Origin of the sequence: Lacisediminihabitans sp. H27-G8, from assembly GCF_046156175.1 — a bacterium.
Taxonomy (GTDB): Bacteria; Actinomycetota; Actinomycetes; order Actinomycetales; family Microbacteriaceae; genus Lacisediminihabitans.
On the sequence record NZ_JAYLVL010000002.1, the window covers coordinates 510,465 to 564,605 of the forward strand.

The 54,141-nt window shown below is 66.7% G+C and carries 64 protein-coding genes (1 of these 64 cut by a window edge); 17 read left to right on the forward strand and 47 right to left on the reverse strand.

All coding sequences use genetic code 11. The features are described 5' to 3' along the window. Positions 1 to 77: the 3' portion of a MarR family winged helix-turn-helix transcriptional regulator gene (locus VLI63_RS07125; RefSeq protein ID WP_409156168.1), read on the forward strand. It extends 442 nt beyond the left edge of the window; only the last 77 of its 519 coding nucleotides appear in the window; the start codon falls outside the window, past its left edge; the stop codon is at positions 75 to 77. Between the two features lie 465 nt (positions 78 to 542). Here VLI63_RS07125 and VLI63_RS07130 read toward each other — a convergent pair whose 3' ends face one another. After that, positions 543 to 1,298, reverse strand: coding sequence for a GAF and ANTAR domain-containing protein (locus tag VLI63_RS07130; protein WP_409156169.1), 756 nt, complete (start codon positions 1,296 to 1,298; stop codon positions 543 to 545). A 34-nt stretch (positions 1,299 to 1,332) separates the two neighbouring features. Next, positions 1,333 to 2,034: a GAF and ANTAR domain-containing protein gene (locus VLI63_RS07135; protein WP_409156170.1), complete on the reverse strand. Its 702-nt coding sequence runs from the start codon at positions 2,032 to 2,034 to the stop codon at positions 1,333 to 1,335. 201 nt (positions 2,035 to 2,235) lie between these two features. Between VLI63_RS07135 and VLI63_RS07140 the strand changes: the two genes are divergently transcribed. Continuing rightward, complete coding sequence (locus VLI63_RS07140; protein WP_409156171.1) at positions 2,236 to 2,784, forward strand: GAF domain-containing protein; 549 nt, start codon at positions 2,236 to 2,238, stop codon at positions 2,782 to 2,784. Between the two features lie 9 nt (positions 2,785 to 2,793). On the opposite strand, the gene VLI63_RS07145 is transcribed toward VLI63_RS07140, so the two are convergent. The 30 genes from VLI63_RS07145 to VLI63_RS07290 all read right to left on the reverse strand — a co-directional run bounded on the left by VLI63_RS07145 (position 2,794) and on the right by VLI63_RS07290 (position 27,246). Further along, complete coding sequence (locus VLI63_RS07145; RefSeq protein ID WP_409156172.1) at positions 2,794 to 3,132, reverse strand: hypothetical protein; 339 nt, start codon at positions 3,130 to 3,132, stop codon at positions 2,794 to 2,796. Positions 3,133 to 3,281: 149 nt separating this feature from the next. Continuing rightward, a complete protein-coding gene (gene csrA / locus VLI63_RS07150; RefSeq protein WP_409156173.1) occupies positions 3,282 to 3,566 on the reverse strand; it encodes a carbon storage regulator CsrA in 285 nt (94 codons plus the stop codon). Positions 3,567 to 3,570: 4 nt separating this feature from the next. Continuing rightward, positions 3,571 to 4,428 (reverse strand): hypothetical protein, encoded by an 858-nt coding sequence (locus VLI63_RS07155; RefSeq protein ID WP_409156174.1) that lies wholly within the window; start codon positions 4,426 to 4,428, stop codon positions 3,571 to 3,573. Then, complete coding sequence (locus tag VLI63_RS07160) at positions 4,406 to 6,451, reverse strand: flagellar biosynthesis protein FlhA (RefSeq protein WP_409156175.1); 2,046 nt, start codon at positions 6,449 to 6,451, stop codon at positions 4,406 to 4,408. The genes VLI63_RS07155 and VLI63_RS07160 overlap by 23 nt, the downstream gene beginning before the upstream one ends. Positions 6,452 to 6,453: 2 nt before the next feature. After that, the gene (locus tag VLI63_RS07165) at positions 6,454 to 7,554 is read right to left on the reverse strand and encodes a flagellar biosynthesis protein FlhB (protein ID WP_409156176.1); all 1,101 of its coding nucleotides are present in this window, start codon (positions 7,552 to 7,554) and stop codon (positions 6,454 to 6,456) included. 2 nt (positions 7,555 to 7,556) lie between these two features. Then, positions 7,557 to 8,315 (reverse strand): flagellar biosynthetic protein FliR, encoded by a 759-nt coding sequence (locus VLI63_RS07170; RefSeq protein ID WP_409156177.1) that lies wholly within the window; start codon positions 8,313 to 8,315, stop codon positions 7,557 to 7,559. A gap of 1 nt (position 8,316) precedes the next feature. Beyond that, positions 8,317 to 8,592 (reverse strand): flagellar biosynthesis protein FliQ, encoded by a 276-nt coding sequence (gene fliQ, locus VLI63_RS07175; protein WP_409156178.1) that lies wholly within the window; start codon positions 8,590 to 8,592, stop codon positions 8,317 to 8,319. Beyond that, positions 8,589 to 9,335: a flagellar type III secretion system pore protein FliP gene (fliP, locus tag VLI63_RS07180; protein ID WP_409156595.1), complete on the reverse strand. Its 747-nt coding sequence runs from the start codon at positions 9,333 to 9,335 to the stop codon at positions 8,589 to 8,591. The genes fliQ and fliP overlap by 4 nt, the downstream gene beginning before the upstream one ends. A 173-nt stretch (positions 9,336 to 9,508) precedes the next feature. Further along, a complete protein-coding gene (locus VLI63_RS07185; RefSeq protein WP_409156179.1) occupies positions 9,509 to 9,967 on the reverse strand; it encodes a FliO/MopB family protein in 459 nt (152 codons plus the stop codon). 6 nt (positions 9,968 to 9,973) lie between these two features. Then, on the reverse strand, positions 9,974 to 10,675 hold the full coding sequence (gene fliN / locus VLI63_RS07190; protein ID WP_409156180.1) for a flagellar motor switch protein FliN: 702 nt from the start codon (positions 10,673 to 10,675) through the stop codon (positions 9,974 to 9,976). Continuing rightward, positions 10,672 to 11,565, reverse strand: a complete 894-nt coding sequence (locus tag VLI63_RS07195; protein WP_409156181.1) for a flagellar motor switch protein FliM — start codon at positions 11,563 to 11,565, stop codon at positions 10,672 to 10,674. Before VLI63_RS07195 ends, fliN begins: the two co-directional genes overlap by 4 nt. 38 nt (positions 11,566 to 11,603) lie before the next feature. After that, positions 11,604 to 12,572: a flagellar motor protein MotB gene (locus VLI63_RS07200; RefSeq protein ID WP_409156182.1), complete on the reverse strand. Its 969-nt coding sequence runs from the start codon at positions 12,570 to 12,572 to the stop codon at positions 11,604 to 11,606. A 6-nt stretch (positions 12,573 to 12,578) separates the two neighbouring features. Next, positions 12,579 to 13,388: a motility protein A gene (locus VLI63_RS07205; RefSeq protein WP_409156183.1), complete on the reverse strand. Its 810-nt coding sequence runs from the start codon at positions 13,386 to 13,388 to the stop codon at positions 12,579 to 12,581. Further along, entirely contained in the window at positions 13,388 to 13,675 is a 288-nt protein-coding gene (locus tag VLI63_RS07210) for a flagellar FlbD family protein (RefSeq protein WP_185201966.1), read from the reverse strand. Before VLI63_RS07210 ends, VLI63_RS07205 begins: the two co-directional genes overlap by 1 nt. Positions 13,676 to 13,881: 206 nt before the next feature. Further along, positions 13,882 to 15,054 (reverse strand): flagellar hook protein FlgE, encoded by a 1,173-nt coding sequence (locus VLI63_RS07215; RefSeq protein ID WP_185201967.1) that lies wholly within the window; start codon positions 15,052 to 15,054, stop codon positions 13,882 to 13,884. A gap of 31 nt (positions 15,055 to 15,085) precedes the next feature. Next, positions 15,086 to 15,529, reverse strand: a complete 444-nt coding sequence (locus VLI63_RS07220) for a flagellar hook assembly protein FlgD (protein WP_409156184.1) — start codon at positions 15,527 to 15,529, stop codon at positions 15,086 to 15,088. 12 nt (positions 15,530 to 15,541) lie between these two features. Beyond that, complete coding sequence (locus VLI63_RS07225; RefSeq protein WP_409156185.1) at positions 15,542 to 16,930, reverse strand: flagellar hook-length control protein FliK; 1,389 nt, start codon at positions 16,928 to 16,930, stop codon at positions 15,542 to 15,544. Continuing rightward, complete coding sequence (locus tag VLI63_RS07230; RefSeq protein ID WP_409156186.1) at positions 16,927 to 17,361, reverse strand: hypothetical protein; 435 nt, start codon at positions 17,359 to 17,361, stop codon at positions 16,927 to 16,929. Before VLI63_RS07230 ends, VLI63_RS07225 begins: the two co-directional genes overlap by 4 nt. Continuing rightward, entirely contained in the window at positions 17,361 to 18,704 is a 1,344-nt protein-coding gene (locus tag VLI63_RS07235) for a FliI/YscN family ATPase (protein WP_409156187.1), read from the reverse strand. Before VLI63_RS07235 ends, VLI63_RS07230 begins: the two co-directional genes overlap by 1 nt. Beyond that, positions 18,701 to 19,285 (reverse strand): FliH/SctL family protein, encoded by a 585-nt coding sequence (locus tag VLI63_RS07240; RefSeq protein ID WP_409156188.1) that lies wholly within the window; start codon positions 19,283 to 19,285, stop codon positions 18,701 to 18,703. The genes VLI63_RS07235 and VLI63_RS07240 overlap by 4 nt, the downstream gene beginning before the upstream one ends. A 10-nt stretch (positions 19,286 to 19,295) precedes the next feature. Next, complete coding sequence (fliG, locus tag VLI63_RS07245; RefSeq protein ID WP_409156189.1) at positions 19,296 to 20,315, reverse strand: flagellar motor switch protein FliG; 1,020 nt, start codon at positions 20,313 to 20,315, stop codon at positions 19,296 to 19,298. Continuing rightward, a complete protein-coding gene (gene fliF / locus VLI63_RS07250; RefSeq protein ID WP_409156190.1) occupies positions 20,312 to 21,958 on the reverse strand; it encodes a flagellar basal-body MS-ring/collar protein FliF in 1,647 nt (548 codons plus the stop codon). Before fliF ends, fliG begins: the two co-directional genes overlap by 4 nt. Next, complete coding sequence (fliE, locus tag VLI63_RS07255; protein ID WP_409156191.1) at positions 21,958 to 22,284, reverse strand: flagellar hook-basal body complex protein FliE; 327 nt, start codon at positions 22,282 to 22,284, stop codon at positions 21,958 to 21,960. Before fliE ends, fliF begins: the two co-directional genes overlap by 1 nt. Then, positions 22,284 to 22,676 carry a flagellar basal body rod protein FlgC gene (locus tag VLI63_RS07260; RefSeq protein ID WP_185201976.1) on the reverse strand — a complete coding sequence of 131 codons (393 nt, stop codon included), beginning with the start codon at positions 22,674 to 22,676 and terminating at the stop codon, positions 22,284 to 22,286. Before VLI63_RS07260 ends, fliE begins: the two co-directional genes overlap by 1 nt. Further along, positions 22,676 to 23,017 carry a flagellar basal body rod protein FlgB gene (locus tag VLI63_RS07265; protein ID WP_409156192.1) on the reverse strand — a complete coding sequence of 114 codons (342 nt, stop codon included), beginning with the start codon at positions 23,015 to 23,017 and terminating at the stop codon, positions 22,676 to 22,678. Before VLI63_RS07265 ends, VLI63_RS07260 begins: the two co-directional genes overlap by 1 nt. 127 nt (positions 23,018 to 23,144) lie before the next feature. Then, a complete protein-coding gene (locus VLI63_RS07270; protein ID WP_409156193.1) occupies positions 23,145 to 23,480 on the reverse strand; it encodes a hypothetical protein in 336 nt (111 codons plus the stop codon). Next, positions 23,473 to 23,901 carry a flagellar export chaperone FliS gene (gene fliS, locus VLI63_RS07275; RefSeq protein ID WP_409156194.1) on the reverse strand — a complete coding sequence of 143 codons (429 nt, stop codon included), beginning with the start codon at positions 23,899 to 23,901 and terminating at the stop codon, positions 23,473 to 23,475. The genes VLI63_RS07270 and fliS overlap by 8 nt, the downstream gene beginning before the upstream one ends. 5 nt (positions 23,902 to 23,906) lie before the next feature. After that, positions 23,907 to 25,292, reverse strand: a complete 1,386-nt coding sequence (fliD, locus tag VLI63_RS07280) for a flagellar filament capping protein FliD (protein ID WP_409156195.1) — start codon at positions 25,290 to 25,292, stop codon at positions 23,907 to 23,909. 144 nt (positions 25,293 to 25,436) lie between these two features. Beyond that, entirely contained in the window at positions 25,437 to 26,285 is an 849-nt protein-coding gene (locus tag VLI63_RS07285) for a flagellin (protein ID WP_409156196.1), read from the reverse strand. A 118-nt stretch (positions 26,286 to 26,403) separates the two neighbouring features. Next, positions 26,404 to 27,246: a sigma-70 family RNA polymerase sigma factor gene (locus VLI63_RS07290; protein ID WP_409156197.1), complete on the reverse strand. Its 843-nt coding sequence runs from the start codon at positions 27,244 to 27,246 to the stop codon at positions 26,404 to 26,406. 469 nt (positions 27,247 to 27,715) lie between these two features. Here VLI63_RS07290 and VLI63_RS07295 point away from each other — a divergent pair, with 469 nt between their 5' ends. The 5 genes from VLI63_RS07295 (at position 27,716) to VLI63_RS07315 (ending at position 31,630) form a co-directional block, all read left to right on the forward strand. Then, positions 27,716 to 28,201 (forward strand): flagellar protein FlgN, encoded by a 486-nt coding sequence (locus tag VLI63_RS07295; protein ID WP_409156198.1) that lies wholly within the window; start codon positions 27,716 to 27,718, stop codon positions 28,199 to 28,201. Between the two features lie 4 nt (positions 28,202 to 28,205). Further along, positions 28,206 to 29,633: a flagellar hook-associated protein FlgK gene (flgK, locus tag VLI63_RS07300; RefSeq protein ID WP_409156199.1), complete on the forward strand. Its 1,428-nt coding sequence runs from the start codon at positions 28,206 to 28,208 to the stop codon at positions 29,631 to 29,633. Positions 29,634 to 29,636: 3 nt separating this feature from the next. Then, positions 29,637 to 30,518, forward strand: a complete 882-nt coding sequence (locus tag VLI63_RS07305; RefSeq protein ID WP_409156200.1) for a flagellin — start codon at positions 29,637 to 29,639, stop codon at positions 30,516 to 30,518. Then, a complete protein-coding gene (locus tag VLI63_RS07310) occupies positions 30,515 to 30,898 on the forward strand; it encodes a flagellar assembly protein FliW (protein WP_354576456.1) in 384 nt (127 codons plus the stop codon). Before VLI63_RS07305 ends, VLI63_RS07310 begins: the two co-directional genes overlap by 4 nt. Before the next feature lie 84 nt (positions 30,899 to 30,982). Further along, on the forward strand, positions 30,983 to 31,630 hold the full coding sequence (locus tag VLI63_RS07315) for a dienelactone hydrolase family protein (RefSeq protein WP_409156201.1): 648 nt from the start codon (positions 30,983 to 30,985) through the stop codon (positions 31,628 to 31,630). Here VLI63_RS07315 and VLI63_RS07320 read toward each other — a convergent pair. The 3 genes from VLI63_RS07320 to VLI63_RS07330 are packed head-to-tail and all read right to left on the reverse strand — an operon-like array spanning position 31,627 to position 35,584. Beyond that, positions 31,627 to 32,613 carry a Gfo/Idh/MocA family protein gene (locus tag VLI63_RS07320; protein WP_409156202.1) on the reverse strand — a complete coding sequence of 329 codons (987 nt, stop codon included), beginning with the start codon at positions 32,611 to 32,613 and terminating at the stop codon, positions 31,627 to 31,629. The genes VLI63_RS07315 and VLI63_RS07320 overlap by 4 nt on opposite strands. Then, positions 32,610 to 34,556, reverse strand: a complete 1,947-nt coding sequence (locus tag VLI63_RS07325) for a DUF5107 domain-containing protein (RefSeq protein ID WP_409156203.1) — start codon at positions 34,554 to 34,556, stop codon at positions 32,610 to 32,612. Before VLI63_RS07325 ends, VLI63_RS07320 begins: the two co-directional genes overlap by 4 nt. After that, complete coding sequence (locus VLI63_RS07330; RefSeq protein ID WP_409156204.1) at positions 34,553 to 35,584, reverse strand: N-acetylglucosamine kinase; 1,032 nt, start codon at positions 35,582 to 35,584, stop codon at positions 34,553 to 34,555. Before VLI63_RS07330 ends, VLI63_RS07325 begins: the two co-directional genes overlap by 4 nt. A 137-nt stretch (positions 35,585 to 35,721) precedes the next feature. Between VLI63_RS07330 and VLI63_RS07335 the strand changes: the two genes are divergently transcribed. Genes VLI63_RS07335 through VLI63_RS07355 form a run of 5 tightly spaced genes read left to right on the forward strand, consistent with a single transcriptional unit; the run spans position 35,722 to position 40,778 of the window. Further along, complete coding sequence (locus tag VLI63_RS07335; RefSeq protein WP_409156205.1) at positions 35,722 to 36,630, forward strand: MurR/RpiR family transcriptional regulator; 909 nt, start codon at positions 35,722 to 35,724, stop codon at positions 36,628 to 36,630. 14 nt (positions 36,631 to 36,644) lie between these two features. Next, positions 36,645 to 37,412: a sugar isomerase domain-containing protein gene (locus VLI63_RS07340; protein ID WP_409156206.1), complete on the forward strand. Its 768-nt coding sequence runs from the start codon at positions 36,645 to 36,647 to the stop codon at positions 37,410 to 37,412. A gap of 50 nt (positions 37,413 to 37,462) precedes the next feature. Beyond that, entirely contained in the window at positions 37,463 to 38,899 is a 1,437-nt protein-coding gene (gene ngcE / locus VLI63_RS07345) for an N-acetylglucosamine/diacetylchitobiose ABC transporter substrate-binding protein (RefSeq protein ID WP_409156207.1), read from the forward strand. Beyond that, positions 38,896 to 39,894, forward strand: a complete 999-nt coding sequence (locus tag VLI63_RS07350; protein WP_409156208.1) for a carbohydrate ABC transporter permease — start codon at positions 38,896 to 38,898, stop codon at positions 39,892 to 39,894. The genes ngcE and VLI63_RS07350 overlap by 4 nt, the downstream gene beginning before the upstream one ends. Continuing rightward, a complete protein-coding gene (locus VLI63_RS07355) occupies positions 39,891 to 40,778 on the forward strand; it encodes a carbohydrate ABC transporter permease (protein WP_409156209.1) in 888 nt (295 codons plus the stop codon). The genes VLI63_RS07350 and VLI63_RS07355 overlap by 4 nt, the downstream gene beginning before the upstream one ends. Before the next feature lie 18 nt (positions 40,779 to 40,796). On the opposite strand, the gene VLI63_RS07360 is transcribed toward VLI63_RS07355, so the two are convergent. Continuing rightward, entirely contained in the window at positions 40,797 to 41,321 is a 525-nt protein-coding gene (locus VLI63_RS07360) for a DinB family protein (RefSeq protein WP_409156210.1), read from the reverse strand. Between the two features lie 44 nt (positions 41,322 to 41,365). Between VLI63_RS07360 and VLI63_RS07365 the strand changes: the two genes are divergently transcribed. The 4 genes from VLI63_RS07365 (at position 41,366) to VLI63_RS07380 (ending at position 43,500) form a co-directional block, all read left to right on the forward strand. Next, positions 41,366 to 41,683, forward strand: coding sequence for a DUF2470 domain-containing protein (locus VLI63_RS07365; protein WP_409156211.1), 318 nt, complete (start codon positions 41,366 to 41,368; stop codon positions 41,681 to 41,683). A gap of 116 nt (positions 41,684 to 41,799) precedes the next feature. Then, on the forward strand, positions 41,800 to 42,210 hold the full coding sequence (locus VLI63_RS07370; RefSeq protein ID WP_409156212.1) for a DUF4383 domain-containing protein: 411 nt from the start codon (positions 41,800 to 41,802) through the stop codon (positions 42,208 to 42,210). Between the two features lie 36 nt (positions 42,211 to 42,246). Next, a complete protein-coding gene (locus tag VLI63_RS07375; RefSeq protein ID WP_409156213.1) occupies positions 42,247 to 42,798 on the forward strand; it encodes a hypothetical protein in 552 nt (183 codons plus the stop codon). 54 nt (positions 42,799 to 42,852) lie between these two features. Then, entirely contained in the window at positions 42,853 to 43,500 is a 648-nt protein-coding gene (locus VLI63_RS07380) for a heme oxygenase (biliverdin-producing) (RefSeq protein WP_409156214.1), read from the forward strand. 137 nt (positions 43,501 to 43,637) lie between these two features. Here VLI63_RS07380 and VLI63_RS07385 read toward each other — a convergent pair whose 3' ends face one another. Then, positions 43,638 to 44,936 (reverse strand): ATP-dependent RecD-like DNA helicase, encoded by a 1,299-nt coding sequence (locus VLI63_RS07385; RefSeq protein ID WP_185201995.1) that lies wholly within the window; start codon positions 44,934 to 44,936, stop codon positions 43,638 to 43,640. 122 nt (positions 44,937 to 45,058) lie between these two features. Here VLI63_RS07385 and VLI63_RS07390 point away from each other — a divergent pair, with 122 nt between their 5' ends. Further along, a complete protein-coding gene (locus tag VLI63_RS07390) occupies positions 45,059 to 46,027 on the forward strand; it encodes a hypothetical protein (RefSeq protein ID WP_409156215.1) in 969 nt (322 codons plus the stop codon). Between the two features lie 48 nt (positions 46,028 to 46,075). Here the strand turns inward: VLI63_RS07390 and VLI63_RS07395 are convergent, their stop codons facing one another. The 10 genes from VLI63_RS07395 to VLI63_RS07440 all read right to left on the reverse strand — a co-directional run bounded on the left by VLI63_RS07395 (position 46,076) and on the right by VLI63_RS07440 (position 53,015). Continuing rightward, positions 46,076 to 48,037, reverse strand: coding sequence for a cytochrome c oxidase assembly protein (locus VLI63_RS07395; protein ID WP_409156216.1), 1,962 nt, complete (start codon positions 48,035 to 48,037; stop codon positions 46,076 to 46,078). Between the two features lie 118 nt (positions 48,038 to 48,155). Then, a complete protein-coding gene (locus tag VLI63_RS07400) occupies positions 48,156 to 48,443 on the reverse strand; it encodes an HU family DNA-binding protein (protein WP_185201997.1) in 288 nt (95 codons plus the stop codon). A gap of 117 nt (positions 48,444 to 48,560) precedes the next feature. After that, entirely contained in the window at positions 48,561 to 48,866 is a 306-nt protein-coding gene (gene rpsN / locus VLI63_RS07405) for a 30S ribosomal protein S14 (protein WP_185201998.1), read from the reverse strand. 2 nt (positions 48,867 to 48,868) lie between these two features. Further along, positions 48,869 to 49,036, reverse strand: coding sequence for a 50S ribosomal protein L33 (rpmG, locus tag VLI63_RS07410; RefSeq protein ID WP_185201999.1), 168 nt, complete (start codon positions 49,034 to 49,036; stop codon positions 48,869 to 48,871). Further along, positions 49,036 to 49,272 (reverse strand): 50S ribosomal protein L28, encoded by a 237-nt coding sequence (gene rpmB, locus VLI63_RS07415; RefSeq protein WP_185202000.1) that lies wholly within the window; start codon positions 49,270 to 49,272, stop codon positions 49,036 to 49,038. Before rpmB ends, rpmG begins: the two co-directional genes overlap by 1 nt. Positions 49,273 to 49,443: 171 nt before the next feature. After that, a complete protein-coding gene (locus VLI63_RS07420) occupies positions 49,444 to 49,896 on the reverse strand; it encodes a hypothetical protein (protein ID WP_409156217.1) in 453 nt (150 codons plus the stop codon). An 84-nt stretch (positions 49,897 to 49,980) separates the two neighbouring features. Then, positions 49,981 to 50,385, reverse strand: a complete 405-nt coding sequence (locus VLI63_RS07425) for a Fur family transcriptional regulator (RefSeq protein ID WP_409156218.1) — start codon at positions 50,383 to 50,385, stop codon at positions 49,981 to 49,983. Next, positions 50,382 to 51,284: a metal ABC transporter permease gene (locus VLI63_RS07430; RefSeq protein ID WP_409156219.1), complete on the reverse strand. Its 903-nt coding sequence runs from the start codon at positions 51,282 to 51,284 to the stop codon at positions 50,382 to 50,384. The genes VLI63_RS07425 and VLI63_RS07430 overlap by 4 nt, the downstream gene beginning before the upstream one ends. Next, positions 51,281 to 52,096 carry a metal ABC transporter ATP-binding protein gene (locus VLI63_RS07435; RefSeq protein ID WP_409156220.1) on the reverse strand — a complete coding sequence of 272 codons (816 nt, stop codon included), beginning with the start codon at positions 52,094 to 52,096 and terminating at the stop codon, positions 51,281 to 51,283. Before VLI63_RS07435 ends, VLI63_RS07430 begins: the two co-directional genes overlap by 4 nt. A 10-nt stretch (positions 52,097 to 52,106) precedes the next feature. Further along, entirely contained in the window at positions 52,107 to 53,015 is a 909-nt protein-coding gene (locus VLI63_RS07440) for a metal ABC transporter solute-binding protein, Zn/Mn family (RefSeq protein ID WP_409156221.1), read from the reverse strand. Positions 53,016 to 54,141: the final 1,126 nt, after the last annotated feature.

Below are 54,141 nucleotides of genomic sequence, written 5' to 3' on the forward strand. Positions count from 1 at the left end.
ACTCGACCCGGTCCGACTCTGCGGAGCCGCGGGAACCCCTCCGCTCGAGCGGCGCCGGTTCTCCGACCCACCTCTGAGTCAACAGGGCGACCGTCAGACGAATCGGGCCGCCTATTGCGCCCTCTCACGGATAAGCGACATTCCCTTGATCTGGGAGGAATATACCTTGATAATTGAGTTGCTTAATAGTCCAACAATCGATGATTCGCCCCGCAGCACCTAGCACGCTTCACTCAACCCGACAATCTGCCCGTCACTGGGCGCCGACGTCGACCCGAATCGAAACGGGAGGCCCCCAGTGGCGGGCACTTGCCTGTGCGGGCGCTTGCCTGTGCGGGCGCTTGCCTGTGCGGGCGCTTGCCTGTGCGGGCACTTGCCTGTGCGGGCACTTGCCTGTGCGGGCACTTGCCTGTGCGGGTACGTGCCTGTGTGGGTACGTGCCTGTGCGGGCACGTGCGCCGGGCGCGAATCACAACGTCGTCGCGCCGATGGTCGCCAACAGAGATCAGGCGATGGTCGTCGCTACGGCGATCAGGCCGCAGTTATCGCACCGCACCCGGTTGTGCCGCGCCGGCGAGCTTGGGGATGAGGTCGAGAGTCCTGTTTGCCACCCCTTCCGCGACGACCCGCAGGCTGAGGTTGTTGTTGCGCGCATGCGCGCGAAGCAGCAGGAAGGCGTCCTCCATCGACAGCGCGCCGGAGTGGGACAGAACACCCTTGGCCTGCTCGATCAGGACCCGACTGTCCAGCGCACGTTGCAACTGTTCGGTGACCAGCTGGGATTGAGCGGCGATGCGCTCCTGGAGGATGCCGATGGTCGCGACATCCGCGAGGGCCTGCGCGACGGCGGCGTCGCGACGCTTCAGCGTGCCGATGGAGGTGCCGAAGAGATTCATCGTGCCGATGATCTCACCGCGGAGCCGCATCGGCGTGGCGTGTACCGACAGGAAACCCTGCTCCAGGGCGGCCGCCCGGAAGTCGGGCCACTCCTCCGTGGATGCCTGGATATCGGGAACCGACACCGCCTTGCCGGTGGTGAAGCAGTCGACACAGGGGCCAGCACCGGCGGCAAGCTGCATGACCTCCACCAGGTCCGCGCGTTCGCTGGTGGATGCCACGACCTGCAGTTTGCCGTTGCCGTCCGCGAGCATGAGCCCACCGGCCTGTGCATCCAGAATCTCAGTGCACTCGCCCACGAGGGTGTGCAGGAGGTCCACAACGTCGTAATCGGCGGTGAGGGTGTCCGCGACCGTGACGAAGGCTGCGTTCAGCCTTGCTTCCCTAGACATCGCGCCCATGAGTCACTCCTGTCCTGCACATCGTATCCCGCGGTCAGTTGGGTAATTGACGAAAGTCGAGAAGTCTCGCGACGACATCGGTGGCGACATCCTCCACGGTGCGACCCGACACGAAAGCATGGCCGCGCAACAACGAGAAGGCCTCGGTCGCGGTGATCTCCAGTTGCGCGATGATCATGCCGGTGGCCTGGTGCACCTCGCGACGCATCGTGGGGGCGCCCGCGTTCTCCGGGGCATGGTCGTGTTCGGCCGAACTGATCGCCGTCTTCACCGCAGAGGCGGCAACCTGGTCGGCGAGCGAACGAGCCAGTGCGACCATCAGCCCGTCCAGCGCGCCCGGAGTGGTGCGGTAGAGGTCGACAACGCCCACGGTTACCGCGCCGACCGCGATGGGAAAGGCGAAGACCGCTGCTGCCCCGAGCCGCGCGGCGGCAGCGCCGAAGACCGGCCAGTTCGACGTGCTCTGCAGCGAGAGATCGGGGCTGAAGACCGGCATGCCCGTCTTCATCACCTCCCACTGCGGTCCCTCCCCCAGGTCGAACTGCAAGCCCTCCAGTTGTGCGGCGACGGTGTCGCTCGAACACACTGTCATGCGTCGGGCGAGCGTGCCGATCACCGAGATCGAGGCACCGGTCACCGGAAGCTGCTCGACGAACGGCCGACAGAGGTCATTGCCCCAACTCCAGCCCGCGATCTCGGACAACTCTGGCTCGTCGGTGGTGCCGGGGTTGCCCATCAGAGGCCCTCGAACATGGTTCACAGAACATTCGGCACCGGAACAACGCGTCGACTGTGCACGCAGTCGATGCTGCGCACGTGCCTAACCGTACAACCTCGCCACCGATCGGTCGCGTTGACCGCGACTGCACGCGACACTACAATTTGGGTACTCGCTCTGAACCCCGGCAGTAGTCACTTGCACCTATCCGGGAGAGACATGTACAGGTCATCCGCCTCACAGGCAGACCACCGGGCCGCCTCCTCGGTCAGCGAGTCCACCAGGGCGCGAAACACCCTGATCTTCGCCGCGCAATCGCGTGCGCGGCTCGACCAGTCCCTCGATGTCGTCGTGGTCGCAGCGCAACGGGTATTGACGACCCAGACCCGACTGCGGGAGCTTCTTGCGGCGAACCGCAGCATCGCCCGCTATCGGGATCGCTCCGCCCTGCTCGGGGGCATCGTCAATTCGGCCGTCGCCCTGGTCGAGGCGGGGTCGGGTGTCTTCGACGTCTACGCCTCGGACGGACGGGCGGCGAGCCAGGTGCGTTGCAAGAGCGACGCGCAGCGGCCGACAGGGGCGCGAACCACGCAACTGCGGGTGCAACTCGACGACGAGGTGTTCGGAACCCTCTACCTCGGCAGGGACGGGCCCGATGAATTCAGCGCGGAAGACGAGCAGCTGCTGAGCTCGTTCACGGAGATGGCGGCGATCGCCATCTGGAACGCGAACAATCGCGAAGAGTCGGCTTCCGTCCTCGCCGGGTAGCGGATCGACTCAGCCGGCGAGTTCGGCGACGAGAGCGGCACCGAGGGTGGACTCGGTCTCGGGGCGGGCGACGCGGCGACCGGAGGAATGCTTGGAGTTCTCGACGGCCCCGAGTCCGAGGTCGAGCAACTGGGACTCGGTCCAGCCGGCGGCGATCGCGGCGTGGCGGGCGGCATCCACGGCGGCGATGGTGGCCTCGAGTGCGCTGAGACGCACGGCGAGCTGGTGGACGAGGTCCATGCGGTTGTTCATTTCGGCGTCGACGATGGCCTGGGCCTGCACTGTGGAGTCGTCCGGATCGAACGTCGTGCGAGTGAGGTAGTGGACCTTCGCGTCGGGGCTCATCATGTTGCTTTCTCTCGATACACCGGGAACCCTTTCGGGTGGTAGAACAGTGGGTTCCCTCACTACAAGATGCTGCATCCCCGGGAAGAGTCACAGTCCCCAGTAGAGGGGACACGTTTTGTACCCCGGATTGTCCCCCACGAGAATGTGGGTCAGGAGGCCGGATCGCCGGGCTGTGAGCTGCCGGTCTGCGCTGTGCCGGCCCGCGGCGAAAGCCCGAGCGCCGACTTCAACTGTTCTTCGACGGAATCGTCAGCAGCGGCCGCCGCCACGTTCGCTTCGGCGACAGCGAGCAACACCTCTTCGCGCTGGATCTTGATGCCGCGGGGCGCATCTATGCCGATGCGGATACCGTCACCGCGCACGTCGAGGATGGTGATGGTGATGTCCTCACCGATCACGATCTTCTCGCCCGCCTTACGGGTCAACACCAGCATCGTCTCAGCCTACCGAACCGCTCTCCAGCCAGCCGACCTGGATGCCGAGCTGATGCACCGACTCCGGGGTATCGGTGGTCTCGCTGCCGGTGACGGCGATCGCATCGATGTGCACGTGGGACTGAACCGCGCGCACCCACCGGGCCGTGTCTTCCGGCTTGCGCCCGACATCCACGACCACCCAGACCTGGTCGGCCTTGAGGTACTCGAGGGCGGCGATCGCGTCGGCATCGAGCCCGGACCGGGAGATGCCGAGCGCGATGAACGCGCTGTGCTTCTCCCGAACGCCTGCGGCCCGCGCCGCCATGGCGCTGATGCGATCCTTCACGCGGAAATACCCGTCCGCGCTGACCGCTCCGGCAATGCTCAGGGCCCGCAGCCCGGAGGCCTGGGACATGTCCCGTGCCACCTGCAGAGGGTCGTCGCCGAGCCCGACGACGACGACGAGGTCGCCCGCCGCCTCGAGGGGCGTCTGGCGGAAGACCGTCGGCCCATCGATGAGCGGCACTATCGCCGCGGTGTTGTAGGTGAGATCGGCCATGATCGAGTCGAAGTCCACCGAGTGGGTGGAGAGGCGGGGGATGAGATCGCCGTAGTGCGAGATCGCCTCGGCGGTATCCGCATCGTCGAGCAGTCGGGCGATTCCGGCCCGGGTGGGCAGGTCGAAGGTGTGAGCGTCCCGAGCGGTGCCATCGGGCACATCCACCTCGATCTCGTACCGCCGGGAGGCGAAGAAACCGGAGATCCCCCCGGAGGTGACCGCCTTCACCGCGATGACCTTAGCCAACGGACCGTGTTCGGCGAGCACGCGGGCATTCAGTTCATCGAGTGACGCACCCTCAAGCTGATATCGACTCGGCACCGCGCACCACCCCCACTGTCTCGATGTTCACATTCGCCGACGTGACCTCCTGGTACGACAGCACCGGCAGTCCGCCGGACTGGGCGGAGACGAGTCTACGGATGGCCGGCCGCAGCGCCGGGGCGCAGACCAGCACCGCAGACATACCCGTGCCCTCCACGCGGGAGACCACATCACGCACCGATCCGAGCAGCGACTCGAGCGCGTGCTGGTCGATGAGGATCTGGGTTCCGAGCTCCGAGGGACGCAGGCCCTCGAGCATGGACTGCTCGAGCAGCGGGTCGATCATGATCACGTGCAGGGTCTGGCCGTCGAGGTGCCGGGCGCTGAGGGCCGGGCCGAGCGCAGCACGAGCAGCTTCGATGAGGCCCTCCGGGTCGGCCGAGACTTTGGCCCGCAGGGAGAGCGCTTCGTAGATGCGCGGGAGGTCGTTGATGGGCACCTGCTCGACCAGGAGGCCCTGCAGCACCCGCTGCACCTCGGCGAGGCTGAGGAGCCCGGGCACGAGTTCGTCGACGGCGGCGGGGTTGATCTCCTTGACGCCCTCGGTGAGCACCCGCACGTCTTCCCGGGTGAGCAGGCGCGCGGCATTGCCCATGATGATCGACGAGAGGTGGGTGACGACGACGGATACCCGGTCGATCACGGTAGCGCCGGTCATCTCAGCACTGTGCCGCATCTCGCTCGGCACCCACTTGCCGGCGAGTCCGAAAACGGGCTCGAGGGTGACCGCGCCGGGCAGGGGATCGAGGGCGTCCCCGAGCGCGAGCACCTTGCCAGAGGGCGCGATGCCCCGGCCGGCCTCGACGCCGGCGATACGGATGACGTAGGTCGAGGGTGGAAGCTCGATGCTGTCCCTGGTGCGCACCGGAGGCACGACGAGACCCATGTCCATCGCGATCTTGCGGCGGAGCGACCGCACGCGGGCGAGCAGGTCGTCCGAGGCATCCGACACCAGGTCGACGAGGTCGGGGGCCAGAAGGATCTCGAGGGCATGCACGCGCATCTGCTCGATGAGGTTCTCGGTGGTGGTGCCGATCGCCGGGTCGGCGATGGCGGCCGTCTCGACCTCGAGCTTCTTCACGGCCTCGCGGGCCTTGATGCGCTGGGCGATGATGATGAGCGAGGCGCCGACGATGAGGAAGAGGATGATCGGCATGCCCGGGATGAACGCCATCAGGATGGCGGCGACCCCGGCGATGATGAGCGCGAAGCGGGACTGGCCGAGCTGTGCCGCCGCGGTGGAACCCATGTCGGACTCGGCGTTGGAGCGGGTCACGATCATGCCGGTGGAGACGGCCATCAGCAGGGCCGGGATCTGCGTCACCAGGCCGTCGCCGATGGTGAGGAGGGTGTAGCTGCTGACGGCGTCTCCGATGGAGAGGCCGCGCTGGATCACCCCGATCGCGATACCACCCACGATGTTGATGATGATGATGATGATTCCGGCGATCGCATCGCCCTTCACGAACTTGGAGGCGCCGTCCATCGCGCCGTAGAAGTCCGCCTCTGCGGAAACCTCGGCCCGGCGCTCGCGGGCCTGCACGTCGGTGATCAGTCCCGCGTTGAGGTCGGCGTCGATGGCCATCTGCTTTCCGGGCATGGCATCGAGGGTGAAGCGGGCGCCGACCTCGGCCACTCGCTCGGCACCCTTGGTGACCACCACGAACTGGATGACGACGAGGATGAGGAAAATCACGGCACCGATGATGATCGAGCCTCCGACGGCCACGTGGCCGAACGCGCCGATCACCTCTCCCGCGTAGCCGTTACCGAGCACCAGGCGGGTCGAGGCGACGTTGAGGCCGAGCCGGAACAGCGTGGCGACCAGCAGCAGTGACGGGAAGACGGAGAAGTCGAGGGGCTTCTTTACGAACATCGTGGTGAGCAGTGTCACCAGCGCGAGCATGATGTTGACGATGATCAGCAGGTCGAGCACGAAGGCCGGGATCGGCACGACGAGCAGCAGGATGATGCCGACCACACCGAGCGGCACCGCGAGTTTCGCGAGGTTCTTGTTCATCGTCAGTGCCCTCCAGCGGCGACTAGTTGGTTCATCTCGTGCACGCCCTTCGACGAGCCGCGCTTGCGCAGCGCGAGCACGAAGGCGAGCACGCGGGCGACGGCGTTGTACAGGTCGACCGGGATCTCGTCCCCGAGCTCGCAGGCCGAGTGCAGCGCGCGGGTGAGGGGGATGTCTTTGACGATCGGCACCAGGTCGGTCTCGGCCTGTTCGCGGATGCGCAGCGCGATCACTCCGGCACCCTTCGCGACCACGCGGGGGGCCGACTTGCCCGGCTCGTACTTGAGCGCGATGGCGAAGTGGGTGGGGTTCACGAGCACCACGTCGGCATCCACGATCGAGGCCATCATGCGGTTGCGGCTCATGGCGAGCTGGCGGGAGCGGCGCTGCCCTTTGATCATGGGGTCGCCCTCGGAGGACTTGTTCTCGTCCTTCACTTCCTTCTTGGTCATGCGCGTGCGCTTGCGGTTGCGGCGCATGATCACGAAGACGTCGGCGGCGGCGAGGACGAGCCCGGCGACGACTGCGGAGCGAACGAGGGAGGACGTGCCATCCGTCGCCGCCCTGATGAGCTCGGAGGCGGGGAGGCCGCCGCCGCTCATGAGCACGGGCATGAGCCCCTGGATCACGAAGAGCAGAACGATGCCGACGACGACAGTCTTGGAGAGCGCCTTCACCCCCTGCCAGGCCGCCTGCATTCCGAAGGTGCGCTTGAGGCCCTCCACCGGGTTGAACTGGTCGAACTTGCCGGTGAACTTCTTGAAGTGGATGCCGCCCTGGGCGGCCGCCGTCACGAGCACCGCGATCGTCACGACCAGCAGCAGGGGAAGGATGATGCCCCCGACAGACGCGAGACCGTCCACCAGCGCCTGCATCGCGTGCGCCGAATCGGGGTGGTCCATCACCTCGCGCAGCTGGTACAGCGGAGCGGAGGTCGCGGCGGCCCCCGCAGACACGGTCGCCGGGATCATCACCGCGGCGACGCCGACGGCAACCCAGGCGGTGAGGTCCTGCGACTTGGAGAGCTGCCCCTTCGCGCGCACCTCTTTCATGCGCTTCTCGGTGGCGAGTTCGGTCTTTTCGCCGGAATCTGCGTCGGGCATGGCTACTTCACCCCCGAGAAGAGGGAGACGGCCTGCCCGGTGATCGCCGCGACGATCTGCGGAAGGGCCGCGAAGACGAAGACACCGAGGGACAGGGTGATGAAGATCTTGAGCGGGAAGCCGAGGGCGAAGGCGTTGAGCGCCGGAGCGACCCTGGTGAGCAGGCCGAGGCCGGCATCCGCGAGAAAGAGCACGACGATCAACGGTCCGGCGATCTGCACCGCCGACAGGAGCATCTGCCCGACGGCGACGGTGATGGCGTGGATGGGGGCGGCAAGGTCGAGGGTGCCGGCCACCGGGAGCGCGTCGAAGCTGCGGGCGAGGCCGCCGATGATCAGCTGGTAGCCGCCGGAGGCGAAGAGCAGGGCGAGAGCAGTCATCTGGTAGAGACGGGCGAACTGGGCGCCGTTGATCATCATCTGCGGGTCGAAGCCCTGCGCGAGCTGGAACCCGCCGAAGAGGTCGACAAGGTTGCCGGCCGACTGGATCGCCGAGAAAACGATCATCACGAGGAATCCGAGCAGGGCGCCCGTCACCAGTTCGACCAGCAGTCCGACGACGAACCCCGCCGTGTCGGGCGAGATGTAGCCCCGCGCGACCCGGGGCGATACGGCGAGCGCGAGCCCGATGCCGAGCATGGCCTTGATGCGCAACGGGAAGGCATTGGTGGAGAACGGCGGCGCGATCACCAGGAAGGTGGTCATGCGCACCGAAGCGAGCATCACCGCCTCGATCCACGGGAAGTTGAGGGTGAACGCCATCTCAACCCCCGCCGAGGAGCGAGGGGATCTTCTCGAACAGCCCATGGGTGAAGGCGACGAGCTCGGAGATCATCCACTGGCCCGACACGATGAGGGCCACCGAGACGGCGATCGCCTTCGGCACGAACGAGAGCGTGACCTCCTGGATCTGGGTGATCGACTGAAGGAGGGAGATGGCGAAACCGACGACGAGGGCGGTGACCAGGATGGGCGCGGAGAGCTTTGCGGCGATGAGCAGACCCTGCAGCGCGACATCCATGACGGCGTTCTGGTTCATGAGCTTCCCCGGTAACTGCTGATCAGCGTCGTGATGATGAGGCCCCAGCCGTCCACGAGCACGAACAGCAGGATCTTGAACGGAAGCGAGATCATGACCGGCGGCAGCATCATCATGCCCATCGACATCAGGGCGGCCGAGACGACGAGGTCGATCACCAGGAACGGCACGAAGATGACGAAACCGATGATGAATGCGGCGCGGAGCTCGGAGATCATGAAGGCCGGGATGAGCGTGGGAAGGGAGACCGACGAGGGGTCCTTCGGGTTGGGGAGCCCGGCCGCACGCGTCATGAGGGCCAGGTCCTCCTCTCGCGTGTGGGCGAGCATGAAGGTGCGCAGCGGCTTCGTCGCCAGGTCGATCGCCTGGGTGAAGTCGATGTGGCCGTTGAGGTAGGGCTGAAGCGCGTGTGTGTTGATGTCGGTGATCACCGGCGCCATGATGAACAGGCTGAGGAAGAGCGCGAGGCCGGCGAGCACCTGGTTCGGCGGGATGGACGGCAGCGCGAGCGCGTTGCGCGCCATGGCGAGCACCACGAAGATCTTGGTGAACGAGGTCATCATCAGCAGCAGGGCCGGGGCCACCGACAGCAGCGTGATGCCGACGAGCGTGACGATCGCGGAGGAGGGCGTCCCATCCGGGCCGTTGATGTCGACCGAGAGCCCACCGGGGCTGGTCGGGGCGACGGGCGGTGTCGGGGCGTCCACCATGGGAACCGATGCGTGGCTCGCGGTGCCCGTCATGAGGATGAGGGCCGCCGCGACCACGAGAACGAGAAGTGCGATCACGACGATGCGGGCGGCCGGCCCGTTCCAGAAGCGGGCACTGAGCGGTTGACCGGTGCTGAGCGGTTGACGGGTGCCGAGCGGTTGACGGGTGCTGAGCGGTTCGCGCACGCTCATCGTGGCCTGCCCGGTCACCGGGAGGAGCGCAGGGCGACGGCCGCGCGCTTCCAGGTAGCGAGGGACAGGATCGAGCCGTCGAGCGCACCGGCCCGGCGCGGCAGGCCCGTGCGCGGGTCGAACTGCTGGGGGAACGGAATGGGCGTCGCGACGGGCTTGCGCGCGCTCGGCGTCGACTCGACGTCGTTCAAGGCCGATTCGAAGGCGGCGGCGGTGTCGAGCACGGGGAGTTCGTTGGCATCGAGCACTGTCACCGAGTGCTCGGTGACGCCGAGCAGGAATCGCTTGCCCTCCACGTCGATCACGACGACGGATGCCTTCTGCGCGAGTCCCTGGCGGGTGACCACGTTCACGAGCTTGGTCGCGCGGGTCGAGCGGGTCCCCTTCGTGATGCGTCGCTGAAGAAACCACAGCAGCCCCACCACAGCGGCGAGGGAGAGCAGTACGCGCAACGCGACGAAGAGGGTGTCCATCGTTAGTTAGCCCAGACCCTCGGCGACGTCGAGGATCTGGGTGATGCGCACGGCGTAGTCCTGGTCGACGACCACGATCTCGCCGTGGGCGATCAACCGGCCGTTGAGCAGCACGTCGGCCGGCGCACCGGCGGAGCGATCGAGTTCGATCACGGCTCCGGGCTCGAGCCCGAGCACATCGCGCACCGACATTCGGGTGCGGCCGATCTCCACGGTGAGCGCCATTTCGACGTTGTTGATCCGGCTGAGGTTGTTCACGAGCGACTCCTGGGAGATGGGGGTGGCGCCGGTGAGGGTCTCGCGCACACGGATGGCGAACCAGCCGGCAGCGCTTCCGCCGGTAGAGAGGGCAAAGATCTCGGTAGCCGGGTCGGTGAAGAGCGCGGTGGCGTCATCCACCCGGGAGTCCCCGAGCACACCGGAACCGAGAGTGCCGGCCGCGGCATCGAGAGCGGGGCGCAGCACGTCGACCACCGAGACCAGCTGGGAGTCCGCGACCGTGGCGTCCGCCGTCTCGATCGGGTCGAGGAAGACGATGGCGAGATCCGCCGAGGTCTCCCCGACGAAGGAGGCGACCACCGCGGTGTCGAAGGGGCCGGTCGGCACTCCCTGGATCGCGATCGCCTCGAGGATGGCGGTGCTCGGAAGCAGTCGCGCGAGCGCTTCCGCCGCCGCGGCACGGGGATCGATGACTGTGGACTTCTTCACTGGTTGGCCCTTTCGGTGGTGCTGTCCGTGGCTTCGACGACCACGCAGGCGAGTCGAGCGCCGTTTGCTCCGACGGCGGCGCGAGCGAGCGTCTCGCCGTCGACGGTCAGGTTGAGCGGGCGGTGCTGGGGATGCGGGATGGTGAGCAGGTCACCGACCGCGAGCCCGAGCACCCGGCTCGGCTTCACGAACACCGGGTTGAGGCTCAGGGCGACTTCGACCGGCACCCAGCCCAGCTGGGATGCGACCTGGTCGCGGGTGTTCCCCGTCGCCGCAAGCACCGCAGGCTGACCGAGCTGCGGAAGCAGTGCGGGCGCCGGGATGGCGAGGGTCGCCGTGGTCGAGCTGTCGCCGACCCGGATCGCGAAGGACGCCACGATCATCAGGTCCGCCGTCGCGGCGGCCTGGGCGAACTGCGAGTTGTACTGGATGGTGTCGATGGAGATGGCGGCCTCGAGCAGGGGGCCGAGTGAGTAACGGAGATCTTCGAGTGCGTCGTCGAAGAGCCGGCGAACGAGCGCCTGCTCGATCTGGGTGAATTTGCGCTCCGGCACGACCTGCGCCGCGTTGCTCCCGAGCATGTAGGAGACCCAGGTGAGTGCGGCCGCGGCGGGGAACTGGATCACCGCGCGGGCATCCATCCCCTCGAGGTTGCACAGGATCATCGCCGTGGTGGCGGGCAGCGACGAAGCGTACTCGTCGTAGGTCTCCATGATGATCTGTTCGCAGGTGACCTGCGAGACAACGCGAACCTTGGCGGTGAGCTGGGTGCCCCACTGGCGGGCGAAGGTCTCGAGCGCGAGCTCGAGCACGCGGGAGTGCTCACGGGCGAGAGTGGTGGGCCGGCGGAAGTCATAGGGCTCCACCGCCGGGCCCGATCTTGCGGGCACGCCGATAGAAATCTGTTCCTGGACCGTCACACAGGGCACTATCGGCCGGAGGTGCCCGCCGGTAAGAGGATCAGGGGCACAGAATTGGTGACGACCGGTATCCACGAGGCCGGGCTGGCTGCCGCGGTGACGACCGGGGCGTCCGCCGGGGGGCCGCCCGGGATCTTTCCGGACACCACATCCGGGATGAGGGCCCGCACGGATTCCGAGGCGTTCGAGAGGGCGATGATGTCGACCCGACGGTTCTGCGCGTAGTCGGCGAGAGTCGTTCCGAGCGCGATCGGCCGCGAGGAGCCGTACCCGACGGCACCGATCTTCGCCGCGGGAACCCCGCCGCTCTCCACCATCCGGCGCAGCACGGAGACGGCGCGCCCGGAGGACAGCTCCCAGTTGGTGGGGAACGGGGGAAGCGTTGCACGGCTGTCGGCGTGACCTTCGACCGCGATGTCCTGCCCGGTGGGCGACAGTACTCGCGCGATGTCGTCGAGCACCTGCGGTGCCGAGCCCTGAAGCACCGTGCTGTTCGGGGCGAAGAACGCCTGCTGGTCGACGAGACGGATGGTGAGTCCCCGCTGGTCGATCGTGTACTGCACGGTTCCCTGCAGTCCCTGCACGGCGAGACTCGCGCTCACCTTGGCCTGAAGGTCCTTGATCTTGTCGACCTCCGCGATCGCTGCCGCCGTTGCAGCCGCCTTCGCCGCTGCTGCCGCGGTCGCGGCGGCGGTCTGGGGGCCGGCCCCGAAGTTCTCGCCAGTCTTGCTCGCCTTCGTCGGGTCGATGATCGTGCCCTTGGCGGTATCCAGCTTTCCGATATCGGTCTGGCCGAATCCGGTGGCCAGCGAGTTCCGCAGCAGGTCGAACTTCTTCGCATCGACTGTCGACATCGCGAACAGCACGATGAACATACACATCAGAACGGTGACCATGTCCATGTATGAGGCCATCCAGCGCTCATCCGGACCGTGTTCCTCGTGCTCCTCCGCGTGCTTCTTGCGCCCCTTGCTCATGGTCGGCTACGCCGCTTTCGCCTTGTCGGCAGCCTTGTCGCCGGACTTCTCGTTCGCGGACTTGCCCAGCTGCTCGGCCGGCACCATCGCCCGCAGGCGTTCGGCCAGGAGTCGGGGTTGGCTGCCCTCCTGCACGGCGAGCACGCCCTCCATGATCAGCGTCATCCGCTCACCCTCGAGGTCGGCCAGGCGACGCAGGCGGGTGCCGATGGGCAACCAGAGGAAGTTCGCCGAAAGGAGCCCCCAGAGGGTGGCGACGAAGGCCGCGGCGATGAGCGGGCCGAGCTTGCCCGGCGTCGACAGGTTCTCGAGCACGTGGGTGAGCGAGACGACGGTGCCGATGATGCCCACCGTCGGCGCGTAGCCACCGAGGCTGAGGAAGAACTTGGACGCCGTGCGGTCGGATCGGGTCTTCGTGGCGATCTCGTCTTCGAGCGACATGCGCAGGTCTTCGCCATCCGCGCCATCCGCGATGCTCTGCAGCGCGCCGCGCAGGAACGGGTCATCCACCTTCTCGGCTTCCTGCTCGAGCGAGAGTAGTCCTTCCTTCCGCGCCTTCTCGGCGATCTCGACCAAGCGGTCGATCACCACCTGCGGCTTCTGGGTCTTGCCCGTGAAGGCCCGCGGCACCGCTTTGACCGACAGGAGCAGGTCTTTGATCGTGCCGCCCGCGATGCCGACGGCGATCGTCGCCCCGAACACCAGCACCATCGGAGCCGGAAGCAGGATGGCGCTCACATCGGAGCCTTCGAGGGTGAGCATCGCGAAGAGGGCCCCGAAGGCCGTCAGGATGCCGATGATCGTTGCGAGGTCCATCAGATCTTCCTCGGTCGCAGCGGTACGGGATTGTCGGTATCGTCGTCGTTCTCGACCAGCTCGAGGGAGCGCTGCTGGTGTCCGCTCGCCGAGAGTTCATGGGTGAGGGCGATCACCGTTGCGCGATAGCGGGAGATGCGCTCGATCACCTCGGACATCGACTCCGTGACGATGTACTTCGCGCCATCGACCATGATCAGCGTGGTGTCGGGATTGGCGGTGATGCGCTCGATGAGATCAGGGTTTATCGCAAAATGGCTGTCGTTGAGCCGCGTAACTACGATCATGAGCGCATCCCTGCTGGTGGTGAAACCGGTCCATCCTGGTCCGTTACATGCCACTATCGGCTGGCAAAAGCGAGCCGTTAGCGGATGCGGCACTGCGGGCGTGTCGCGCCCGTTCTGCCCGGCGATTGTCGCCGCGCAGAGTCGGAAACGCGCAAACACCCCCGACCTCGAGGGTCGGGGGTGTTCAGGACATCGCGCTGCGGCGATTAGCGCTTCAGGTTGGTGAGCTCCTGCAGAACCTCGTCAGAGGTGGTGATGATGCGGGCGTTCGCCTGGAAGCCGCGCTGCGCGACGATCAGGTTGGTGAACTCCTGCGAGAGGTCCACGTTCGACATCTCGAGGGCGCCGGCCTGCAGGGTGCCGAGGCTGCCCGATCCGGGAGCTCCGAGGCTGGCATTTCCCGAGTTGAACGTGGCCTTGTAGCCGGAGGAGCCGGCCTTCTCGAGGCCGCCGGGGTTGGAGAAGGTCGCGAGCACGATGCGCGCGATGGCCTGGGATGCCCCGTTGCTGAAGGATCCCACGAGGGTGCCGTCCTTCGAGAGCGTGTACGACTTGAGAGTGCCGGCGGCACGGCCGTTCTGGTCGGAGACCGCAACTGTCGTGAGCCCGGCGAACCCTGTGAGCTTCGACATGTCCACCGCGATGCCACCGATGGTCATGGTGCCCGCCGAGGTCTGCGCCCCGGAGGCGAAGGTGAGCGCGGCGGTGCCGGTGGATCCGTTGGGGTCGGTACCCGCGACATCCCAACCGGCAGCGGTCTTCGTGAAGTTGAGCGAGACGGTGCGCGCGCCGCCGGTGGCGTCGTAGACCTGCACGTCGCGCACCAGCGCGGTGCCGACGGCGGCGTCGCCCGGGAGGTTGCCGGAGAGGGTGCTCGAGGTCGTGACGACCGCCGGGGCGACGATGCCGAGAGGAAGGGTGATGTCGCTGACCGCTCCCCCGTCGGCGACGACCCCGTTGGTGGCGGTGTAGCCCTGCACGATGGATCCGTCCGGGGTGACCAGGCGACCGGCACCGTCGAAGTCGAACGATCCGGCGCGGGTGTACTGGGTCTGGTTTCCCGTCTTGGTGACGAAGAATCCGTCGCCGGAGATCATCATGTCGGTCGCGCGCCCCGTGGACTGCGCAGATCCCTGCGAGAAGTTGGTGGAGATGCCCGCGACACGCACGCCGAGGCCGACCTGCGCCGGGTTGGTGCCACCGATCTGCTCCTGGGGGCCACCCGCGCCCTGGGTGAGCTGCGAGAGGGTGTCCTGGAACTGGGTCGCCGAGGACTTGAACGCCGTGGTGTTCACGTTGGCGATGTTGTTACCGGTGACGTCGAGCATGGTCTGGTGCGAGCGGAGTCCGGAGATCCCGGAATACAGTGAACGAAGCATGAGGTGCTGCCTTTCGGTGTGGAGTGGTGGATCAAGCGGACGTGCTGGTGATGCCCGAGATGGTGTCGAGTGCGACGTCGACGCCGCCGATCTTCACCTGGGGAACGCTTCCGGCGAAGGAGACGCTCGATGCGGTGCCGGTGTGACTCACGCCCGCGGCATCCGAATAGCTGACCTGTTTGCCGACGATGGCCGCGGCGGCGATGCGCATCTGCAGCGAGAAGTCCTCCGTGCTCGTGGTGCTGAGCTCGGTCATCTTCTCCATCATCGACAGCTGGGTGGTCTGGGAGATCATCTGGTTGGTGTCCATCGGCGCGCTGGGGTCCTGGGTGCGCAGCTGCGTGACGAGCAGTTTCATGAACACCTCCGAGTCCATGGTCTGCTTGGGAACGCGGGTGGTCGATCCGCTGTAGATCCCGGATGCCGCGTCGGCCGCGGCCGTCGACACCGTTCCGGTGATTGCGTCGATTGCCATGAATCTGCCTTCCTAAGCCAATACGTCGATGGATGAAGTGGAGTGGATGCCGGCCCGCTCGGCGACGGCCTCGTCGGTGACGATTCCGGCGGGCACGACATAGGCGCGCTCCGGTCGGGGGGCGGCATCGCCGCGCCGATCGCCGGCATCGCTCGGCTGGTTCTGGGACGACAGGTCGAGGTTCGCCCCGACTCCTGCCGCGCTGAGGTCTTTGCGCAGGTCGGGAAGGATCGCGCGGATCGCGTCCCGCCCCAGGTCCGTCGGCGCGAAGAGCTCGACCCGGATACCCTCCGGGCTCACGTGTGCCCGCACCGTCACCGGACCGAGCGCATCCGGCGTGACGCTGAGGGTCATCGTGTGAGAGCCGGGTCCGGCGGTGGCGAGAGTGAAGATCGGGCGGGCGAGCTGCACGGTGAAGGGGGTGTTCTGTGCCGGCGCGGGGGCTGCCGCGGGAGTCGGTGCGACGACCGCGTCGAGCCGCGGGGCGGTCGCGATGGGCGGCGCGATCGAGACCGGCATCGAAGCATCCATCGTCGGTGCCGGCTTGGTGCGCGTCTCCGAGACGGCGGATGAGACAGGGGTCGATGCCGTCGGGGCGAGGGCGGCCGTGCGCGGGGCCGGAGTCACGACTGCGGCCGACAGTGAGGGTGCAGTCGATGTTGCGGGCAGCGGAGCCGCGGCGACCGCAGTCGGCGCGGCGGAGGATGCCGACGGAGTGTCGGTGGGGACATCTGCTGCCGGACTGGCTGCACGGGCCGCGAGAGCGACGGCGGGTGAGCTGGGAGCGACGCCTGCTGCGCCGGAAACAGCTTGAGACGCGGAGGCTGTCGCTGAGAGCGGATCCACGGCGACCGATGTCGGCGCGGCGGACGGTGCCGACGGCGTGTTGGCCGAGGCATCCGTCACCGAAACCGCGGTGGGCAGCGGAGTGAGGGTCGGCACGAGAGTCGGTAGCGCGTTCGGCACCGGCTGGTCGGCCGTGGGGGACGCCGGGTCCGCTGCCTCCTTCGCGGCGTCCTTTGCCGGAGTTGCCGAAGTTGCCGAAGTTGCCGGATAGGCCGAAGTTGCGGGGGAAGCCGGAGAGGTCGAAGTTGCCGGGGAGGCCGGACTTGCGGGAGAGGCCGACGAGCCCAGTCCCGGGATCACCGCAGCGACGGCCGCGAGCAAATCCGGCGACGACGGCGAGGACGGCGAGGGGGAGACCGCAGGTGCCGCCAGGACAGCGGGAGAGGGCGACGACGCGGAGCCTGCCGTCGCGTCACCGCTATCGGCGGACGCCTGTGCGGCGGTCGCATCGGTCATCACCGCACCGAACCCGGCTGCCGAGTCGTGAGTGGAGTTGTTGGCCGGTCCCGCAGGCGAAGCCGCCGTGGGAGCCTGGGCGAGGGCGATGAGAGTCATCCGGCGTCCACCTCACGGGTGCGGTGCCAGGTGGTGGAGGAGATCTCGTCGAGGACGGCCTGCTCGGCGACGAGCATGCCGTCCGCGACGGCGTCGTCGAACCTGACCTCGAGCTTCTCGAGCCCGATGGACCGCGCGCGGGCCGCGGTGAAGGCGGTGTTCGCAGCATCGAGCGAGGCGCGGTGATCGCAATCGAGCGCCTGGAGTTCGGCGAGCATGCTGCGCGAGGCGGCGCGGGATGCCGCGACCGCGTAGAGCACGGCGGCGCTGGTGGCCTCACTGGAGGTGGCGCCGAGGGTGGATCGGGCCCGTCGCTGGCGCGCGGTGCCTTCCGCCACCCTGGCGTTCGCCGCCGAGAGGTCGATCGCGGCCTGGTCCTGTTGCACCTGGCGCAGCCGGAGGAGTCCGGCGAGCGGGAACGAGCGAGCCATCAGTTGCCCTCCAGGGTTCTGACGAGGGAGGTGAGCTGGGCCCACGCGTCGTCGGTGGTCGACTGCTGGCTGATCCTCTGCTGGAGAAACGCGTTGATCGACGATTCGTGGTCGACGGCGGCGTCGACGAGGGGATTCGCGCCGCGCTGGTAGGCGCCGACGTCGAGGAGGTCCTGGGCCGCGCGACGGGCCGCAAGTGTCTTGCGAAGCACCTGGGCCGACTGCGTCTGTTCCGGCGAGATCACCCGGGTGGCGACCCGGGAAATCGAGCCGAGCACGTCGATGGAGGGGAAGTGGCCGGCCACCGCGAGCTTTCGGTCGAGCACGACGTGACCGTCGAGGAAGGATCGGGCCGCATCCGCGATCGGCTCGTTGTGATCGTCGCCATCCACCAGCACGGTGTAGATGCCGGTGACGGATCCGATCTCGGCGGTCCCGGCTCGCTCGAGCAGCTGCGCGAGCAGGGAGAAGGTCGACGGCGGGTACCCGCGGGTCGCCGGCGGTTCGCCGACGGAGAGTCCGATCTCGCGCTGGGCCATGGCCACGCGGGTGAGGGAGTCCATCATGAGCATGACATCCGCGCCCTGGTCCCGGAACGATTCCGCGATCCGGGTGGCCATGAAGGCGGCGCGCAGGCGCATCATCGCGGGCTCGTCGGAGGTCGAGACGACCACGATCGAGCGGGCGAGGCCCTCCGCACCGAGGTCGTCCTCGAGGAATTCGCGCACCTCACGGCCGCGCTCTCCCACCAGCGCGATCACCGAGACCTGGGCATCCGTGCCGCGCGCGATCATCGAGAGCAGCGAGGACTTGCCGACACCGGATCCGGCGAAGAGCCCCATGCGCTGGCCCTTGCCGATGGTCGTGAGGGTGTCGAGCACGCGCACGCCGGTCTGCAGCGCGGTGTCGATGCGCGCGCGGTGCATCGCCGATGGGCTGTCGTTGTCGATGGAGACCAGCCGGGTGATGTCGAGCGGACCCTTGCCGTCGATGGGGCGGCCGAGGCCGTCGATCACGCGACCGAAGAGGCCGTTGCCGGTCGGCACGAGCACGGGGAGTCCGCGTGAGCGGGCCGGGGCACCGGCGTTGATGCCGGTGAGTCTGCTGAGCGGCATGCAACGGATGCCCGAGGGAGTTGTGGCGATCACCTCGGCGTCGAGGAAGCCGGTGCCGCCGTCGGCGACACTGTCACCGACGCGCACGAGGTCGCCGATGGCGCAGTCCAGGCCGCTGATCTCCAGGCCGAGACCCACGATGGAGGAGACGACGCCCACGCGTTCCGGCCGGGCGGCGGCGAGAGCGGTGCGGAAGTGGTCGGCGTTCGGTCGCCAGGAGGTGCTCATGACCCATCTCCGAGCATGGCCGCACGGGCGCGGGCTACCGCGGTTGCGATGCGGGCGTCGAGATAACCGAGCGGGAGGTCGGCGATGGCGTCGCCGCGGGCGATCGAGGCATCCGCGGTGAAGGAGACGCCGGAGGCGGCCCGCACGGTCTCGTCGAGCACGCCGAGGTCGAGCGGATTCATGCGGACGGTCGTGATGGCCGCCGGTTCCACCACGGCGAGCGCACGGGCGAGCGCCGCCTTCGCGGAAGCTTCGCCATCGGCGAGCTCTGCACCGATGATCGTCTCGGCGAGGTCGAGAGCGGATGCCGCGATCGCGTCCTGCGCGTCGGTCACGACGGGGAGCAGACGGCTGTCGAGCGCCCGCGCCGCAGCGGTGAGCACCGCAATCGCCCGGTCGGTGCGAGCGGCGTCGTGCAACAGTGCGGCGCGGTGTTCTGCATCGAGAGCGGCCCGTTGCCCGGCGAGCTCCGCACCCGCGGCGCGGAGCCCGGCTGCGTAGCCTGCGGCGTGCCCGGCGGCACGGTTGTCGGCATCCGCCCTGTCCTGCTCCGGGGTGGCCGGCAGCGACGGAAAGGTCATGGGAAAGAAGTCAAGCGACATATTCCTCTTCCTCTCCGCGCTGGAGGGTGATGACGCCCTCGGCCTCGAGGTTGCGGATCGCGCGCACCACTTCTGCACGAGCCTCTTCGACCTGGGTCATCTTCACCGGGCCGAGCGAGGCGATCTCGTCTTCGAGGATCTCGCGGTTGCGCTCGGAGATGTTGGCGCGGATGACCTCGACGAGGGCCTCGTCGGAGCCCTTCATCGCCACAGCGAGAATGCTCGAATCGATGCCGCGCAGCACCTGCTGCACGTCCTTGCGGTCGAACTTCACGAGGTCGGCGAAGGTGAGCATGCGCGAACGCACCTCTTCGGCGAGAGTCGGGTCGAGCCCGTCGAGCCCGTCGAGCACGGAGCGTTCGGTCGAGACATCCGCGCGGTTGATCAGGTCGACCACGGCCTGCACTCCGCCGACGATCTCGACGGTGTCCCGCGCGGTGACGACAGCACTCGCCCGCACCTTGAGGGTGTCGGCGACCACTCGCACAGCTTCGGGAGTGGCGGTTCCCATCGTGGCGATGGCCTTGGCGACGTCGGTGCGGAGCCCGTCGTCGAGAGCGGCGAAGACCGGGGAGGCGTGGTCGGGCCGCAGGTGCGCGAGCACGAGGGCGACGGTCTGCGGCAGTTCGCCGTCGAGCAGAGTGAGCAGCTGCCCGGTCTCGGCGGTATCGAGGAATTCGAAGGCCTTGCCTGCCATCGACGAGGCGACGCGGTTCATCACGCCGGCGGCCTTCTCCGCCCCGAAGGATGCTTCGAGCAGGCCAGCCGCGAACTCGCGGCCCCCGTGCGACTTGCGTCCGCCCTTCGTGGCGAGGTCGTGGAACTCGAGAATCGTGCGTTCGGAGACGATGGTGTCGACCCGACGCAACCGGATGATCTCGGCGGCGATCTCCTCAGCCTCGGTCTCATTGAACTGCTTCATGACCGCGGCGGCGCGCGTCTGGTCCATGTTCATGAGCACGACGGCGACCTTCTGGGTGCCCGAGAGAGTCAGGGCTGGTTCGTTCATGCCGGCTGCCGGTCTTCCATCAGGCCGCGAAGGATCTCCGCAGTGCGCTCCGGGTCCTTGCCGGCGAGAGCGTCGATCTCCGCGCGCTTGCGCTCGGTGTCCCCCGGCTCGATGAGGGGAACCTGCGTGTAGGTGAGCGCGGCCGGCGGCTCGGTGGCGGTGAGCGCGATCGGGCGGGTCTGGTCGCTCATCATGGCGCGGAGCTCCGCAAGCTCTGTCATCTCCTGCAGCTCGCGATCCTCCTGGCTGCGGCTCTTGAAACGGCGTGAGATGAGGAAGAGGGCGATGATGATCGGCAGCGCGATGGCCAGGGCCGTGACGGCGGTGCGGATGAGACCGGCCGTGCGGTCGGCACTCGCTGCGGCATCGGCGGCGGCGAGCGCCTTCGTAGCGGCGGCGGCACCCGCGGTGTTGAAGGACACCAGTTCGATCGCCACCGAGTCCCCGCGCGTCGTGTCGATGCCGGCCGCCGCATTGACGAGCGAGATCAGGTTGGCCTTGTTGACCCCCGAGATCGCCTTGTTCACTGCGACCGAGACGGTCTGGCGGGTGATCGAGCCGGCCGGGATGGTGGTCTGTTCGGTGACCTTGTTGATCGCGTTGTTCTTCGTGATCGAGGTCGCGCCGGTGGTGCCGGTGGTTCCGGTCGTGGTGCCGGTGGTCGGAGCCGTCGTGGAGGTGCCGCTCGGCACGGCGATGTTGTCCGGCCCGAGAATACCGGCCGCTCCGTTCGCTCCGCTGCCCGAACCGGTGCCGGTACCGTCGTTCTGGGCCGACTCGCTGAGGGCTGGTGCGCCATCCGGGGTCGAGAATGTCTCGGCGGTGCGCTGGCCAGAGTTCTGGCTCACATCGGCCGCGACGACGACCGTGGCATTGCCCGGTCCGACGACCTTGTCGAGCATCGCCTGCACCGAACTGCGCACGCGCTCTTCGTAGTCCGAAGCCTGCTTCGAGCCGCTGCCGGCGATATCCACTCCCGCGGCCGAGAGCACGAGGCCCTGGGCGTCGACGACCGAGACATCGCTCGTCTTCATGCCGTCGATGGAGGAGGAGGTGAGGTGCACGATCGCCTGCACCTGGCTGTCGTTGAGGGTCACGCCGTTGTCGGTCGCGATGAAGACGGACGCCGTCGGGTCGGTCTTCTCCGAGACGAAGACGGTGTCCTTGGGGATGGCGAGCTGCACGGAGGCGGTCTTCACGCCCTTCATCGCTTCGATCGTGTTGGCGAGCTCGCCCTCGATCGCGCGCTTGTAGGTGACGTTCTGCTGGAACTCGGATGCCGTGACGCCCATCTTGTCGAGCAGCGAGTAGCCACCCGTCGATGAGGAGGGAAGGCCGGCCGCCGCCGCCTTGAGCCGTTCCGCGTAGACGCTCTCTTCCGGAACCATGATCGTGCCGCCGCCGCCGGTGATCTCGTACTGCACACCGTCGGTGCGCAGCTGCTCGACCAGGGTGTTCGCGTCGGTGCCGCTGAGGCCCGAGAAGAGCGGGCTCAACTGGGGGCGGGTGACCCAGAACGAGAGGGCGGCGATCCCGAGCACGAGTACGGCGACACCGATGATCGCGACGGTGCGCTGCGCGATCGTGAACTCGCGGATGGTGTGGGTGAGTCGGCGGAGCACCGAACTGATCGGAGCGGGCATCAGGCTTGCATCCTCATGATTTCGTTGAACGCGTCGACACCCTTATTGCGCACGGCGGCCACGAGCTCGAGGGTCACCTGGGCCCGGGTCGAGGCGATGGTGGCGTTGTGGATGTCGGAGAGATTCCCGGTGACCGCCTGGATGGCGAGGGAGTTGGATGTCGACTGCAGCTGCTGCAGGTTGTCGACTGCGCCACCGAGTTCGCTGGCGAAGCTCGTGGCGCTGGTCGCGTTGGTGCCGCTCGTCGCGGAGAGGGCACTCGTGCCGGAGACCCCCGAGACACCGGAGACGCCCGAGACGACGGAGCCGATCGAAGAGATGTCCATCAGGAACGACCGATCTGCAGGGCGGCCTGGTAGGTCTCTTTCGCCCGGTCGACGACCGCCGCGTTGGCCTGGTAGCCGCGCTGGGCCATGATGAGCTGGCCCATCTGGGAGGCGAGATCGATGTCGGGGTACTTCACGTAGCCGTCCTTGTCAGCGAGGGGGTTGGCCGGCTCGTAGACGAGGCGACCGTCGGCATTGCCGTAGGCGATGCCCTTCACGTAGGCGCCGCTGTTGCCCGCGCCCTCCTGAGCCTCGACATAGCGCGCCTGGAAGGCTGGTCCGCTCGTCGGCTTGACCGTGTTGATGTTGGCGAGGTTGTCGGAGACGGCGTCGAGCCACTTGCGGTGCAGGGTGAGGCCGGTGCCGGCGATACCGATCGCATCGAAGGTCATCAGCTGCTCTTCAGGGCGGCACGCATGGCCGAGAACTCGTTGCCGGCAGCCTGGGTCGCGAACTGGTACCTCAGCACCGTGTCGACGTTCGACAGGGTCTCGGTGTCGAGGTTGACGTTGTTGCCGTCGATGAGGGTCGGCTCGAGCGAGCGCTTGGTCTGGGCCACCACTTGGCCGTTACCGTTCGCGACGGACTTGGCGAGGGCCGCCTCGAACACGACACTCTTTGCGTGGTATCCGGGCGTGTTGACGTTCGCGATGTTGTCCGCGATGGTGCGCTGGCGCAATGCCAGGCCATCGAGCGCGCTGCCGAGCGCCGCAGAGGTGACGGATTCGAGCACAGCGGTTCCGTTTCGTCGTCAATGTCCTGACGGCCGATCCGTGGCCTCGAGTCGGGCAATCCGTGCCCTCATCCACTGCTATCGGACGAGGGGGACGCTCCGTTAGGCGCTGCTCCCGAAAGGGGGGTCAGCCCGTGACGTCGAGGTACGCGGCGGTTCCCGACGACGCGACCCGGGCGGGGATGCTGTCGAGCGCGGCGAGGTGACGGCCGGTCAGCAGCATCCGCTGTTCGAGCGCGTCGATGGCGCGCTTCTGGGCGCCGAGCAGGCTCGCTGCACGTGATCGCAGCTCCTCCGGCAGCGCGCCGAGTTCATCGGGAAGAGTCCAGCTCGCGTGCGCCGCGTGGGTGAGGGCTCCGCCGGAGGAATCGAGGTCGTGCTCCATCGTGGCGAGCACGTCGGCCCAGCCGTCGTGCGGAGCGCGGTGCGCCGCATCCGGTCGGGGTGTGCCGAACTCAGGCAACGCCGAGCTCCCGCGACTCGCCGGGGGACGCGGGCTCGGGCACGGCGAGCTGGCTCGCTGCCTCGTGCCATGCATCGCGCAGCGGGGAGAGCAGTTCGATGCTCTCGCGGATCGATGCACCGTCCCGGCGCACGTTCGCGAGCACCAGGAGGTTGCGGCAGTAGTTGTAGAGGGCGAGGAGTCCCTCGCCGCCATCCCACAACTCCACCTTGAGCGAGGAGGTGAGCTCGCCGACAATGGCCTGCGCGTGAAGCAGGTTGGAGGAGGCCACTGCCCAGTTCTGCTCGCCATGCGCGATCGACGCGCGGTCGAGGTCGAGCAGCAGTCGGTCGTAGAGCATGGTGAGCAGTCGCACGGGCGAGGCCGAGAGGATCGCGTCGTTCGTGTACTGCGAGCGCTGGGCGCTGAGAGTCATCGTCATGATGCCTATCCCGTCGTTGTCGAGGTGGAGAGTGAGGAAAGCTGGGAGGTGAGGGCGGAGGATTGCGCCTTCATGTTGCTGAGGAGCACTTCCATGGCCGAGTAGGTGCGCTGGAGGGTGCTCTTGCGGCTGGCGAGACGGATGTCCCAGGCCGATACCTGGTCGCCGAGCGACTTCACCTGGGTCTGGTCCCCGGTGATCTTGTTGGTAAGGGTGCCGGTGTACTTGTCAGACGCGGCCGTCGCGGTCGCCGCGAGCCGAGTGGCGATGGTCTGCACGGCTGCCATGACGGTCGTCGAGTCTGCCGCGAGTGCGGCGCCGAACTTGTCCGCGTCGAAGGTGATAGTGCCATCTCGCGTGAGTGCTATGCCGTATTCGGAGGGCGAGTGTCCGTCGATCGGCGCGCTCGCTGCATCCAGCGTCTTCTGGCGGATGTTTCGGACGTCGCCGTCGCCGGCAAACACGCCGGCGGCCGTCGTGGTCTTGCCAGCGGCATCGGTCGTCGTCGTGACTGCGGTCTGAGCGGCGATCAACACGAAGGCGCTGCTGATCGCGTCGACGAGTCCCTTGGCCACGGCGGTGATCTTGCTGTCGTCACGACTGACGGCGATGTTCACCGGGTCGGTCGACACAGCGGAAGCCGTGACGGTGACGCCGGGCAGGAGGTCGGTGAAGGTGTTGCTGGCCGAGGTGATGACTTGCTCCGCCGGGGTGCCCTTCCACAGGGTCACACTCGCGTCCTGGGCAGTCTTGATCACGGCGCTTCCCGGCGCGGTCAGCACGTTCGTGGCGGTGCCGGCGGTGACGTCCGCTGCCGTTCCCTGGTAGACGGTGAACGCCGAGTCGGCCCCGGTCGTCTTGCTGGAGAACTGCAGGCGGTACAGCTTGTTGCCGCCCGCATCGACGCCCGAGGCCACCTTGGTGGCGGTGACGCCGGCGCTCGAGGAGTTGATGGCCGAGGCGACGTCGTCGAGAGAATTGGAAGTCGGCGTGATCTCGAGCGGGGTTCCGGAGTGACCGACGATCGTGATCGTCGAGGGAGTCGGCCAGGCCGACATCGCGGCGGAGACGCCGACCTGAGTCTGGGCGAGGGCACTGACGACCACCTGCAGCTCACCGGCGCTGGCCCCCGTGGCCGCGGTGACGGCGAGACCGGTGGTGGAGCTGGTGGCCGAATACAGGTCGAGGCTGCCGGCCTTCGCGGCAGTCGTCGCGGTGTCCGCGAGTGTCGCCATGCGGCTGTTGAGGCCCTGCAGTGCGGTGATGATGGTGGTGGTCTTGGAGACCTGGGCTTTGAGCAGATCCTGGGGAGCCGCTTCCGCCGTCATGAGCTGGGTGATGAGGGAGGTGGTGTCGAGGCCGCTGGAGAGCCCGTCGAGGGAGATTCCCATGTCCATCCGTCCCTTCGTCTGGCGGTGGTCGATGATGCTTCTGGTGGTGCGGTAAACGCCCGGCGGCCATCACGGTGAGAGGTCCAGTTCCCCTCGCGACAGCCACCGGGCGTTGCTTATTACACGCCTGCCGAGCTATCCGATCTAGCGGAGAAGCTGCAGCACGCCCTGGTTGCCCTGGTTGGCCTGCGCGAGCATCGCGGTGCCGGCCTGGGACAGGATGTTGGAGCGCGTGTACTTGACCATCTCGGACGCCATGTCGGTGTCGGTGATGCGCGACTTCGCCGCCGTCAGGTTCTCGGTGGAGACACTGAGGTTGCGGATGACGCTCTCGAAACGGTTCTGCTGCGCACCGAGGTTGGCGCGAGCAGTCGACACTCCTGTGATCTGCTGGTCGAGAAGGTCGATCGTTCCGCCAGTTCCGGTCACGGCGGCAGCGCTGGCAAAGCCGGCGGCTGCAAGACCGGTGACGACGGTGCCGATGGCCGTGACGTCGGTGTTGCTGACGCTGATCTGGTCGGACGAAGTCGCTCCGGCGCCGATCTGGAAGGTCAGCGGGGTCGCCGCCGCGGACGAATCGAGCAGCTTCGTTCCGTTGAAGTTGGCGGAGGTACCGATGCGGGTGAGCTCCGCGCCGAGTGCCGTGACCTCAGTGCTGATCGCCGAGCGCGACGTCGCGTTGTTCGAGTCGTTACCGGCCTGAACGGCGAGGTCACGAACGCGCTGCAGGATGGTCTGAACCTCGGAGAGCGAACCTTCAGCGGTCTGGATGACGCTGATGCCGTCCTGCGCGTTGCGGCTGGCGACCGTGAGGCCTCCGACCTGCGACTGCAGACCCTGGGAGATTGCGAGACCAGCTGCGTCATCCGCGGCGTGGTTGATGCGAAGACCGCTGGAGAGCTTCTCGAGCGACTTTGCGAGATCGTTCTGCGTGTTGCTGAGGTTCCGGTACGAGTTGAGTGCCGAAATGTTGGTGTTGACCTGCATACCCATGATGTATTCCTCCGTGATGTTGGGTTATTCGAATCGGCCCATCCGTGGTCCGACACCTTCAGCTATCGGCTGCTCACGCTGGTGCGTTAGGAGCCGGGCTGAAATCTTTTGAGTTGTTTTACGACGCGGCCGCGTTGCTCGACTGCGGCAGTGAGAGGTGGGAGAGTTCCGCCATCGCATAGCTGGCGACACGGGCCAGGTACGCGCTGCGGGCCGCGGGTGCGATGCGAGAGATCGGCTGGTACGAGGCGTCGCTGCCGGTGGGCGCTTCGTCGGCGAAGTACGAATCGGAGTAGTGGGTCTCCAGTCCGTCGCGCAGCAAGCGAATCGCCTCGGCGCGCTGCTGGGAGACGGCGGAATGGGTGATGCCCATCTCGTCGGCGATCTCCTTGACCGTGCGGTCTTCGAAGTAGACCTGGCGCACGATGAGACGCATCTTCTCGGGAAGCGCCTCGACGGCTGCGGCCAGGTAGTCGAGTCGCTCAGCAGAGAGGAGGGATTCCTCGGGGAGAGCGGTGTCGGCGATGAGGAACTCGGAGGTGGTGTCATCGAGCGGAGAGACGGTGCGGGCGGCATCCGTCAGGCCGGCGGTGACTTCACTGCGGTCCACTCCGAGCGAGGAGGCGATCTCGTCGACCGAGGGGGTGCGACCGAGCGCAGCGGTGAGGGTGTCCTTCACCGCGACGGTCTCCTTGATGCGGCGGCGAGCTCCGCGGCTCGCCCAGTCGCTCGAACGCATCTCATCGGCGAACGCGCCGACGATACGGCGACGGGCGAAGGCACCGAAGGGGATGCCGAGAGTCGGATCGAAGGCATCCGCCGAGGTGATCAGGGCGACCGCGCCAGCCGAGGCCAGGTCGTCGCGAGACAGGTGAGTCGCCTTGGCCCAGACCTCGGAGACGAGGTAGCCCACCAGCGGAAGATTCTGCACAACGAGCGCGTTGCGTTCTGTCCTGTTCACGTGCCTTGCCCCCGGATGCGATCCCAGCGATCGCGTTGCGGTCGGCGCCTCTTGCTCTAGATAAGAAGAGAACGCCTGCTAAAAAACGGACTGTTTTTCGGGTAAGGGTCGTGCGGGTGGAGCGGATACGTCGGGTGATTGAGCGGGTGTAGAACGAGTTCGAGGATCGGATTCCCCGTCGATCTGAGGCGACTCTATCGGCGCCAAGTACCCCGTCTTGCCCCCCTTATTAGTGGTATTTGCTCGATTCTTGTCCCCATTCCGGGGGCAAATGTACCCCGATCAAGTCCCCCGGTCCCCCTTGTGGCGGACACGTCGAATGCTCAGCTCTGCGACTTTCCGGCTTCACCGCTTACCTGCGGGATAGCCTTGCCGATAGTTCATCTCGTCGAGCGAGGTGGAGAAAATGCAGTCGGTAGAACGAGCACGGGAGTCGTCCGCACTGGCGGACGACCGAACGGGAGCCCGCATGAGCGCCAACGAACTCTCAGCCTGCCTGTGGAGGGAGCGAGAGCTCCTCGACCTGCTCGCCTTCAAGCTCGAGGAGGAGCAGTTCTTGCTCACCACGGGCAAGTCCCGGTGGCTCCAGTACGCCACCCGCGAGGTCGAGCAGGTGATGGAACGCCTCCGCGCCGCCGGCCTTGCCCGCTCGGTCGAAGCGGCCGTCGTCGCCGAAGAGTGGGGCGCACCCCAGAATGCGACCCTTCGCGAGCTCGTCGACACGGCGCCGGATGGCCCGTGGGCCGACATCTTCACCGCGCACCTGAACGCCCTCACCGAGTACACCGAGCAGATCCGCGACCTTCGCGACCTCAACGAGCACTACCTGCGCACCGCCCTGCGTTTCATCCAGGAGGCGCAGGCCGACGGTAGCACCGAGAGCGGCACCTACGACGCGAACGGTGAGTCCGGCGTCGCCAACCCCTCTGCCCAGATCTTCGACCTGAAACTGTGACCCCGTGAGTACCTTCAGCGGCCTGAATACGGCCTTCACCGGCCTCAACGCCGCTCGCCAGGGACTCGATGTCGTCGGTCAGAACATCGCCAACTCCGGCACCAAGGGATACACCCGCCAGCGCGTCAGCACGGCCGCGGCCGGATCTCTCACCCAGATCGGTCCTCTCGTGCTCTCCCGCGCCCAGGTCGGCCAGGGCGTGACCGTCGACGGCATCGCGCGGCTGGGAGATGTGATCCTCGACGGGCGCGTGCGAAGCTCTGCCGCGACATCCGGCAACCTCGCCGTTCGCTCCAATGCGCTCAGCAGCGTAGAAGCTTCCCTCAACGAGCCGAGCACCACCGGCATCTCCGCCCAGCTGAACGCCTTCTGGTCGGCGTGGGGAGATGTCTCGAACCGGCCCGGCGACGAGGCCCCCGCCGGCGTGCTGCTGCAGAAGGCGACCCAGCTCGCCGGGCAGATCGCGACCGGCTACTCCGCTGTCGATTCCACCTGGACCGATGTGCGCACCAAGCTCGACGGGATGGTGGCCGAACTCAACGACGCCGGCACCCGGGTCGCCGCCCTCAACGGCGCTATCCGCGACACTCTCGCCACGGGCGGGTCCGTCAACGAGATGCTCGACCAGCGTTCCGCCCTCACTTCCTCGATCGCCGCGCTCACCGGCGGCACGGTACGCACCCTCCCCGACGGCACCGCCGAGGTACTCGTGGGCGGCAACGCCCTCGTGTCCGGCGACGTGTTCCGCTCCGTCACGGTCACCGGCAGCAATTCCCTCGCCGGAGCGAGCGGCTCCCCCGTGACGCTGGAGTGGACCAACCGGCCCGGCCAGTCCGTCGCCGTCGAATCCGGCGAGATCGCCGGCTCGATCGCCATGCTCGCCGCCGCGAACGGCACTGGAACCGGTGGCGCGATCGCCGAGGCTGCGGCGGGCTACAACGCATTCGCCACCGCGCTTGCGAACACTGTCAACGCCGCCCACCAGGCCGGAGCGACTCCCTCCGGGGCCACCGGCCTCGACTTCTTCGCCATCTCGGCCACAGGCCCGGCGGCCCTCGGCCTGTCGGTGGTTCCGACCGGTGCCGCCCAGATCGCCAGCGGCACACCGGGTGCCGGCGGCAACAACGGCTCGAACGCCGAGGCGATCTCGCAGCTGGGATCGGCCCCCAATTCCCCCGACTCCGTCTGGTCGGCCTTCGTCACGAAGATCGGCACGACCTCGAAGACGGCACTCCAACAGGCCACTCTCGCTGACTCGGTGACCGCCGCTGCGACGGCCGCCCAGCTCGCGAACTCCTCCGTCGACCTCGATGAGGAAAACGTCAACATGCTGACGTTCCAAAAGGCTTACCAGGGCGCCGCCCGGGTCATGACGGCAGTCGACGAGATGCTCGACACCCTCATCAATCACACCGGAATAGTGGGGAGGTAGGTCATGGTCAATCGAGTGACGAGCCAGACCAGGATGGCGAACTCGCAGATCAACCTGCAGTCGGCCGCGGCCCTGCTGGCCAAGCTGCAGGACACGGCCACGAGTCTCAAGAAGATCACGACCCCCTCGGACGACCCGACCGGCACCGCCGACTCGATGCGCGTGCGTGCCGCCCAGAGCCAGACCGCCCAGTTCGGGCGCAATGCCGACGACGGGATGGGCTGGCTCTCCACCGTGGATGCGACCCTCAGCGCCAGCACCGACATCATGCACCAGGTGCGCGATCTCACCGTGCAGGGCGCCAACGACGGCTCACTCTCGCCGACGGCCAAGGAGGCCATCGCGACCGCTCTCGAAGGCCTCCGCACCGACCTGCTCGGCAAGGCCAACGCCACCTACCTCGGCCGCACCGTGTTCGCGGGCAGCTCCGACGCCGGCGTCGCCTTCCGGCCCGACCTGAGCTACACCGGCACCGGCTCATCGGTCGTCCGGCGCATCGATACCAACGCGACGGTGCAGGTGGATGCCGACGGGGCCGCCGCTTTCGGCACCGGCGCATCCTCCGCCTTCGCCCTCATCGACTCGATCGTCGCCGACCTGCGCTCGGGCGTCAACGTGGGGCCGAGCCTCACCGCCATCGACACGCGCATGACTGCGATGCTCAACACCCAGACCGCCGCCGGCGCTCGCCAGAACCAGATCACCGCAGCGAAGGATGCCATCGTGAGTAGGACCGGAAACCTCGAGGCGCAGCGCGCCGGGATCGAAGATGCAGACGTGGGAGAGATCGTGATCAAGCTCAAGCAGCAGGAGGTCACCTACCAGGCGGCCCTCGCCGTGACCGCGCGCACCCTGCAGCCCACTCTCATGGACTTCCTCCGATGAGCGCAGCGCTCGCCTTCGTCACCCCTCCGGCCGGGCTCGCCCCGCTCACGCAATTCACGCTCAACGAGGTCTCCGGGGCGGAGGGGCTGTATTCGCTCCGGGCCGTCGAGAACACCGCCATCCGCCTCTTCGTGCTCGATGCCGCGGTCTATCTGCCCGACTACTCCCCCGAGATCTCCGACGAACACTGCCGGGCCATCGACCTGCACAGTGCCGAAGACGCCATGGTGCTCGTGGTCGCGAACCCCGGTGAGACCGGCACGCGAATGAACCTGCTCGCTCCGATCGTGGTCAATGTGCACACGGGTGCCTGCGCCCAGGTGATCCTCGACGACCAGGACTTCCCGCTGCAGGCGGAGTTCGCGGTGCGCTCGGCCTGATCAGTGCGGCACCGGTGCCGCGGCTCCCGCCTCCACTAGAGTGACGTGCATCGAGACCACCCGTCGTTCTCACTAAGGGCCGGTATGTCAGAGCTCGTCCCCATCCCCTCGCCGGGAATCCCCCTCACCTTCGGCGAGCGGGGCAGACCGCTCGTGCTCCTGCTGCACGACTGGTACGGACGGCTTCCCTGGCTCGCGAATTACGCCACCGCACTTTCCCGCCAGGGCTACCGCGTGATCGTTCCCGACCTCTACAACGGCGTCGCCACCGTCGAGGCCGCGACGGCCGAGGTGCTGATGGCCCAGCTGGATGTGGCGGGCGCTCTCGCGGAACTCGACGACATCATCCAGGTGGCGCGCACCGAAGGCAGCACCCGGGTGGGTGTGGTGGGATTCTCCCTCGGCGGCTGGCTCGCCCTCTTGCATGCCCAGAGCGGCGAAGCGGATGCGGTTGTCGCGTACTACGCGACGCTCGGGCCGTCCCAGCACGGCGTGATCCCGGCCCCGGTGCTGCTCCATCTCGCCGAGATCGACGACTGGGATGAGGGCGAGGACCCGGAGTCGTTCATCGACAGGTTGAAGGACCACGGCACGCCGATCACCGAGTGGACCTACCTCGCGACCGTGCATTCCTTCGCCAACGCGACGATCACCGATCGCGTGGATGTGAACGCCGCCGCTCTCGCCTTCGCCCGCTCCTCCGCGTTTCTGGAAGACTACCTGCTCGACTAGCCGAGGGCGACCGCGTGGCGGGTGTCCAGCGATTCCCGTGCCGCGAGCGCGACGGCGAGAGCGAGCACCGCGGCATCCACCGGGCAGAAGTCCGGAGCGGATGCGGAGCGCACGCACTCGAGGAAGTATTCGGCCTGGTTTCGGTAGGGATTGTGCGCCCCGATCAGCTTCTCCGTCACCCCCGCCGCAGTCTGCACGCGTACGGTGTCCGGCGCCGATGACAGCTCCTCGGAATCGAGCCTTCCGGCGAAGCCGTGACTGGCGAGTCCCTCGCTGCCGACGAGGTCGAGCGTCGAGGCGAAGGTGAATCCGCGCGGCATCCCCATGAAACCGGTGATGTGGCCCACTCCTCCCCCCTCGTAGTCGACAGTCGCCTCGACCGGGCCGTCGGGTCTCGCGCGGTTGGCGGTCACCGAGAGCGGAGTGCCGAGCAGCAGGTTGAGCTGGTCGAAGTCGTGGATGCTGAAGTCGACCACCACCCCTCCGGACTGCGCGTCATCGTGCCACCAGGTCGACGGCCGGGGAGCCGGGCTGAACCGGCCGGCCCGCACGGAGAACAGGCTGCCGAGCTTCCCCTCTTCCACGAAGCGCCGCACCAGCCGGTAGCCGTCGAAGAAGCGCACCACGTGGGCGACCATGAGCACCCCCACGCTCGTGGCGGCCTCATCCCGCAGCGCGACGGCATCCGCCATCGTGAGCGCTATCGGCTTCTCGAGCAGCACGTTCTTGCCCGCTCGCAAAGCGCGGAGGGCGATCGCCGCATGGGTGGTCGTGGGGGTGCACACCGACACGATGGTGACCCGGGGGTCTGCGAGAACCACGCCGAGGTCCGATTCGAAGCGCGCCAGCCGGGCATGCGGAAGCGGTGCGCCATCCGTCAGTGTATTGACATAGAGGATGTCATCACCCAGCCCGAGTTCGCTCCAGGCCCGCGCGTGAGCCTGAGCCATCGCTCCGCGACCGACGATCGCGATGCCGGTCATCGGCTGTCCTCGGTCATGCTGAACTCGTAGTGACGGGGGATCGGCTCGTTCGGGATGACTCTTCGCCAGAGTTCTGCCATGGCGTTCTCCCCCTCCCGGAGGTCTGCGACCACGATGTCCCGTCGCAAGAGCGTCACGGCGCCGGCAGAGTCTCCCGCCAGGGCGAGAGCTCGAGCCTTCAACAGTCGCAATCTGCCGCTTCGTTGACCTCCCCCGATTCCGGGGAGCGACAGCATCTCGAGGGCGGCAGTGGCCGCACCCTGCGCGATCGCTGCCGTCGCCGCTTCGACGATCAGCGCGGTGTTGGCTGGATCCAGCAGGCAGGCGCGGCGGTAGTGCTCCACCGCCTCGGCCCGCCCCCGCGGATCGCTGCCGCTCATGCCGAGCACGGCGAGTCCGCGTTCGGCACCGGCGCTCGGCCCGGACTCGAGGGATGCCCGGTAGAGACGCGCGGCAGCCTCGCGGTCTCCGGCGGCGTGCCTCATGGTCGCCCGGTGGAAGCAGGATGCCGCGCTGTCGCCCCCTTCGGCGCAGAGCCGTTCCCAATCGGCGCCGGCCACGAATCCGCCGGTCCCCGGCGGGGGGCTCGACGTGGTGCGCCCTTCCAACAGATCCAGCCAGGCACTCTGCTCGTCCGTGATGGATGCGCGCGGGAATGGCGTGCCGGCCTCGTCGATCCACCGCTGCCCCGATCGACTCCGTCGTGCGCTCTCGAGCGCGCCCCATCCGTTGCCCGAGAGCAGGATTCGGTCGGGAGGCAGGTCGGCCCAGGACCGGACTGCGCGGTGCGCAGCGTCGAGCTCAGCGGCATCTGCCAGCCGCGCGAGCCGCTCTTCTGCGTGTGTGACAGCTTGTTGCCAATCCGGGCTCTGCGCGAGCGCCGGGGAGAGTCGGCCATTGCCGTAGGCCTCCACCCAGCTCCATTCCGCGCCGGCGGGCATCTCCAGGTGCTGGAACTGGGTCTGGGCGAGCCCGGCCTGAATCTCGGCGTAGTCGCCGCCGCTTGGCGTGAGCCAGCGCTGCCACCGCCGGCCTCCGGCACCCCGTCCCCAGACGAAGAGCTTTCGCCCGCGCAGCCCCTTCGTGGAGAGCATCGCCAGACCGTCACCCTGCCGATCGGCTGCGACGACCCACGGTCGCTGCTCCGGTGGGATATCGAAGAAGAAGTCCCTGGCCCGGGCGTTGTTCGTCGGCCGGGTCCAGTCCGTTTCGGGTGGCGCCGCGGTGACCGGCACTCGGGAGATGCCCCCCTCGTACGCGCTTGCGAAGGCGGACTCGGCCGGAGCAAGCACACGAGTGCGCTCGCTCTCGGGAATGGCGGCGTTGGTCCACCAGTACATCGGAACGGCGCTGTCGTTCGGGTTCCTCAACCGCACCGCGACGAACAGCACCGGCGAATCAGCCGGCAACCACGCATCGACCTGGAATACCACCTGGCGCAATCGGTCGAATTCCCACAGCCGGAGCAGCTCCTGGCCCTCCGGCGTGCGGATGATCGCGGTGTGGATGGGGCTCGCAGTGCCCGGCGAATGCCCGCGGGTGCCGATGTTCCATTCGATCCCCCCGGCGAACCAGGCGTTGCGCAGTCCGAGGTTGGCGAGCTGGATCGTGTCCGGCGAATGGAGGAGGTGCTTGCCGCTGACCTTGTCGAAGAGCTCCCACAGTCGCCCGTCCCATTCCGGAAGGAACACGGCGCGCAACAGGTCGTTCTCGAGCACCACTGTCATCACCGGCGTGTCCACGAGGTCGCGCCCGTAGTCCCCCTGCTCCTGGTAGGGGTAGAGGGTGGACGGATTGCCGTAGACGGAACCCTCGAGGATTTCCGGGGGGATGTCCCCGGAGATCGAGGAGGGCGTCTCCAGCGGAGGACCGACCATTGGCAGCGGGTCCGGTGGGTCGAACTCCGGGAGTGCCAGGACACGAGACCCTGTCGTGAGGCTCATGCGAGGACGGCCCTCCCGCGGGCACCATCGATCTCCACGGTGAGACGACGATGCAGGGACAGGTCCACCTCGCGGCCGAGGTGACGGAAGGCGAGAACTGCAGCCCCGACGATGCCGTCTTCCACCGGCACGAGTTCGGCGCCGCCGAGGGCGTCCTGCAACCGGTCGGTGAAGATGGCCGGTGCCCGCGCGAGACCGGCAGCGAGCACGCTGCCGCCCAAAACGACCACATCTGGCACCGAGGTGTCGCCGAACTCCGGTTCCCGCGCGGCAATGAGCACCCTCGCGATTCCCTCGGCCGCCGCCTCGAGGATCTCGCGAGCCACCGGGTCCGCGGGTGAGACGTCGAGGGCTTGGAAGGCGAGCGGAGCAAACCGGGCGAGCTCGACGGGCCGCAGCGCGTAGAGCTCATGGACGAGCCGGGAGAGCTCTTCGGACCGCCCGCGACTGCGTGCTCCCGTCCGTTCGATGCCGGTTGCCTCCAGCAGGAGCTGAGTGAGAGTGGTCGGCGGGCCAAGACCGTCGAGCGAGGCGACCACCGCGCGGGCGACCTGCTGGCCGATCCAGAATCCCGAGCCGGCGTCTCCGAGCAGCCAGCCCGATCCGCCCTTCACGGTGTGGATCTGGCCATCGGAGATGCGAGCGGCGATCGTGCCCGTGCCGGCGATCACCGCGTAGCCCTCGGCCAGCGGGGTACCTGAGCAGAAGGTTCCCAGCAGATCCGGCTCGATGACGGTGCGACCGGCGAGCCCGAGACCCGCCAGCCTCGACTCCAGCAGCGTGATGAACGGGGGCGTCGCGGTGCCTGCCAACGCGATCACCACGATCGAGTCGCTGGTCGGCGAGGGGATCCGCCCTCCCAGGGCCCGCTCCGCGGCGAGAGTGAGGGCATCGACGGCGCCGGCCACGCCCACCGCGGTGGGGTTGCCCCCGCTGGCGCGGCCGAATCCGGAGCATGCTCCCGACGAATCGAGCAGCACTGCCCGCGAGGACGTGCCCCCCGCGTCAATGGCCAGAATTTTTCGCATCGTTACTTCTTCGAAATATTTGGGATCTGAGCACACTGTACTGTAAGAATAATTTTCGTGAACCTCCAAAGAAGGAGATTGTAATTACCACCGTCACGTCTCCCCCCGCCACTCCCCCCGGCGAGCATGCCGCAGGGGTGGCCAACCGCATCCAGTCGCGGCGGCCGGAGATGTCGGGCGCCATGGCGAAGATCGCGGACTACCTGCTCGAGTACCCCCAGGCGCCGCTCAAGCTCTCGATCGGCCAGCTCGCCGCCCAGGCCGGGGCCTCCGCGGCCACCGTCACTCGATTCTGTCGACTGATCGGATATGCCGGTTACGTGCCGTTCCGGGTGAGCATCGCCACCGATTTCGGGCGCAGCACGGCGCGCGACTCCTGGAAGACCGACATCGGCCGGGCCTTCGGCCCGCAGGATTCCGCCGCGGATGTGCTCAGCACCCTGATCAACGCCCACTCCCGCACGCTGCGTGAAACCGCCGCCGCGATCGACCTGCCCCTGATGAAAAAGATTGCCAAACGCATCGCCACGAGCAGTCACGTCGACATCTACGGGGTCGGGGGGAGCGCGTTCCTCGCCGAGGAGATGCAGGCACGGCTCTACCGCATCGGCGTGAATACCCACGTGTGGTCGGAGGTGCACGCGGGCCTCACGAGCGCCGCCATCCAGAATGCCGGATCGGTGGCCATCGGAATCTCCAACTCCGGGCGCACGGAGGAGACGATCCAGATGCTGCGGGAAGCCGGTCGGGCCGGGGCGCTCACCGTGGCGATCAGCAACAATCCGACCTCTCCCCTCGCGGAGAACGCCAATCTCACGATCGTCACCTCGGTCTACGAGCAGTTCCTCCAGCCCGACGACCTCTCGGCGAAGCACGGCCAGCTGCTCGTGCTCGACCTGCTGTACCTGCTCACCGCGCAGGAGAACTTCTCCCGCTCCACCAACAACCTCGCTGCTTCCGCCCTCGCGGTAGCGACGCACCGCCGCCCCCGCCGTGCCCCGATCTCCCCGCGCCCCGCGCGCGAGACCCCGCCATCGATCGACTGAAAACAGGAGTCACCGTGCCAGAAACCGTCACCCAGTCCGACCTGGACAGCGCCTTCACCCGCGAGGTCCAGTCTCGAATCGAGGCCCTCGCGGCGAGCGCCCGGGCCGGCGCCTTCGACGACGCCATCACCCTGTTCGTCGAGGCGATCGGGCGCGGTGGAGTGATCCAGGCCTTCGGTACGGGCCATTCGGAGGCCTTCGCCATGGAGATCGCCGGTCGTGCCGGTGGCCTCATCCCCACCAAGAAGATCGCCCTCCGCGACGTGGTGCTGCGTGGCAGCCTGGACATCAGCGCCCTCGGCGGCTCTTCCCTCGAACGCAATCCCGACATCGCCGCGGAGCTGTTCGCGATCGCGGGCGCCGGCCCCAACGACGTCTTCGTGATCGCCTCCAACTCCGGTGTCAACGGCTCGATCGTCGGCCTCGCCCTCGAGGCGAAACAGCACGGTCATCCGGTGATCGCGGTGACCAGCCTCGACCACACCATGCGGGTCGAGCCGAAGCACGCCAGCGGCAAGCGACTCCGCGATGTGGCGGATGTCGTGCTCGACAACCTCGCTCCCTTCGGTGACGCGACGATCGAGCTCTCCGGGGGAATCCCGGTCGGCGCGGTCTCCTCCATCACCGCGGCCTACATCGCCCAGATCCTCACCATCGGCACGGCCCAGCGCATCGCCGCGCAGGGTTCGACGCCTCCCCTCTACATCTCGGCGAACATCCCGGGCGGAGACGAGCACAACAAAGCCCTCGAACTGCAGTACAACATCACCCGCAACGCCTGATTCGCAGCATCCGGAATCCCCGTCACCCCAAGAATGAAAGGCAGTACACCATGAGCAACACCTCTTTGACGAACGCAGCAGTGACGAAGGCAGCAGAGCCCTTCCAGCGCCGCCAGTTCCTGCGCGGCGCCCTCGCTGTCGGCATCTTCATTCCCGCCACCGGGATGCTCGCATCCTGCGTGGGCGGCGGGGGCACCACCGCGGCACCGGGCGGCACCGTGTCGGCCAAGAACCCCTTCGGCATGGCGGACAAGTCCACGGTCGACGCGGTCATCTTCAAGGGCGGCTACGGCATCGACTACGCCGACTATGCCGGCAAGGTCGTGGAGAAGGCTCAGGCCGGATCCACGGTCAAGGTCACGGCCGCAACCAACATCGCGCAGACCCTTCAGCCGCGCTTCGTCGGCGGAAACCCGCCCGACGTGATCGACAACAGCGGCGCGAACCTCATCGGCATCAACACCATCCGTGCCCAGCTCGAAGACCTCACCTCGGTGATCGAGGCGAAGAACCTCGAGGGCAAGGTCATCAAAGACACCCTCTACGCCGGAGTGATCGAGCCGGGCACCTTCGACGGCAAGTTCGTTCAGCTCAACTACGTGCTCACCGTCTACGCGATGTGGTACTCGGCCGCGCTGTTCGAGACGAACGGCTGGACGGTCCCCACCACCTACGAGGAGGCTCTCGCCCTCGGCGCGAAGGCGAAGGCACAGGGCAAGTACCTGTTCGGCTGGGGCAAGGAGGCTGCCACCTACTACCAGACGATGGCCATCGCCTCCGCGATCAAGGAGGGGGGCGACGACGTGCGCCTCGCCCTGGAGAACCTGAAGGACGGATGCTGGTCGCTCCAGCCCATCCAGGACGTGTTCACCGGCCTCAAGAAGATCATCGATGCCGGCTACATGCAGCCCGGTGGTGCTGGCACGCAGTTCACCGCGGCTCAGGCCCAGTGGAGCAACGAGGAGAAGTTCCTGCTCTACCCCTCGGGAGGCTGGATCGAGAACGAGATGAAGACGCAGACCAAGGCGGGCTTCAAGATGACCGGTGCTCCGGAGCTCACGGTGACGACGTCATCCAAGTTCCCGCAGAAGTCGCTGCACTCCACAGCCGGTGAGGGCTACATCGTGCCGTCCCAGGGCAAGAACGTGGCCGGCGGCAAGGAGTTCCTGCGCGCGATGCTCTCGAACGACGCGGCGGTCAACTTCGCCAAGACGACCTTCTCGTCGACCATCGTGAAGGGCACCATCCCGGCGGATGGCTTCGGCTCGACGGCACTCGTGTCGCAGGTGAAACTGCTCGACGGCGCCGGCAGCGACGTCTTCTCGTGGAACTTCGTCGACCTCTACGGGCTCAACACCGACCAGCTCGTTGTGTGGAACACCTTCCTGCAGGGTGACTCCTCGGTCGCCCAGCTCACGTCGAGCCTGCAGTCCATCACCGACAAGGTGCGCAACGACAGCTCGGTGAAGAAGGTCACGGTCAAATGACCGCTGTCGTTCCTCCCACTTCGGCGCCGGGCGGCGGAGTCTCTGTCGCCCGGCGCTGGAGCCGGCGTGATCTCACTTTCGACAAGATCAGCTTCATGATCGTGTTCCTGGTCGTGCCCGTTCTCGGGTACGTATTGTTCGTGGTGTGGCCGTTCATCCAGGCCTTCTACTACTCGCTCACGGACTGGTCTGGATTCACGCCCGGGATGAACTTCATCGGCCTGGTGAACTACGGCAAGCTCTTCTCCGACGACATCTTCATGAAGGCGGTGGGCAACAGCCTCATCCTGGTGATCTTCCTGCCGATCATCACCGTGGTGCTCAGCCTGGTGCTCGCCTCCCTCGTCACCGTCGGCGGGCCGAGCCAGGGCCCCGTGCGCGGTCTGCGCAACTCGAGCGTGTACCGGGTAGTCTCCTTCTTCCCCTACGTGATCCCGGCGATCGTCATCGGCATCATCTGGAATCAGGTCTACGACCCCAGCCACGGCATCCTCAACGGACTGCTCACCGGGCTGGGGCTCGACCAGTTCCAGTCGTTCGCCTGGCTGGGTGAGCAGCGGACCGCCATGATCGCGACGATGTTCGTCATCGTGTGGGGGCTCGTCGGTTTCTACATGGTGCTGTTCGTCGCAGCGATCAAGGGCATTCCCGCCGAGATCTTCGAGGCGGCGCGCATCGACGGGGCGGGCCGTTTCCGCACCGCGGTGACGATCACCATTCCGCTGATTCGTGACAACATCCAGACCGCCTACATCTACATGGGCATCCTGGCGCTGGATGCCTTCGTCTATATGGCCGCGCTGAACCCCGGCGGCGGTCCGAACAACTCCACCCTCGTCATGTCGCAGCAGCTCTTCACCACGGCATTCACCAAGGGCCAATTCGGCCTGGCGTGCGCCATGGGAGTCGTTCTTGCGCTGGTGACCCTGGCCTTCGCCGGCATCGTCTTCCTGGTCAACCGACTCACCGGCGGCACGAATGAGGTAGCAGAATGACCACGATCAAAGCGGATGCCGCCGTCCGCACCTTCACCCGCAAATCCGCCACGACCACCGGTGATCGCGTGGTCGGCGGTATCTCCCATACGATCCTCACGATCTGGTGCATCATCGTGGTGCTGCCGCTGCTCTGGACGGTCATGTCGTCGTTCAAGACCAGTTCGGAGATCTTCTCCTCACCGTTCTCGCTGCCGGCGAAGTGGAACTTCGACAACTATGTCGGCGCCTGGACGACGGCCGGCATCGGCAGCTTCCTGCTCAACACGGTGATCGTGGTGTTCGGCGCCCTCGCGGTGACCATGCTGTTCGGCGCGATGTGCGCATACGTACTCGCCCGCTTCCAGTTCCCGGGAAGCCGCGGCATCTACTACCTGATGCTCGCGGGCCTCACCTTTCCCATCTTCCTGGCGATCGTGCCGCTGTTCTTCGTGCTTCGGAGTATCGGGCTGCTCAACACGCTGCCCGGGCTCATCCTCACCTATGCGGCATTCGCCCTGCCGTTCACCGTGTTCTTCCTCTTCTCGTTCTTTAAAGCACTGCCCAATTCGATCGCAGAGGCGGCGGCACTGGATGGCGCGGGGGAGTGGCGCACGTTCTTCCAGGTGATGCTGCCGATGGCACGTCCCGGGCTCGCGACAGTCGCCATCCTCAACTTCGTCGGGCTGTGGAACCAGTTCCTCCTGCCGGTGGCGTTGAACACCGATCCGAAGAACTATGTGCTCACGCAGGGGATGGCATCCTTCGCGTCGCAGGCCGGCTACTCGGTGGACTTCGGGCAGCTCTTCGCCGGGGCGGTCATGACGATCGTGCCGGTGTTCATCGTCTACCTGATCTTCCAGCGCCAGCTGCAGGGCTCCGTGTCGCAGGGTACGAGCAAGTAGAGCCCGCTCCCGCGAGTGTCACTCGGCGGCGCGTACGTCCCAGAGGTGATGCGTGGGGTCGTGGGCGAGATACACCGCGAAGCTCGCAATGGTGAAGGTCGCCCCATCGCTGCGGCGTCCGGGGCGGCTCCACGCGGCATCCGGAATCGCGTCGAAAGCCTCGGCGAGCGCCGAACCGGCCGCGACGATCTCGCGTGCGACCGCTGCCGGTTCCTGCGCGTTGTACCGCTCGGCCAGCGCCGTCTCGTCCTGGTCCCAGTTGGGGTAGACCGGGTCCTCCTCGTCGAGCATCAGACCGAGGCGCACGCGGAAGATGCGATACACGTCCCGCACGTGAGCGGCATATTCGAGGGGCGACCAGGTGCTGTCGTCGGGCCGCTGCGCGACATCCGCTCGCTGCAGAACCGCCGGCCAGGCTGCCGCGTTCGCGCGCACGAGTCCCGCGACATCCCGTGCCGTGATGGTGGTGGCATCGAACCCGCACTCCGGGCACGGTCGGTCGAGCACCCAGGTCCAGTTCTTGGTGTCAGGCATGATCGGCATGCTCCCATGGTGGCCCATGAGGGCGAACGGATACCGTAGATGTCGTGCCAGATTCCCCCGTTTTCCCGCCTGCCGTGGTCGCCGCCGTTCTCTCTCACATGAACTCCGACCATGCCGACGACAACCTTCTCATCGCGCGAGCCTTCGCCGACCCCGCCGCTACCGCCTGCGCGATGACCTCGCTCGACGGTGAGGCCGGCTACTGGGGCTACGCCGTCGAGGGGAGCAGCGATGAATGCGACGGGGAATTGCGGATGCCGTGGGCGGCGCCCATCACGGAGCGCGCCGAGATCCGTCGCGAGATCGTGTCGCTCTACGAGCAGGCGCACGCCCGCCTCGGCACCACCCCTCGACCGCGCTGAGGCTACGCTGGGCACTCGCTGAGCACCCGGTGAATATCCGCTACCAAACCCTCGGACGCGTGGCCACGAATACCTAGTCAAGCGAGACACCCGTCGAGCTGTAGAGGAGAAACATCATGTCCAAGTCACCCAACCGCCTGCTCGCGACCGTCTTCGGCGCGGTCTACCTTCTCGTAGGACTGCTCGGCTTCACGGCAACCTCCGGCGTCGGCTTCTTCGATGTCAAGGGCGGCCTGCTGCTCGGCATCTTCGAGGTCAACGTGTTCCACAACGTCGCTCACCTTCTGATCGGCGCCGCGCTTCTCATCGCCGGACTGTCCAGCATTCGCGCATCCAAGACCGTGAACACCACAGTCGGGGCCGCGTACCTGCTGCTCGGCATCGTCGGCCTGTTCATCCTCAACTCGGCCGCCAACATCCTCGCCATCAACACCGCGGACAACGTGCTCCACTTCGGTAGCGCCGTGATCCTGCTCGGTGTCGGGCTCGGCGCCGACAAGGCAGTTCGCGCCCACGCCGCCGCGTAGTCGCATCCGCTCGATCGATCGCAGGGGAGAGTTCTCATGTCTGTCATCACCCGCTCGTGGCTGTCTTTCGCCGCCATCGGTGCCGGAGTAATCCACCTGGCACTCGTGATCAGCTCTCCCCTCGCGGTCGGCATCCCCCTGGCGCTGTTCGGCCTCGCCGAGCTCACCTGGGGCGTGCTCATCCTCGTGAAAGACCGACTGCTCGTTCCCCGGCTCGCACAGGCTGGCGCTCTCGCACCGGTGCTGCTCTGGAGCCTTCTCACAGTGACGGCCACCCTTCTCGCCGCTCCACAGATCGCCTCTTCGCTGCGATTCGTTCCGATGGGCATCGCCGCTCTCTTCGAGCTCTTCATCGCCGCGATTCTCAGCGTGATACTGCGCCGGCGATCGTCGGACACTCCGGCAGCGCGGGCGCCGAAGGCCCCCAGCGCGGTGCGGTACCTGGCCGCCGTGATCGTCGCGGGAGTTCTGGTCGGTGGTCTCACCACCCCGGCTCTCGCCGCGACCCAAGCCGGATCCGTGGCGATGGAGCACGGTGGGACCATGGGCGGAATGATGGATATGAACATGCCGGGAATGGGCCACTAACCACCGTTCACCCGACTAAACTTAGGGTCACCTAACCTGAGCTCAGGAGTCGCCGTGACCGCTGTCATCCCCTTTTCGCAGGCTCTCCGCGAGCGCACCTGGTCCGGTCACGGTGACAGTGAGGGGGCAGGCTTCATGTCCGACCTCATGACCGGCAAGGGCACCCGCGAGGATTACATCGCCCTGGTGGCCCAGCACTTCTTCATCTACGAGGCCCTCGAGGCGGCAGCGCAGCGGATGGCGACGGATCCCGTGGCCGCGCCGTTCATCAGCCCGCAGCTCACTCGGCTTCCCGCCATCCGCCTCGATCTCGCCTTCCTGCTCGGGGACGACTGGCGGCAGCAGATCACAGCCCTGCCCACCACCCAGCGCTACGTCGATCGGCTCACCACCGTCGCGGCCACCTGGCCCGGTGGTTTCGTGGCCCACCACTACACGCGGTACCTCGGCGACCTGTCGGGTGGCCAGGTCATCCGCACTCTCATGCAGCGACAGTTCGGCTTCGAGACCAACGGGGTCGGCTTCTATCTCTTCGACCAGATCGCCAGGCCGAAGCAGTTCAAGGAGACCTACCGCGAACAACTGGATGCCGTGGACTGGAGCGCAGAGGAACGCGAGCGCGTCATCGACGAGGTGCTCATCGCCTACCGGTTCAACACCGAGCTGTTCGAGGACCTGTCGCGCGCGAAGGCAGCCGCATAGTGCACCGTCGCTGAAGCGGCACGGTCCGGCACCGGGGATACTCGCGCGTATCCGGGCGTCCGCGGACGTTGCGGGCCTGCGCGCCGGCCCCGAAAGTCCGCGATGGCCCGCTTTGCCACCGGGGCGCTCCCGGCGCGCTACGCTTCGATGCCCGGCAGTGCCGAGGCACCGCTCATGAAGCGCTGCACATCGGGATCCACCCGGATGTCACTCGGCCGCAGCGGCCGCGAGAGGTAGAGGCCCTCGAGCTCCGTGAGACGGCTGAGCGCCACGTAGGTCTGACCGGCGCTGAAGGTGCCCGATCCGAGATCCACTATCGCGCGATCGTAGGTCTTGCCCTGGGACTTGTGGATGGTGACCGCCCACGCCAGTCGCAGCGGAAACTGGGTGAACTCGGCGACGATGTCTTTCTTCAGGGTCTTCGTCGATGCCGAATAGGTGTATTTGAACTTCTCCCAGATGGCGGGCTGCACCTCATGCACCTCGCCATCGACCTCCACGAAGACGGTCGACGAGATCTTGGTGACGGTGCCCACCGTGCCGTTCACCCAGCGCTGGCCGCCCTCACCGGCGGAATCGTTGCGCAGGAACATCACCCGCGCACCCACCTTGAGCTGCAGGGACTCGTCGGCGGGGAATGACCGCCCGCCGAACTCTCCCGAGACATCGGCCTTCGCCGTCTTGACGGCCCCGGGGAGCCGGGCGAGGGCTGCAGCATTGATGCGGTTGACGGTGTCGTTGCGGGTGGCGAGGGTGATCGTGCCATCCGTCGGCGCGGGACGGGCGCCCGTGTCATTGAGGCGCCCCGCGATCTCTGCGGTGACCATGCCGTGGCGCACCGCATTGAGCATGAACTTGAACTCGGCCTCATGCTGGCGATGGATGGTCGTCAGCTCGAAGATGCGCAGCTCGGTCTCCTGCCAGACCTTCGCGTCGAAGAACCACATCGAGCGGTACTGGTCGGTGAAGTAGGCGCGCTCGTCGGCATCGCCTGGCACCGGGGCGAGCTGATACGGGTCGCCGAACAGCACCACCTGCACGCCCCCGAACGCGGTGAACGGCTTCTGGCGCGCCTGGCGCAGGCTGCGATCGATGGCATCCACCAGGTCGGCATTGACCATGGACACCTCGTCGATCACCAGCGTGTCGATGGTGTTGAGCAGCTTGCGCAACTCGGGCACCTGGTCGATCGCATGGTCGGCGATCACCCCGATCGGCAGGCGGAAGAGGGAGTGGATGGTCTGCCCGCCCACGTTGAGCGCTGCCACACCGGTCGGGGCCGCGATCACCACCTGCTTCGCGGTGTTCCACGAGAGATGGTTGAGCAGCGTGGACTTGCCCGTGCCCGCGCGACCCGTGACGAAGATGTTCTCGCGGGTGTTCTCGATGAGTTCGAAGACGGCTGCCTGCTCGGCGGAGAGTGCGAATTCGGCCACGACACTCCTCCCTCCCGGCATCCGGACAGCACTCCAATCTACCGCCGCGGTCGCCTGTCGATCGGCGCGCGGCGCCCTCCTGTTGAGAAGCCGGGCACGGAAGCGCCACCTAGGATGTGGAGATGCCGCCCCGAATTCTCGCCCGCTGGCTCATGCTGGTGGGGGTGCTCCTGCTGGCATTCCTCGGCACGGTCACGACCCTCAACCTCACGCTCTACAGCGCCTCGGGATTCGTCTCCTCCTACCTCTCCGCCGTCGCCCGGCACGATGTGGACGGCGCGCGCCGGATGCCCGGAGTCGCCGTCAGCCCGACGGGGACCGACGAGCTCCTCGCCCCCGCCGCGCTCGCCTCCCTCACCGACATCCACCTGGTGAAGGACACGGATGACGGCGGCGGGCGCCACACCGTCTTATACGGTTACACGATCGGGGGTACAGAGAGCACCTCATCCTTCGTCGTTGAGCACAGCGGCCAGCGCCTCGGAGTCTTCTCGGCGTGGCGCTTCGTCCAATCGCCGCAGAGCCTGCTGAGCGTCACCGTGAAGCACGGCAGTGGTGTGCGGGCCAACGGCGTGGCGCTGCCCCCCGTCACGCCCGACGTCGCTCATGCCTACCGTGTGCTCACTCCGAGCCGGGTGGTCTTGACGCACAACTCGACCTATCTCGAGTCGGTGAGGGTGGCGCCCCTCGTCGATCAACCGGCGAGCGTCACAGACGCGACTGTGGACATCCAGGCCAATCCGGTGTTCGTTCGCGAGGTGCAGAAGCAACTCGACAAGTTCCTCGCCGCCTGCACGACCCAGAAGGTGCTGTTGCCCACGGGGTGCCCGATGGGCACTCAGATCACCGACCGGCTGCAGGATGCTCCCACCTGGTCCATCGTGAGCTACCCGATCGTCACGATCGCGCCCGGGACGAACCCGGGGAGTTGGCAGATACCCGAGACCGGGGGGCTCGCCCACCTCAAGGTGAAGGTGAGGTCGATCTTCGACGGAAGCCTCTCGACCTTCGACGACGACGTGCCGTTCACTGTGCGCTACGTCATCACCTTCGCGGGCGATGGCAGCCCGGTGATCACCGCCCAGTACTGAGGCGGCCGGGGAGTCATCCGCCTCGCGCCGTGCAACCAGGGTCGGGCCTTAACGCCGGCCAGCCCGGTCGGCGAGCATCCGGTTGTATTCCATCAGCTCGGCATCGCCGTCCCGTTCGGCTTTGCGGTCGAGACGTTTCGCATCCTTCGCGTCGCTCTTCGACCACATGATCGCCACCGTGATGGCGAGGATGATCGTGGGAATCTCCCCCACGCTCCAGGCGATGCCGCCGCCGGTCTGCTGGTCCGCGATCGCGCTCACGCCCCACGCCCGACCCATGGCCCCGTACCAGTTGGCGAGCAGGAGTCCGGTGCCCGTGATGAGGGAGAGCCCGAAGAACGCGTGGAAGGCCATCGTGCCGAGCAGCACGAGCAGACGCATCGGGTAGGGCGCGCGATAGGGAAGCGGATCGACGCCGATCAGGGCCTGCACGAACAGATAGCCGGTGATCAGGAAGTGCACGATCATCCAGGTGTGCCCGATGTGGTCGGTCGTGGCCCAACTGAACAGCGGTGTGTAGTAGAACACCCAGAGCGAGACCACGAACAGTGCGGCCGCCACTATCGGGTTGGACAGCACCGCGGATGCCCGCGAGTGCACGAACAGCATGATCCACTCCCGCGCACCGCGGCTGCCATCCGAACGCTTGGCGATCGCCCGGAGGGCCAGGGTGATGGGAGCGGCGGGCACGAGCAGCACCGGGATCATCATGCCGAGCAGCATGTGCCCGAGCATGTGCACGCTGAACAGATACTTCTCGTAAACGTTGATTCCTCCGTTGGTCACCCAGAACAAGAGGGCGAGCCCGGCGAGCCAGACGACGAGCCGATGCACCGGCCACTTGTCACCGCGGCGGTGCAGCCTCACCACGCCGGCGATGTAGAAGAACGCCAGGAAGGCGATGAGCAGCACCCAGAGGATGTCGAAGTTCCACGTGGTGAAGTAGCGCGAGAAGGTGAGCTCGGGCGGCAGGGGTGCCTGAGTCAGGATCCAGGCCGGACTCGTGAGGGTGGCATCCTGCGACACGGGAGTCGCTGTCTTCGCCAGAGCGGCCGCGACTCCGGAGGCCAGTCCCATGAATCCGAGCTCCGCGGCGATGAGCCACCAGAAGAACCGGTCGCCGCTGTTGACCGAGGACTGCATCTTCGCCACCAGGAACCGCCGCTGCCCGAGCCCGAAGAGCCCAAGGGCGAGAAGCGCGAAGATCTTGACGAGGACGAGGATGCCGTAGGGCGTGAGCAGTTGGGTGATCGTGCCGACGCGCAGGGCCGCATTCACGTAGCCCGAGGCGGCGACCACGACGAAGCAGATGATGGCAAGCGTCGAATAGCGGGAGATGATCGGCCCGATCCGCCCACCCTCGAGGGTCTTGCGGATGAACACGATGGTCACGAGCCCGCCAAGCCAGATCGCCGCGAAGACCACGTGGAGACCGAGGGAGGTGACGGCCGCGTCGTGACCGGCGGCATCCGCCGAGTGCCCCTGCAGGGCCTGGGGTACCAGGCCGACTGCCGTGAAGGCGGTGACGAAGACGAGCATCGTGCGGTTGCGCACGGCGAAGCACAGCACCGTGACCACGGCGGCCACGAGGGTGCTCGCGAGCCAGGCCTGGCCGATCTCCTTGTTGGTGAGGAAGTCGCCGAGCACCCCGCCGAAGTTCGCGTCAAGGCTGATCGGCTTGGTGTAGAAGCTCATGAAGGTGAGGAAGCCGGTGACAGCGGACGCGATGGCCCAGAACCCGGCGGCTCCGGCGGCGATATCGAGCGTGCGGGCGAACTCGGGCCGGTCCGCGCTCATGGCGAAACACAGCAGCACGAGCGAGCCGAGCGTGACCGCGACACCCAGGTTGAACAGCATGGTCGCGATCGGCAGGCCGTAGCGCACGAGGGCTCCGGGATCGATCAGCCGGGGCGCGTCGGCGGCATGACCGAACGCCAGCGCGGCGAGCAGGGATGCGAAGGCAACGACCAGGAGCAGCGCTGGACCGGCGATTCTCACGATCCGTGGCACGTTATCCAGCCTAGGCGAGCAAACTGGGCCTCCGCCCCGCTGGTGGGGCCCCGTCCTTAACGACCGAAGGGGATGCCGACCCTGAGGTCGGCATCCCCTTCGAGAGGAGAAGCGAAGACTACTTTGCAGCGGCCTTGAGCTTGCTTCCGGCGCTGACCTTCACGCCGTAGCCCGCCTTGATCTGGATGGCCTCACCCGTGGACGGGTTGCGACCGGCACGAGCGGCACGGTGGGTGCGCTCGACCGCGAGCCAGCCCGGGATCGTGACCTTGGTGCCTTCGCCGACCGAAGTGGCGAGAGTGGAGAACAGGGCGTCGAGGACGCCGTTCACTGCAGCCTGGCTCTGGCCAGACTCAGCGGCAACTGCCGCGACGAGCTCGGTACGGTTTAGTGACTTGTCAGCCATTGAAGTCCTCCTCGGACGTTGTGCTTCTCAGAACATAGATTGCTGCTCGCGAGAACAGTTCTGTTGCTTGGATGGAACTGAGGTCTTGGGGCGTGTGTCCCCGCAACCGCCTGTAATTTACCAGCTTGACTTGGTAATACCGGGCAATTCGCCCCGGTGAGCCATATCGCGGAAACGCACGCGGGAGACCCCGAACTGGCTGAGGAAACCACGCGGACGACCATCGATGGCGTCACGACCGCGAACGCGCACCGGAGAGGCGTCGCGCGGAAGCTTCTGCAGTCCGAGCCGAGCGGCTTCGCGCTCTGCATCGGAGGATGCGGGGTCGACGAGAGCCTTCTTCAGCTCGAGTCGCTTGGTCGCATAGCGCGCGACCACGATCTTGCGCTGCTCGTTGGCAGCGATCTTGCTCTTCTTCGCCATGGTTAGCGCTCCTCGCGGAATTCGACGTGCTTGCGGACTACCGGGTCGTACTTCTTCAGCACGAGGCGGTCGGGGTCGTTGCGGCGGTTCTTCTTGGTCACGTAGGTGTAACCGGTGCCGGCGGTGGAACGGAGCTTGATGATCGGACGGACGTCCTGCTGCTTTGCCATTAGATCTTCACCCCACGGCCCAGGATGTCCTTGACCACTGATTCGATGCCACGAGCGTCAATGACCTTGATGCCCTTGGCGCTGAGCGTCAGCGTGACGCTGCGCTTGAGCGACGGAACGTAGTACGTCTTCTTCTGCACGTTCGGGTCGAAGCGACGCTTCGTCCGGCGGTGCGAGTGCGAAATGTTGTGTCCGAAGCCGGGAACGGCTCCAGTCACCTGGCACACTGCGGCCATGGTTTTCCTCCGATTACCGTAGGGACGAGGTGTCCCTACCCAAGATTTCTTGTCGGCACACACAGCCCACCAAACGATCGCGGGGGGATTGTGTACAGGCCGCAGCGCAGAATGCGCGCAGCAGCGTCCTATATTACGGATGCCGCCGGCTCTACGCAAGGCGAGACCGGCTCAGGAGCAGATCTTGCCGATCGATGTGAACTGGGCCTGCACGTCGGTGACGGCGATCTTGAGCTTGGTGGTGTCGGCGGAGGTCTTGCCGATCACGGCCTTCACCTGCACGATCATCTCCTTGATCGAGTCATCCGCTGCCGTTCCGGCCTTCTTCACCTCGGCGTTGGAGACCTTCTTCAGCCCGCTGTCGAAGGCGTCTGCCACGGACTGGAGCCCGGTGATCGCCTTGTCGGGGTTGGTGGCGATCGCGCCGAAGCTCGACGCCAACTCGGTGGTCGATGCGCTCACCGAGGTCTCGAGGGACTTGCAGGCGGCTGCCTTCGACTGGGTGGATGCCGCGGTCGAAGACCCCGCCGGTGCGGGCGAGCCGGAGGTGCAGCCGGTGAGCGCGACGGTCAGCGCCGCGCCGGCCAGGATTGTGGTGAGTGCGGTGCGAGACAGTGTGGACATGAGGTTCCCCCAGAAGTTTCGGTGACGTGCCCATCGAGCCTAGCCGGGCCAGCCGCTGGGCCGAACTATGCCGCGACGGACTGTTCAGCGGGCCGGTGAGCACGCAGCGCAGAGGCCGAAGACGTCGACGACGTGATGGGGCTGGGTGAAGCCGTGCTCGGAGGCGACCGACTGCGCCCAGCGCTCCACGGCATCCGCTTCGATCTCGACGGTGAGGCCACAGTTACGGCAGATGAGGTGATGGTGGTGCTGGCCGGGCGTGCACGCTCGATAGAGGCTCTCGCCCTCGGGGGATTGCAGGGAGTCCGCCTCACCCTCGGTGGCGAGGTCGGCGAGCGCCCGGTAGACGGTCGCGAGCCCGATCGGCGATCCCGATTCGCGCATTGTGGAGTGAAGGCCCTGGGCGCTGACGAATCCGTCGTCCGCCCCGAGGGCGGAGCGCACTGCCTCCCGCTGCCAGGTGTTCCGCTTGCGGGCCGGCGCGGTCATCGGGCAGCCGCCGCTGCTGTCACGGGTGTTGCCGCGGGGTCGAGCCGACCGCTGTTTCCACGGCGGGTGCGGCGCGCACCGATCACGCGGCAGACGATGTAGATGAGGAAGGAGATGGTCGTGACATAGGGACTGATCGGCAGACCGCCTCCGAGGGCGAGCAGAATGCCGCCGACGACCGAAGTGACGGCGAATGCGACGCTGAGCAGGGGGGTGAGAAGCGGAGACGAGGTGACCCTCATCGCGGCGGCCGCGGGTGTCACGAGCAGGGACAGCACGAGGAGCGCGCCGACGATCTGAATCGACACCGCCGTCGCAAGACCGAGCAGGATCATGAACGCGATCGAGAGACCGGTGACCGGCAGTCCCTTCGCGCGCGCGACATCCGCATCAACGCTCGCGAAGCTGAGCGGACGCCAGATCACGAAGAGCGCGGCGATCACCACGACGGAGATGATCACGAGCATGAGCAACTGCGGGTTGTCCACCGAGACGATCTGACCGGTGAGCAGCCCGAACTTGTTGGCGCTGCGCCCCGGGTAGAGGGCGAGAAACAGGATGCCGAGACCAAGGCCGAATGGCATTAACACGGCGATGATGGAGTTGCGTTCGCGGGCCTTGGCGCCAAGCACGCCGATGAGCAGCGCGGCGAGCAGCGAGCCGCCGATCGATCCCGCCACCACGTTCACCCCGAAGAGCAGGGCCGCGGATGCCCCGGCGAAGCTCAGCTCGCTGATGCCGTGCACCGCGAAGGCGAGATCCCTCATCATCACGAAGGGGCCGATGAGACCACCGACGACACCGAGGAGGGCACCGGCGATGATCGAGTTCCTCACCAGGACGAGCAATTCGCCGTAGTTGTCGAAGCCGAAGATCTGGTGCCAGAGGTCGGGGTTCATGTCGCCACCCCGACGTGATGTTCGAGATGATCGTGTACCCCGTAGCCCTCCGGCGCACCGAGCACGACGATGCGGCCGCGACTGCGGATGACTTCGACCGGGGTGTCGTACATATAGGACAGCACCTCGCTGCGCAGCACCTCGTCGGGGGTTCCCACGCGGAACCGGCCGCCGGCGAGATAGAGCACCCGGTCGACCATTTCGAGGATCGGGTTCACATCATGCGTCACGAACACCACCGCGGTGTTGATGGCCTTCCGCTGCTCGTCGATGAGCTCGCTCACCTGGCGTTGGTTGTGCAGGTCGAGGGAGATTAGCGGCTCGTCGCAGAGCAAGAGGCTCGGGTTCCCGGCGATCGACTGGCCCACCCGGATCCGCTGCTGTTCCCCGCCCGAGAGTGTCGCGACCGGCACGTCGGCGTAGTCCGTTGCTCCCACCGATTCGAGGATGCCGTCCACCTGCCGTCGAACGGCCCGTGAGTTGATGGGGAGTCCCCAGCGATTTCCATTCACTCCGAACGCCACCAGATCGCGGGCCCGGAGGGGCGTCCCCTCGTCCAGCAGCTTCTGCTGCGGGATGTACCCGATGCGTCGGCTGCCCTGGGCCACCGGCTCTCCGAGGAATTCGATGGTGCCGGAGCTGAGCTGCTGTTGGCCGAGGATCGTCTTCAGCAGGCTCGTCTTTCCGGTGCCGTTGGGCCCGAGAACCGCGAGGAACTCTCCCGGCTGCACCTCGAGATTGAGGTTGTTCCAGAGGGTGCGGGATCCGAAGGAGAGTGTCGCCTGGCGGAGGCTGAGAATGGGCGTGGTCATCGCAGGCGCCTCACTTGAGCGCGGCGGAGATCGCCGCGACGGTGTCGGTCATCCACTCGAGATAGTCCTTGCCGGCGGGAAGCGTCTCGCGCACGGGCACGACGGCCACTCCCGCCTTCTTCGCCGCGGCGATGACCTGCTCGGTCTGCGGTCCACCGGTCTGGGCGTTGTAGGCGAGCAGCTTCACGGCGTGGCCGCTGAAGAGCGCGAGGGTCTCGGTGAGCACGAGCGGTGAGACATCCGTTCCTCCCTCGATCGCGGCACTGAACTTCTCCGGCGTCTTGTTCACCAGGCCCAGGGCGTCGAGCAGATAGAGCGGCACGGGCTCCGTGATCGCCGCACCCTCTCCCGCGGCAAAGGCCTTGATCGACGCCTCACTCGACTCGAGCGTGCTCACCGCGCTGGAGAAGGTCGCACCGTACGCGGCGAAGGTGGAGGCGTGCTTCGGATCGAGTCTCGCAAAGGTCGACTCGATCTTCGCGGCCACCTTCGTGACGGTGGTGAAGTCGTACCAGAGGTGCTCGTTGAATTCCCCGGTCGGTGGCGTCTGGTCGTAACCGGAAACCGTGGCGGCGTTGAGCAGCGCCACCGTGGGGTTGTTCGCACCCTTCAGCAGGGTGTCGACGAAGTCGTCATAGCCGCCGCCGTTCTGGATCACGACGTCGGCCTTCGACAGGGACAGCTGCACCTGTGCGTCGGCCTCGTAGGAATGCGGGTCTTGGGAGGCATTGGAGATGATCGACGTCACCGACACGCGATCCCCGCCGATCTGTTTCGCGATGTCACCGTAGACATCGGTCGACGCGACGACATGGATGAGACCGTCCTCTTTCTGCGGCGACGACGCTGCGGAGCACCCGGCCAGCGCCAGGCTCAGCGCGACGCCGACGGAGAGGATTGGGAGGGTTTTTGCGCGCACAGTGATGGTTTTCTTAAGGAGGGGGATAACGGTAATGAGATTCGTTATCAATAGTACACCCGTTCGGGATCGTCACTGCGAACAGCTTTGATGTCAATTCCCATGTAACCGCGAACTAAATTCGTGTTATCCCGCACCAGGAGGGGAAGTTCTGGCCGATGCTTGATCACAACAAGACTCCAGCGATATGAGAATCAGACCTCGATGCCAAGTCGGACGCTCTTGCCAATTGCCGGACCCCGCGTCTGCCGTGAAGTATCCCCGCTGTCGCGAGGGAAGTGAATCGCTGATTTAGGTCGTTTGCGCTGTCGCGAATGACGTACCTGATCGCGAATCCCTTGCGGGCGGGTCTTACGGACACCGCGACCAAACTGGATCCACGCTTCCCAATCGGTACCTCTCAATCACTGTTTACCCTCCCGCTTGCGGGCACCCCTAGGAATCGAAAACCGCCTCTGAGACCGCTCCGGAAGCGCCATCAAATGGCGTCCGCCTATCTTCCGACTATCGGCGGCGCTCCTGCTGCTGACGCAGCTCGATGGGGCTCTTCTTGAAGCTGCCCCAAATCGCGGTCCCCAGCAGCAAGAAGACCAGAACAAATCCGGCGTAGAGAAGAAATGTCATGCTTTGAAGATAAGTCCAACCGCTCGCAAAGTCGAGATTGTTGGCTGAGGCCGTGAGCAGGCGTTGGCGGTCAGCCGTTCGCAGCGATTCGGCGCGGTCTCGACGGGTGTTGCGCGGCCCATTGGGAGACAGGGCGCGCTTACCGTTCGGCTTGCGAGAACTGATCTCGGTGCAACGGAACGCCTATGGTTGTCCAGTGTCTTGACGTCGATTGCGGGTCGTGCTTTCCGGCCGAATCACCGTGGATTCGCCAGACGACGGGAATCGATAGTGTCCACTGCACCGGCGGGGCCCAAGACCTCGCTGGTGTGGTTATGGCAAAGGCTGCTCGGGTTGGTGGTAACGCTTGCCGTCACTCTTGTCCTCGCCCCTCTGTTCATGACTGCGGGATTCGCGCTCGAGGTCGGGCTGGGCGACTATGACACGAGCGGGCAAGGCGGCCCGTTGCGCAGTTGCGCTGACGGGCCAGCCATCAGTTGCTCTCGGCCAGTCTGGATTGCCG

What these genes read in the sequence shown, in the direction of transcription:
- VLI63_RS07130 (WP_409156169.1), bottom strand. Translation starts at nt 1,298, where the DNA reads ATGGGCGCGATGTCTAGGGAAGCAAGGCTGAACGCAGCCTTCGTCACG.
- VLI63_RS07135 (WP_409156170.1), bottom strand. Translation starts at nt 2,034, where the DNA reads ATGGGCAACCCCGGCACCACCGACGAGCCAGAGTTGTCCGAGATCGCG.
- VLI63_RS07140 (WP_409156171.1), top strand. Translation starts at nt 2,236, where the DNA reads ATGTACAGGTCATCCGCCTCACAGGCAGACCACCGGGCCGCCTCCTCG.
- VLI63_RS07145 (WP_409156172.1), bottom strand. Translation starts at nt 3,132, where the DNA reads ATGATGAGCCCCGACGCGAAGGTCCACTACCTCACTCGCACGACGTTC.
- csrA (WP_409156173.1), bottom strand. Translation starts at nt 3,566, where the DNA reads ATGCTGGTGTTGACCCGTAAGGCGGGCGAGAAGATCGTGATCGGTGAG.
- VLI63_RS07160 (WP_409156175.1), bottom strand. Translation starts at nt 6,451, where the DNA reads ATGAACAAGAACCTCGCGAAACTCGCGGTGCCGCTCGGTGTGGTCGGC.
- VLI63_RS07165 (WP_409156176.1), bottom strand. Translation starts at nt 7,554, where the DNA reads ATGCCCGACGCAGATTCCGGCGAAAAGACCGAACTCGCCACCGAGAAG.
- VLI63_RS07170 (WP_409156177.1), bottom strand. Translation starts at nt 8,315, where the DNA reads ATGGCGTTCACCCTCAACTTCCCGTGGATCGAGGCGGTGATGCTCGCT.
- fliQ (WP_409156178.1), bottom strand. Translation starts at nt 8,592, where the DNA reads ATGAACCAGAACGCCGTCATGGATGTCGCGCTGCAGGGTCTGCTCATC.
- fliP (WP_409156595.1), bottom strand. Translation starts at nt 9,335, where the DNA reads ATGACGGGCACCGCGAGCCACGCATCGGTTCCCATGGTGGACGCCCCG.
- VLI63_RS07185 (WP_409156179.1), bottom strand. Translation starts at nt 9,967, where the DNA reads ATGGACACCCTCTTCGTCGCGTTGCGCGTACTGCTCTCCCTCGCCGCT.
- VLI63_RS07200 (WP_409156182.1), bottom strand. Translation starts at nt 12,572, where the DNA reads ATGAGCAAGGGGCGCAAGAAGCACGCGGAGGAGCACGAGGAACACGGT.
- VLI63_RS07205 (WP_409156183.1), bottom strand. Translation starts at nt 13,388, where the DNA reads ATGGACCTCGCAACGATCATCGGCATCCTGACGGCCTTCGGGGCCCTC.
- VLI63_RS07210 (WP_185201966.1), bottom strand. Translation starts at nt 13,675, where the DNA reads ATGATCGTAGTTACGCGGCTCAACGACAGCCATTTTGCGATAAACCCT.
- VLI63_RS07215 (WP_185201967.1), bottom strand. Translation starts at nt 15,054, where the DNA reads ATGCTTCGTTCACTGTATTCCGGGATCTCCGGACTCCGCTCGCACCAG.
- VLI63_RS07220 (WP_409156184.1), bottom strand. Translation starts at nt 15,529, where the DNA reads ATGGCAATCGACGCAATCACCGGAACGGTGTCGACGGCCGCGGCCGAC.
- VLI63_RS07225 (WP_409156185.1), bottom strand. Translation starts at nt 16,930, where the DNA reads ATGACTCTCATCGCCCTCGCCCAGGCTCCCACGGCGGCTTCGCCTGCG.
- VLI63_RS07230 (WP_409156186.1), bottom strand. Translation starts at nt 17,361, where the DNA reads ATGGCTCGCTCGTTCCCGCTCGCCGGACTCCTCCGGCTGCGCCAGGTG.
- VLI63_RS07235 (WP_409156187.1), bottom strand. Translation starts at nt 18,704, where the DNA reads ATGAGCACCTCCTGGCGACCGAACGCCGACCACTTCCGCACCGCTCTC.
- VLI63_RS07240 (WP_409156188.1), bottom strand. Translation starts at nt 19,285, where the DNA reads ATGACCTTTCCGTCGCTGCCGGCCACCCCGGAGCAGGACAGGGCGGAT.
- fliG (WP_409156189.1), bottom strand. Translation starts at nt 20,315, where the DNA reads ATGAACGAACCAGCCCTGACTCTCTCGGGCACCCAGAAGGTCGCCGTC.
- fliF (WP_409156190.1), bottom strand. Translation starts at nt 21,958, where the DNA reads ATGCCCGCTCCGATCAGTTCGGTGCTCCGCCGACTCACCCACACCATC.
- fliE (WP_409156191.1), bottom strand. Translation starts at nt 22,284, where the DNA reads ATGGACATCTCTTCGATCGGCTCCGTCGTCTCGGGCGTCTCCGGTGTC.
- VLI63_RS07260 (WP_185201976.1), bottom strand. Translation starts at nt 22,676, where the DNA reads ATGACCTTCGATGCGATCGGTATCGCCGGCACCGGCCTCACCCTGCAC.
- fliS (WP_409156194.1), bottom strand. Translation starts at nt 23,901, where the DNA reads ATGACGATGACTCTCAGCGCCCAGCGCTCGCAGTACACGAACGACGCG.
- fliD (WP_409156195.1), bottom strand. Translation starts at nt 25,292, where the DNA reads ATGGGAATCTCCCTCGACGGGCTCTCCAGCGGCCTCGACACCACCTCC.
- VLI63_RS07285 (WP_409156196.1), bottom strand. Translation starts at nt 26,285, where the DNA reads ATGGGTATGCAGGTCAACACCAACATTTCGGCACTCAACTCGTACCGG.
- VLI63_RS07295 (WP_409156198.1), top strand. Translation starts at nt 27,716, where the DNA reads ATGAGCGCCAACGAACTCTCAGCCTGCCTGTGGAGGGAGCGAGAGCTC.
- VLI63_RS07305 (WP_409156200.1), top strand. Translation starts at nt 29,637, where the DNA reads ATGGTCAATCGAGTGACGAGCCAGACCAGGATGGCGAACTCGCAGATC.
- VLI63_RS07310 (WP_354576456.1), top strand. Translation starts at nt 30,515, where the DNA reads ATGAGCGCAGCGCTCGCCTTCGTCACCCCTCCGGCCGGGCTCGCCCCG.
- VLI63_RS07315 (WP_409156201.1), top strand. Translation starts at nt 30,983, where the DNA reads ATGTCAGAGCTCGTCCCCATCCCCTCGCCGGGAATCCCCCTCACCTTC.
- VLI63_RS07320 (WP_409156202.1), bottom strand. Translation starts at nt 32,613, where the DNA reads ATGACCGGCATCGCGATCGTCGGTCGCGGAGCGATGGCTCAGGCTCAC.
- VLI63_RS07325 (WP_409156203.1), bottom strand. Translation starts at nt 34,556, where the DNA reads ATGAGCCTCACGACAGGGTCTCGTGTCCTGGCACTCCCGGAGTTCGAC.
- VLI63_RS07330 (WP_409156204.1), bottom strand. Translation starts at nt 35,584, where the DNA reads ATGCGAAAAATTCTGGCCATTGACGCGGGGGGCACGTCCTCGCGGGCA.
- ngcE (WP_409156207.1), top strand. Translation starts at nt 37,463, where the DNA reads ATGAGCAACACCTCTTTGACGAACGCAGCAGTGACGAAGGCAGCAGAG.
- VLI63_RS07350 (WP_409156208.1), top strand. Translation starts at nt 38,896, where the DNA reads ATGACCGCTGTCGTTCCTCCCACTTCGGCGCCGGGCGGCGGAGTCTCT.
- VLI63_RS07355 (WP_409156209.1), top strand. Translation starts at nt 39,891, where the DNA reads ATGACCACGATCAAAGCGGATGCCGCCGTCCGCACCTTCACCCGCAAA.
- VLI63_RS07360 (WP_409156210.1), bottom strand. Translation starts at nt 41,321, where the DNA reads ATGCCGATCATGCCTGACACCAAGAACTGGACCTGGGTGCTCGACCGA.
- VLI63_RS07370 (WP_409156212.1), top strand. Translation starts at nt 41,800, where the DNA reads ATGTCCAAGTCACCCAACCGCCTGCTCGCGACCGTCTTCGGCGCGGTC.
- VLI63_RS07375 (WP_409156213.1), top strand. Translation starts at nt 42,247, where the DNA reads ATGTCTGTCATCACCCGCTCGTGGCTGTCTTTCGCCGCCATCGGTGCC.
- VLI63_RS07390 (WP_409156215.1), top strand. Translation starts at nt 45,059, where the DNA reads ATGCCGCCCCGAATTCTCGCCCGCTGGCTCATGCTGGTGGGGGTGCTC.
- VLI63_RS07400 (WP_185201997.1), bottom strand. Translation starts at nt 48,443, where the DNA reads ATGGCTGACAAGTCACTAAACCGTACCGAGCTCGTCGCGGCAGTTGCC.
- rpsN (WP_185201998.1), bottom strand. Translation starts at nt 48,866, where the DNA reads ATGGCGAAGAAGAGCAAGATCGCTGCCAACGAGCAGCGCAAGATCGTG.
- rpmG (WP_185201999.1), bottom strand. Translation starts at nt 49,036, where the DNA reads ATGGCAAAGCAGCAGGACGTCCGTCCGATCATCAAGCTCCGTTCCACC.
- rpmB (WP_185202000.1), bottom strand. Translation starts at nt 49,272, where the DNA reads ATGGCCGCAGTGTGCCAGGTGACTGGAGCCGTTCCCGGCTTCGGACAC.
- VLI63_RS07420 (WP_409156217.1), bottom strand. Translation starts at nt 49,896, where the DNA reads ATGTCCACACTGTCTCGCACCGCACTCACCACAATCCTGGCCGGCGCG.
- VLI63_RS07425 (WP_409156218.1), bottom strand. Translation starts at nt 50,385, where the DNA reads ATGACCGCGCCGGCCCGCAAGCGGAACACCTGGCAGCGGGAGGCAGTG.
- VLI63_RS07430 (WP_409156219.1), bottom strand. Translation starts at nt 51,284, where the DNA reads ATGAACCCCGACCTCTGGCACCAGATCTTCGGCTTCGACAACTACGGC.
- VLI63_RS07435 (WP_409156220.1), bottom strand. Translation starts at nt 52,096, where the DNA reads ATGACCACGCCCATTCTCAGCCTCCGCCAGGCGACACTCTCCTTCGGA.